The 55,541-nt window shown below is 62.6% G+C and carries 53 protein-coding genes and 1 pseudogene (2 of these 54 running past the window's edge); 25 read left to right on the top strand and 29 right to left on the bottom strand.

From position 1 onward, the window contains the following. The 5 genes from ACQZ5H_RS12405 to pcaD all read right to left on the bottom strand — a co-directional run. A protein-coding gene (locus ACQZ5H_RS12405; RefSeq protein ID WP_449097875.1) for an acyltransferase family protein crosses the window boundary here: on the bottom strand, positions 1-323 show its 5' portion. Its footprint begins 847 nt before the window's first position; the window shows 323 of its 1,170 coding nt (coding positions 1-323); the start codon lies at positions 321-323; its stop codon lies off the left edge, out of view. A 185-nt stretch (positions 324-508) separates the two neighbouring features. Next, entirely contained in the window at positions 509-1,123 is a 615-nt protein-coding gene (gene pcaG, locus ACQZ5H_RS12400; RefSeq protein ID WP_449097874.1) for a protocatechuate 3,4-dioxygenase subunit alpha, read from the bottom strand. Next, a complete protein-coding gene (gene pcaH / locus ACQZ5H_RS12395; protein ID WP_449097873.1) occupies positions 1,123-1,872 on the bottom strand; it encodes a protocatechuate 3,4-dioxygenase subunit beta in 750 nt (249 codons plus the stop codon). The genes pcaG and pcaH overlap by 1 nt, the downstream gene beginning before the upstream one ends. Before the next feature lie 9 nt (positions 1,873-1,881). After that, positions 1,882-2,286: a 4-carboxymuconolactone decarboxylase gene (gene pcaC / locus ACQZ5H_RS12390; RefSeq protein WP_449097872.1), complete on the bottom strand. Its 405-nt coding sequence runs from the start codon at positions 2,284-2,286 to the stop codon at positions 1,882-1,884. Beyond that, positions 2,283-3,092 (bottom strand): 3-oxoadipate enol-lactonase, encoded by an 810-nt coding sequence (gene pcaD, locus ACQZ5H_RS12385; RefSeq protein WP_449097871.1) that lies wholly within the window; start codon positions 3,090-3,092, stop codon positions 2,283-2,285. Before pcaD ends, pcaC begins: the two co-directional genes overlap by 4 nt. Positions 3,093-3,185: 93 nt before the next feature. On the opposite strand from pcaD, the gene pcaQ reads away from it, so the two are divergent. Next, positions 3,186-4,112 carry a pca operon transcription factor PcaQ gene (gene pcaQ / locus ACQZ5H_RS12380; protein ID WP_449097870.1) on the top strand — a complete coding sequence of 309 codons (927 nt, stop codon included), beginning with the start codon at positions 3,186-3,188 and terminating at the stop codon, positions 4,110-4,112. Between the two features lie 2 nt (positions 4,113-4,114). Here the strand turns inward: pcaQ and ACQZ5H_RS12375 are convergent, their stop codons facing one another. Further along, positions 4,115-4,762 carry an NrsF family protein gene (locus tag ACQZ5H_RS12375; RefSeq protein WP_449097869.1) on the bottom strand — a complete coding sequence of 216 codons (648 nt, stop codon included), beginning with the start codon at positions 4,760-4,762 and terminating at the stop codon, positions 4,115-4,117. Beyond that, positions 4,759-5,340 (bottom strand): sigma-70 family RNA polymerase sigma factor, encoded by a 582-nt coding sequence (locus ACQZ5H_RS12370; RefSeq protein ID WP_449097868.1) that lies wholly within the window; start codon positions 5,338-5,340, stop codon positions 4,759-4,761. The genes ACQZ5H_RS12375 and ACQZ5H_RS12370 overlap by 4 nt, the downstream gene beginning before the upstream one ends. Before the next feature lie 156 nt (positions 5,341-5,496). On the opposite strand from ACQZ5H_RS12370, the gene ACQZ5H_RS12365 reads away from it, so the two are divergent. The 3 genes from ACQZ5H_RS12365 to ACQZ5H_RS12355 all read left to right on the top strand — a co-directional run bounded on the left by ACQZ5H_RS12365 (position 5,497) and on the right by ACQZ5H_RS12355 (position 8,689). Beyond that, positions 5,497-6,279, top strand: a complete 783-nt coding sequence (locus ACQZ5H_RS12365) for an alpha/beta fold hydrolase (RefSeq protein WP_449097867.1) — start codon at positions 5,497-5,499, stop codon at positions 6,277-6,279. A 240-nt stretch (positions 6,280-6,519) separates the two neighbouring features. Beyond that, positions 6,520-8,442, top strand: coding sequence for a hypothetical protein (locus ACQZ5H_RS12360; RefSeq protein ID WP_449097866.1), 1,923 nt, complete (start codon positions 6,520-6,522; stop codon positions 8,440-8,442). Between the two features lie 28 nt (positions 8,443-8,470). Next, positions 8,471-8,689: a hypothetical protein gene (locus ACQZ5H_RS12355; RefSeq protein WP_112712271.1), complete on the top strand. Its 219-nt coding sequence runs from the start codon at positions 8,471-8,473 to the stop codon at positions 8,687-8,689. 119 nt (positions 8,690-8,808) lie between these two features. On the opposite strand, the gene ACQZ5H_RS12350 is transcribed toward ACQZ5H_RS12355, so the two are convergent. Further along, complete coding sequence (locus ACQZ5H_RS12350; RefSeq protein ID WP_449097865.1) at positions 8,809-9,255, bottom strand: GNAT family N-acetyltransferase; 447 nt, start codon at positions 9,253-9,255, stop codon at positions 8,809-8,811. Positions 9,256-9,486: 231 nt separating this feature from the next. Between ACQZ5H_RS12350 and ACQZ5H_RS12345 the strand changes: the two genes are divergently transcribed. Next, positions 9,487-10,362 carry an NAD(P)-dependent oxidoreductase gene (locus ACQZ5H_RS12345; protein WP_449097864.1) on the top strand — a complete coding sequence of 292 codons (876 nt, stop codon included), beginning with the start codon at positions 9,487-9,489 and terminating at the stop codon, positions 10,360-10,362. Here ACQZ5H_RS12345 and ACQZ5H_RS12340 read toward each other — a convergent pair. Together ACQZ5H_RS12340 and pobA are read right to left on the bottom strand one after the other, a co-directional pair. After that, complete coding sequence (locus ACQZ5H_RS12340; RefSeq protein WP_112712649.1) at positions 10,359-11,882, bottom strand: adenylate/guanylate cyclase domain-containing protein; 1,524 nt, start codon at positions 11,880-11,882, stop codon at positions 10,359-10,361. The genes ACQZ5H_RS12345 and ACQZ5H_RS12340 overlap by 4 nt on opposite strands. Positions 11,883-12,130: 248 nt before the next feature. Then, the gene (pobA, locus tag ACQZ5H_RS12335; protein ID WP_449097863.1) at positions 12,131-13,303 is read right to left on the bottom strand and encodes a 4-hydroxybenzoate 3-monooxygenase; all 1,173 of its coding nucleotides are present in this window, start codon (positions 13,301-13,303) and stop codon (positions 12,131-12,133) included. A 110-nt stretch (positions 13,304-13,413) separates the two neighbouring features. Here pobA and ACQZ5H_RS12330 point away from each other — a divergent pair, with 110 nt between their 5' ends. Next, positions 13,414-14,295: a helix-turn-helix domain-containing protein gene (locus ACQZ5H_RS12330; RefSeq protein WP_449097862.1), complete on the top strand. Its 882-nt coding sequence runs from the start codon at positions 13,414-13,416 to the stop codon at positions 14,293-14,295. On the opposite strand, the gene ACQZ5H_RS12325 is transcribed toward ACQZ5H_RS12330, so the two are convergent. Then, positions 14,296-15,051 (bottom strand): IclR family transcriptional regulator, encoded by a 756-nt coding sequence (locus ACQZ5H_RS12325; protein ID WP_449097861.1) that lies wholly within the window; start codon positions 15,049-15,051, stop codon positions 14,296-14,298. It abuts the gene before it with no gap. 153 nt (positions 15,052-15,204) lie between these two features. Here ACQZ5H_RS12325 and ACQZ5H_RS12320 point away from each other — a divergent pair, with 153 nt between their 5' ends. From ACQZ5H_RS12320 to ligD, 10 genes are all read left to right on the top strand, one after another. Next, positions 15,205-15,912 (top strand): 3-oxoacid CoA-transferase subunit A, encoded by a 708-nt coding sequence (locus ACQZ5H_RS12320; protein ID WP_449097860.1) that lies wholly within the window; start codon positions 15,205-15,207, stop codon positions 15,910-15,912. Then, complete coding sequence (locus ACQZ5H_RS12315; RefSeq protein WP_449097859.1) at positions 15,909-16,598, top strand: CoA transferase subunit B; 690 nt, start codon at positions 15,909-15,911, stop codon at positions 16,596-16,598. The genes ACQZ5H_RS12320 and ACQZ5H_RS12315 overlap by 4 nt, the downstream gene beginning before the upstream one ends. An 11-nt stretch (positions 16,599-16,609) precedes the next feature. Further along, positions 16,610-17,815: a 3-oxoadipyl-CoA thiolase gene (gene pcaF / locus ACQZ5H_RS12310; protein ID WP_449097858.1), complete on the top strand. Its 1,206-nt coding sequence runs from the start codon at positions 16,610-16,612 to the stop codon at positions 17,813-17,815. 103 nt (positions 17,816-17,918) lie between these two features. Continuing rightward, complete coding sequence (locus tag ACQZ5H_RS12305) at positions 17,919-18,713, top strand: SDR family NAD(P)-dependent oxidoreductase (RefSeq protein ID WP_449097857.1); 795 nt, start codon at positions 17,919-17,921, stop codon at positions 18,711-18,713. Positions 18,714-18,984: 271 nt separating this feature from the next. Then, entirely contained in the window at positions 18,985-21,138 is a 2,154-nt protein-coding gene (gene glgX, locus ACQZ5H_RS12300; protein ID WP_449097920.1) for a glycogen debranching protein GlgX, read from the top strand. Positions 21,139-21,156: 18 nt separating this feature from the next. After that, on the top strand, positions 21,157-22,179 hold the full coding sequence (locus ACQZ5H_RS12295; protein ID WP_449097856.1) for a DNA topoisomerase IB: 1,023 nt from the start codon (positions 21,157-21,159) through the stop codon (positions 22,177-22,179). 264 nt (positions 22,180-22,443) lie between these two features. Continuing rightward, entirely contained in the window at positions 22,444-22,713 is a 270-nt protein-coding gene (locus tag ACQZ5H_RS12290) for a hypothetical protein (RefSeq protein ID WP_112712251.1), read from the top strand. Between the two features lie 15 nt (positions 22,714-22,728). Next, positions 22,729-22,959, top strand: coding sequence for a DUF2188 domain-containing protein (locus ACQZ5H_RS12285; protein WP_112712249.1), 231 nt, complete (start codon positions 22,729-22,731; stop codon positions 22,957-22,959). A 28-nt stretch (positions 22,960-22,987) separates the two neighbouring features. Beyond that, entirely contained in the window at positions 22,988-23,824 is an 837-nt protein-coding gene (gene ku / locus ACQZ5H_RS12280) for a non-homologous end joining protein Ku (RefSeq protein WP_449097855.1), read from the top strand. Positions 23,825-23,826: 2 nt separating this feature from the next. Next, a complete protein-coding gene (ligD, locus tag ACQZ5H_RS12275) occupies positions 23,827-26,337 on the top strand; it encodes a DNA ligase D (RefSeq protein WP_449097854.1) in 2,511 nt (836 codons plus the stop codon). Between the two features lie 19 nt (positions 26,338-26,356). Here ligD and ACQZ5H_RS12270 read toward each other — a convergent pair whose 3' ends face one another. The 5 genes and pseudogenes from ACQZ5H_RS12270 to ACQZ5H_RS12250 form a co-directional block, all read right to left on the bottom strand. Beyond that, positions 26,357-27,583 (bottom strand): MFS transporter, encoded by a 1,227-nt coding sequence (locus tag ACQZ5H_RS12270; RefSeq protein ID WP_449097853.1) that lies wholly within the window; start codon positions 27,581-27,583, stop codon positions 26,357-26,359. Positions 27,584-27,839: 256 nt separating this feature from the next. Further along, positions 27,840-29,030, bottom strand: coding sequence for a formaldehyde dehydrogenase, glutathione-independent (gene fdhA / locus ACQZ5H_RS12265; RefSeq protein ID WP_449097852.1), 1,191 nt, complete (start codon positions 29,028-29,030; stop codon positions 27,840-27,842). A gap of 129 nt (positions 29,031-29,159) precedes the next feature. Further along, complete coding sequence (ku, locus tag ACQZ5H_RS12260; RefSeq protein ID WP_449097851.1) at positions 29,160-29,966, bottom strand: non-homologous end joining protein Ku; 807 nt, start codon at positions 29,964-29,966, stop codon at positions 29,160-29,162. A gap of 11 nt (positions 29,967-29,977) precedes the next feature. Further along, positions 29,978-30,707 (bottom strand): annotated as a pseudogene (locus ACQZ5H_RS12255) (glutathione S-transferase). 82 nt (positions 30,708-30,789) lie between these two features. Beyond that, on the bottom strand, positions 30,790-31,104 hold the full coding sequence (locus ACQZ5H_RS12250) for a plasmid stabilization protein (RefSeq protein ID WP_203431049.1): 315 nt from the start codon (positions 31,102-31,104) through the stop codon (positions 30,790-30,792). A gap of 168 nt (positions 31,105-31,272) precedes the next feature. On the opposite strand from ACQZ5H_RS12250, the gene ACQZ5H_RS12245 reads away from it, so the two are divergent. Further along, entirely contained in the window at positions 31,273-31,629 is a 357-nt protein-coding gene (locus ACQZ5H_RS12245) for a hypothetical protein (protein WP_112712231.1), read from the top strand. A 4-nt stretch (positions 31,630-31,633) separates the two neighbouring features. Here the strand turns inward: ACQZ5H_RS12245 and ACQZ5H_RS12240 are convergent, their stop codons facing one another. The 3 genes from ACQZ5H_RS12240 to ACQZ5H_RS12230 all read right to left on the bottom strand — a co-directional run bounded on the left by ACQZ5H_RS12240 (position 31,634) and on the right by ACQZ5H_RS12230 (position 35,276). Then, on the bottom strand, positions 31,634-34,357 hold the full coding sequence (locus tag ACQZ5H_RS12240; protein ID WP_449097850.1) for a response regulator: 2,724 nt from the start codon (positions 34,355-34,357) through the stop codon (positions 31,634-31,636). A gap of 154 nt (positions 34,358-34,511) precedes the next feature. Continuing rightward, positions 34,512-34,682 carry a hypothetical protein gene (locus ACQZ5H_RS12235; RefSeq protein WP_449097849.1) on the bottom strand — a complete coding sequence of 57 codons (171 nt, stop codon included), beginning with the start codon at positions 34,680-34,682 and terminating at the stop codon, positions 34,512-34,514. A 333-nt stretch (positions 34,683-35,015) separates the two neighbouring features. Further along, a complete protein-coding gene (locus tag ACQZ5H_RS12230) occupies positions 35,016-35,276 on the bottom strand; it encodes a DUF2934 domain-containing protein (RefSeq protein ID WP_449097848.1) in 261 nt (86 codons plus the stop codon). Between the two features lie 281 nt (positions 35,277-35,557). Between ACQZ5H_RS12230 and treZ the strand changes: the two genes are divergently transcribed. From treZ to ACQZ5H_RS12215, 3 genes are all read left to right on the top strand, one after another. After that, positions 35,558-37,333: a malto-oligosyltrehalose trehalohydrolase gene (gene treZ / locus ACQZ5H_RS12225; RefSeq protein WP_449097847.1), complete on the top strand. Its 1,776-nt coding sequence runs from the start codon at positions 35,558-35,560 to the stop codon at positions 37,331-37,333. A gap of 77 nt (positions 37,334-37,410) precedes the next feature. Beyond that, positions 37,411-38,874 carry a phospholipase D-like domain-containing protein gene (locus tag ACQZ5H_RS12220; RefSeq protein WP_449097846.1) on the top strand — a complete coding sequence of 488 codons (1,464 nt, stop codon included), beginning with the start codon at positions 37,411-37,413 and terminating at the stop codon, positions 38,872-38,874. A gap of 90 nt (positions 38,875-38,964) precedes the next feature. Next, entirely contained in the window at positions 38,965-39,792 is an 828-nt protein-coding gene (locus ACQZ5H_RS12215) for an endonuclease/exonuclease/phosphatase family protein (protein ID WP_130283621.1), read from the top strand. A 6-nt stretch (positions 39,793-39,798) separates the two neighbouring features. Here ACQZ5H_RS12215 and ACQZ5H_RS12210 read toward each other — a convergent pair whose 3' ends face one another. After that, positions 39,799-39,936 (bottom strand): hypothetical protein, encoded by a 138-nt coding sequence (locus ACQZ5H_RS12210; RefSeq protein WP_449097845.1) that lies wholly within the window; start codon positions 39,934-39,936, stop codon positions 39,799-39,801. Here ACQZ5H_RS12210 and ACQZ5H_RS12205 point away from each other — a divergent pair. Further along, positions 39,936-40,334, top strand: coding sequence for a hypothetical protein (locus ACQZ5H_RS12205; RefSeq protein WP_449097844.1), 399 nt, complete (start codon positions 39,936-39,938; stop codon positions 40,332-40,334). The genes ACQZ5H_RS12210 and ACQZ5H_RS12205 overlap by 1 nt on opposite strands. 161 nt (positions 40,335-40,495) lie before the next feature. Here ACQZ5H_RS12205 and ACQZ5H_RS12200 read toward each other — a convergent pair whose 3' ends face one another. Then, positions 40,496-41,326, bottom strand: coding sequence for an SDR family NAD(P)-dependent oxidoreductase (locus tag ACQZ5H_RS12200; protein ID WP_449097843.1), 831 nt, complete (start codon positions 41,324-41,326; stop codon positions 40,496-40,498). Positions 41,327-41,425: 99 nt separating this feature from the next. Here ACQZ5H_RS12200 and ACQZ5H_RS12195 point away from each other — a divergent pair, with 99 nt between their 5' ends. Continuing rightward, positions 41,426-42,037: a TetR/AcrR family transcriptional regulator gene (locus ACQZ5H_RS12195; RefSeq protein ID WP_449097842.1), complete on the top strand. Its 612-nt coding sequence runs from the start codon at positions 41,426-41,428 to the stop codon at positions 42,035-42,037. Between the two features lie 70 nt (positions 42,038-42,107). On the opposite strand, the gene ACQZ5H_RS12190 is transcribed toward ACQZ5H_RS12195, so the two are convergent. Beyond that, on the bottom strand, positions 42,108-43,433 hold the full coding sequence (locus tag ACQZ5H_RS12190; RefSeq protein ID WP_112712213.1) for a dicarboxylate/amino acid:cation symporter: 1,326 nt from the start codon (positions 43,431-43,433) through the stop codon (positions 42,108-42,110). A 221-nt stretch (positions 43,434-43,654) separates the two neighbouring features. Here ACQZ5H_RS12190 and ACQZ5H_RS12185 point away from each other — a divergent pair, with 221 nt between their 5' ends. Both ACQZ5H_RS12185 and ACQZ5H_RS12180 read left to right on the top strand, forming a co-directional pair. Beyond that, positions 43,655-45,508, top strand: a complete 1,854-nt coding sequence (locus ACQZ5H_RS12185; protein ID WP_449097841.1) for a sensor histidine kinase — start codon at positions 43,655-43,657, stop codon at positions 45,506-45,508. Further along, positions 45,505-46,857 carry a sigma-54-dependent transcriptional regulator gene (locus ACQZ5H_RS12180; protein ID WP_449097840.1) on the top strand — a complete coding sequence of 451 codons (1,353 nt, stop codon included), beginning with the start codon at positions 45,505-45,507 and terminating at the stop codon, positions 46,855-46,857. Before ACQZ5H_RS12185 ends, ACQZ5H_RS12180 begins: the two co-directional genes overlap by 4 nt. A gap of 4 nt (positions 46,858-46,861) precedes the next feature. On the opposite strand, the gene ACQZ5H_RS12175 is transcribed toward ACQZ5H_RS12180, so the two are convergent. After that, positions 46,862-47,182: a hypothetical protein gene (locus ACQZ5H_RS12175; protein ID WP_112712207.1), complete on the bottom strand. Its 321-nt coding sequence runs from the start codon at positions 47,180-47,182 to the stop codon at positions 46,862-46,864. Positions 47,183-47,636: 454 nt separating this feature from the next. On the opposite strand from ACQZ5H_RS12175, the gene ACQZ5H_RS12170 reads away from it, so the two are divergent. Then, positions 47,637-48,611, top strand: a complete 975-nt coding sequence (locus ACQZ5H_RS12170; RefSeq protein ID WP_413712518.1) for a glycoside hydrolase family 25 protein — start codon at positions 47,637-47,639, stop codon at positions 48,609-48,611. 5 nt (positions 48,612-48,616) lie between these two features. On the opposite strand, the gene ACQZ5H_RS12165 is transcribed toward ACQZ5H_RS12170, so the two are convergent. The 6 genes from ACQZ5H_RS12165 to ACQZ5H_RS12140 all read right to left on the bottom strand — a co-directional run. Continuing rightward, entirely contained in the window at positions 48,617-49,675 is a 1,059-nt protein-coding gene (locus ACQZ5H_RS12165; RefSeq protein ID WP_449097839.1) for an ABC transporter ATP-binding protein, read from the bottom strand. Positions 49,676-49,685: 10 nt separating this feature from the next. Further along, on the bottom strand, positions 49,686-51,776 hold the full coding sequence (locus ACQZ5H_RS12160; protein WP_449097838.1) for an ADP-ribosylglycohydrolase family protein: 2,091 nt from the start codon (positions 51,774-51,776) through the stop codon (positions 49,686-49,688). A gap of 13 nt (positions 51,777-51,789) precedes the next feature. Then, positions 51,790-52,623, bottom strand: coding sequence for a carbohydrate ABC transporter permease (locus tag ACQZ5H_RS12155; RefSeq protein WP_449097837.1), 834 nt, complete (start codon positions 52,621-52,623; stop codon positions 51,790-51,792). Beyond that, the gene (locus ACQZ5H_RS12150; protein ID WP_076845981.1) at positions 52,620-53,465 is read right to left on the bottom strand and encodes a carbohydrate ABC transporter permease; all 846 of its coding nucleotides are present in this window, start codon (positions 53,463-53,465) and stop codon (positions 52,620-52,622) included. The genes ACQZ5H_RS12155 and ACQZ5H_RS12150 overlap by 4 nt, the downstream gene beginning before the upstream one ends. 92 nt (positions 53,466-53,557) lie before the next feature. After that, the gene (locus ACQZ5H_RS12145) at positions 53,558-54,862 is read right to left on the bottom strand and encodes an ABC transporter substrate-binding protein (RefSeq protein ID WP_449097836.1); all 1,305 of its coding nucleotides are present in this window, start codon (positions 54,860-54,862) and stop codon (positions 53,558-53,560) included. Then, positions 54,859-55,541 carry the 3' portion of a LacI family DNA-binding transcriptional regulator gene (locus ACQZ5H_RS12140; protein ID WP_449097835.1) on the bottom strand. It continues 376 nt past the right edge of the window, so the window shows 683 of its 1,059 coding nt (coding positions 377-1,059); the start codon falls outside the window, past its right edge; its stop codon occupies positions 54,859-54,861. Before ACQZ5H_RS12140 ends, ACQZ5H_RS12145 begins: the two co-directional genes overlap by 4 nt.

Genomic DNA, 55,541 nt, shown 5'->3' with positions numbered 1-55,541 from the left:
ACCAGCGGACCGATGATCAGCGCGCAGACGACGATATCGACGGCAAGGGCCGGCACGATGCGCAGACCACGATTGAGCAGGAAGTTCTTGAGACTGAGGCGCTGGGCACTGCCCGCGATCAGGAAACCGCTCAGCGCAAAGAACATCGGAACGAGCGCATATTCCGCAAACCAGAGCGGACTGGAGCGGAAGAATTCGTCGTTTCCGGTCAGAAGGAAGCTGTGTGAAAAAACGATCGTAAAGGCGAGAGCGATTCTCAAAAAGTCGAAGCCTGGACCGAGGCCCTTATGCGTCGCCAGGACGTGTCCGAAAGTCTTCTGCATGTTTCCACCATCAACGTTCAGCCCGTCCTTTTCATATCGCGACGCAACATGAATGCCAACCCGCTTTACGCAGGTGCAGCATGCGAAATATATTAGAGGTTGTGTTTAGAGCTGCGCGTGCTTAACGAAAAACGTCTGCCGGCGGATTTCCGGTATCGGTCCAAAATCCGCAGCAGTAATGCCTGTCAAATATCCAGGAAGACTGTCTCGTTTTCTCCCTGCAGCCGGATATCGAACGTATAGGTTGAGCCGTCGCGTGCGGCAATAAGTGTCGCCACGCGGTCGCGATGCTCGATGCGCAGCAGCAGCGGATCGGCATTGTTGGCCTCTGATTCTTCCGGGAAATACATGCGCGTGTGCAGGCCGAGATTGATGCCGCGCGCTACGATCCAGAAGGTGATGTGCGGCGCTTGCTTGCGCCCGTCCTTGAACGGCACCTTGCCGGGCTTGACGGTCTCGAAGCTGTAGACGCCGTCTTCGGCGCGCGTCGGGCAGCGGCCCCAGCCGGTGAAATTCGGATCGGCAGTGCCGCGCATTTCCGAGGGGCTGTTATAGAGCCCGGCGCCATCGGCCTGCCAGATTTCGATGACGGCGTCGCGCACCAGCGCGCCGGCACCGTCGAAGATACGGCCGGTCACGGTGATCCGCTCGCCTGTCGTCTTGTCGTTGATCATCGCGGTGCCGAGGTCGCCTTCGTAGACGCCCGTGATGTCGCAGAAATTCGGCGTCAGGCCGATATGGACGTAAGGTCCTGCCGTCTGCGACGGGGTTTCCTTGAGGTAACGGATTTCCTGGGCCATCAGTTGCCCTCCAGCTTGTTCTCGAACATCGTCGCGCGGCGGCCGCGCAGCACGATGTCGAACTTGTAGGCACGGCTGTCCATGGGGATGGTATTGCCCCAGTCCATCGGCGCGATCAGCTGCTCGATCGCTGCCTTGTCGGGGATGGTGCCGACGATCGGACACTTCCAGATCATCGGATCGCCTTCGAAATACATCTGGGTGATCAGCCGCTGGGAAAAGCCCTGGCCGAAGACCGAGAAGTGGATATGGGCCGGGCGCCAGTCGTTGACGCCGTTCGGCCAGGGATAGGCGCCGGGCCGGACGGTGCGGAAGTAATAGCGGCCTTCCTCGTCGGTGATGGCGCGGCCGCAGCCGCCGAAATTCGGATCGATCGCCGCCAGATAGCTTTCCTTCTTGTGGCGGTAGCGCCCACCGGCATTGGCCTGCCAGAATTCGACGAGAACGCCGGCCTGTGGGCGTCCGCGTTCGTCGAGTACCTGCCCGTGGACGATGATGCGCTCGCCGATCGCGCTCTCGCCTGATTTCGCGTAGTTGTGGATCAGGTCGTTGTCGAGTTCGCCGATCATGCCGTGGCCGAAGACCGGGCCGGTGATCTCGGAAATAGTGCCGTCGAGCGACAGCAGCGCGCGCTGCGGCGAGCGCAGGATCGACGTCTTGTATCCAGGCGCGAATGCTGGCGGATGCCAGGCGTGGTCGCGGGCGAAAAAGGCGCCGGTTTCGGGCTTGCGGTTCGGTATGTCGGACATGGCTTCCTCTTATGCCGCCTTCCCGGCGTCCATCTGTTCGAAGACCTGCTTGGCGATCTTGATCGCATGATTGGCGGCAGGCACGCCGGCATAGATCGCCACATGCAGCAGCGCCTCGCAGACATCGTCGCGACTGGCGCCGGTATTGACGGTGGCGCGCACATGCATGGCGACTTCATCGTCCTGCCCGAGAGCGGCCAGCAGCGCGATCGTCACGATCGAGCGCTCGCGCTTCGTCAGCCCCGGCCGCGACCACACATGCCCCCAGGCCGCTTCGGTGATCAGGTCCTGGAAAGGCTTGTCGAAATCCGTCGATCCGGCCTCGGCGCGATCGACATGGCTGTCGCCGAGAACGGCGCGTCGCGTCGCCATGCCCTGCTTGTAGCGCTCGGACGGGCGCGAACTGTCACTCATGGGCTCTTTTCTCCATGCAATGCGAAATCGATGAATGCGCGAATGACCGCTGTCAGCGCCTCGGGCTGCTCGACGCAGGGGATATGCCCGGCATCGCGGATGATCTCGTAGCGGGCGTTGGGGATCAGCTGCGCCAGCGACTTGACGAGATCGGGCGGCGTCGAGCCGTCCTGATCGCCGACGATGCAGATCGTTGGTACGGCGATGGTCTTTGCCACCTCGGTAAAATCGGCGTCACGCACGGCCGCGCAGGTCGCGACGTAGCCGGCGACCGGCTGGCGCGCCAGCATGTTGCAATAGCCGTTATAGGCAGTGTTCTCCGGACGGCGGAAAGCCGGTGTGAACCAGCGCTCCATGATGGCGTCACACATGCTACCGATGCCATCCTTCTCGATGGCGGAGATGCGGCTGTTCCAAGTCTCGGCCGTGCCGATCTTGTGGGCCGTGTCGCAGAGGATCAGTGCGCTGACGAGATCGGGGCGCTGCTGATAGAGCGACTGGGCAATCAGCCCGCCGACCGACAGTCCGCAGATGATCGCCTTCTTGATCTCGAGCGTCTCCAGGAGGCCGATCAGATCGGAGGCATGATCCTCGATCGAATAGGGCGTCTGGCCGACATCGGAGAGGCCGTGGCCGCGCTTGTCATAGAGCAGGATGGCGAAATCGCCTGCCAGCCGGACGATGACGTCGCGCCAGATGCGGAAATCGGTGCCGAGCGAATTGGCGAAGACAAGCACCGGCTTATCGGCGGGGCCGCCGATAACCTGATAGTGAATGGCGATGTCGTTGACGCGGGCAAACTGCACTGGAAACTCCTCCGGACAGGAAATTGAATGTTTAATCTGGTTAGGTAAAATGATATTTCGTGGCTTTCCGATAACTCCGGAGTTATGTGATCGATGATCGACAGCCGCATAAAGTTCCGCCATCTGCAGACCTTTGTCGAGGTCGCGCGCCAGAAAAGCGTGATGAAGGCGGCCGAACTGCTGCATGTCAGCCAGCCCGCCGTGACCAAGACGATCCGCGAACTCGAGGAGGTTCTGGGCGTCGAAGTCTTCGAGCGCGATGGCCGCGGCATCAAGATCACCCGCTACGGCGAAGTCTTTCTGAAACACGCCGGAGCGGCGCTGACGGCGCTGCGCCAGGGACTGGATTCGGTGACGCAGGAGCGTGTCGGCGATGCGCCGCCGATCCGTGTCGGTGCGCTGCCGACGGTTTCGACGAGGATCATGCCGCGGGCGATGGAGCTGTTTCTCAAGGAGAATACCTGGAGCCGCCTGAAGATCGTCACGGGCGAGAATGCCGTGCTGCTGGAGCAGTTGAGGGTCGGGGATCTCGATCTCGTGGTCGGGCGCCTTGCCGGCGCTGAAAAGATGGCCGGGTTCTCCTTCGAGCATCTCTATTCGGAGCAGGTGGTATTTGCCGTGCGCGCCGGTCATCCGTTGCTGAAGACGAGGCAGTCGCATTTCAATGCGCTCGGCGATTACACGATCCTGATGCCGACGCGCGCCTCGATCATTCGCCCCTTCGTCGAGAGCTTCCTGATCGCCAATGGCGTGCCCAGCCTGCCGAACCAGATCGAGACGGTGTCCGACAGTTTCGGCCGCGCCTTCGTCCGCTCAAGCGATGCCGTCTGGATCATCTCGACCGGCGTCGTTGCCAAGGATGTCGAGGATGGCGTTTTGGCGGTGCTGCCGATCGATACCAGCGAGACCAAGGGACCAGTCGGGCTGACGATGCGGACCGACGCGATACCGTCGCTGCCGCTGTCGATCCTGATGCAGACGATCCGCGAGGCGGCCGACGAGGTATCGGCCGAGGCCTGATCCTACCAGGCAAGCGCCTTGCGGCCGATCAGGGCGCCGAGCGTCGCGACGATGACGATCGCCAGCCCGTACCAGATGGCGACGAACAGCGCGCCGTCATTCTTGCAGACGAAGGCATAGGCGGCCCCGCCGATCGTCCCGGCAAGGAAGCCTGCCGCAAGCCCGGCCCGCAGCGGTTGCACCGGCACGCCGCGCTTCAGAACGCCCAGGCCGGCCGCGAGCGCCGGCAATGACAGGAGAACGATCGCGCCGACGCAGCTCGGCACCGCGCCGCCATGACGGCCGAGAAGCGGGAAACCGGAACTGTCGAGCGCCAGGCCCATGGCGAGCACCAGGAAGCCCGGAATGAGCATCATCCAGGCAGAGTTGCTGGTGCCCGGCTCGCCGGCGCTGCGAACCAGCGCCAGGCCGCCTGCGGCAAGCAGCAGCATCGTTGCGAATTTGAACAGGAACGGCGCACCGGCGAGCACGGTAGGCAGATTGGGGCGGATGCCGAAGACGCCGAGCGCCAGCGCGATCGACAGCATCAGCGAGAAGCCGGCCGCGAGCAGCAGCAGGCGATGGAAACGCAGGCCCTGCGGCGGCTCCTTCTCGGTCGCTTCGCGCGCCAGGCTGCGGATGAGCGCGGATGTGTCTTGGGCGGATTTCATGATTTGCCTTTTCTTGCATAGCCGGACGCCGGATCGGCAAAAGCCGTCAGGCGCTGCAGGGCGCGATGCAGGGTGACGCGGACCGCACCCTCGCTGGTCTTCAACCGTTCCGCCGTCTCGCGAACGGACTGCCCCTCGATCGCCAGGGACGAGACGACGTCGCGCTGCCCGGAGGAGAGGCTGGCAAGCGCTCTGGCCATATCTGGCATATGGCGGTCGCTCTGATCGGGCGCGGCGATGACGTCTGAGAGCTCGTCCAGCGTCACATCGCAGCGGTGGCGGGCCTCGCGGCTGCGCTTGCGCACCGCATCGCCGATCTTGTAGCGGACGATCGCGTGCAGCCAGGGCAGGAACGGCCGGCTGTCGTCCCAGCGGTCGCGCATCATGTGCAGGCCGAGCAACGCTTCCTGGACGATATCCTCCGTCTGGTCGGTGCCCATGCCGAGCCGCGACAGCTTGCGTCCGACGAGCACGCGCAGCGTCCGCCCGATATCTTCGAGCAGCGCTTCGTATGCTCCGGTATTGCCGCCGCGGGCGGCGCGCATGGCGTCCGCCCAGGTGTCTTCGCGAGGGGTCATGATCGTCTTTTCGCTGTTGCCAGCGTTTCGTTACACGGGCTGATGAAAAAATTGAGGCCGTCACAAAGGCGTGATCATGTTGCGCCGCGCGGATGCCGGTCGAATAGGGTTTTGAAGCGACGTGCTTCATCACGAAAACGATACGGACGTCAGATCATGAACATCTTCCAGAAGGCCGCCTTTGCCGCGGCAACATTCATCGCCGCAGTCTCCTTTGCCGGTGCCTCCTCTGCTGCCAATCAGGCGCCGGTCAAGGCGCGCAACATCGTCCTCGTCCACGGAGCCTATGCCGACGGCTCCAGCTGGTCGAAGGTCATCCCGCTGCTGCAAAAGGCCGGGCTGCATGTCACCTCGGTCCAGAACCCACTCACCTCCTTTGCCGATGACGTCGCCGCGACCAAGCGGGCTCTCGCCTTGCAGGACGGCCCGACCGTGCTCGTCGGCCATTCCTATGCCGGCATGGTGGTCAGCGAGACCGGCGTCGACCCGAAGGTTTCGGCACTGGTCTATCTGGCCGCCCGCGCGCCGGATGCCGGCGAGGACTATCCGGCACTCGCGGCCAAGTTCCCGGCTCCCCCGGCAAGCAAGGGGCTGGTTCATAACGGCGGTTTCGCCCAGCTCAGCGAAGATGCCTTCGTGCATGACTTCGCCGGTGACCTGAGCCACAAGGACGCGCTGGCGCTCTATGCCGTACAGGGCCCGATTTCCGATACGCTCTTTACCGCGAAGACGACGCAGGCTGCCTGGAAGACCAAGCCGAGCTGGTATGCCGTTTCCAAGAACGACCGCACCACCAATCCGGACCTTGAGCGCTTCCTTGCCAAGCGCATGAACGCCACCACGGTGGAGCTGAATTCGAGCCATGTGTCGCTGATTTCGCACCCGCGCGAGGTTGCCAACCTGATCCTCGCAGCCGCCGGTTACCCGGTTAAGAAGTAGCCCGTTTGAGCCGGGCATGCGCCTCATGCGGGTAGTGTCCGGCCATTTCACCAACTCGCGGCTGAGTAATCGTCATGTGTGCGCTGCACAACAGTTGAATTCGCGCGCATATTAAGCCAAACTCATATCTCCTGACCGCTTGGCAAGCGCTTGCTTTGCTGAGCGTTATTCGTATTTTGGTTGCATAATTGTCTCGCATGAGAGATGCGACTCGGGGCGGCGCGCAACTCATAGGTTAAAATGGCTTTTATCGTCGAAACGTTCGGACGCTTGCGGCTTGCCGACGCGGAAGGCAACGATATCGCTTTCCCGGAAAAAGGCCTGCTCCTGATCGCCTACCTGCTGACGCTCGATAAGAACGCCGCACACCGCACCATGGCCGCCGATTTCCTGTGGGGCAACGAGGACAAGGCCGTCTCGCTTTCCAACCTGCGCAAGACGATCTCGCGCATCAAGGCGCGCCAGGACCAGCTCGGCGCCCAGTTCCTGATCTTCACCGATACCGCCGTCTCGCTCGACCCGGCTTCGCTGACCGCCGACTTCACCGATCTGCCGCTTCCCGGCGATGCGATGCCACGGCTTGCGAAACTGACCAAGGCGATGAGCCATCCCTTTCTCGGTCAGGTGAATTGCCAGAGCGGCGTGTTCGAGACCTGGCAGAAGGATCAGATCTACCGCCATTCCGGCCTGCTCCAGGATGCGCTGAAAGCGGTTTCGCTGCCGGTCGAGTCCACAGAGGATTGGGAAATCCTGCGCAAGGCCGGTCTCCTCGTCTTCCGCGACGAGCCGAAGGATTCCGACATTCTTCGCCTGCTGCTCGAAATCTTCGATGCGCAGGAGGAGGTTGATTATATCCGGGATTATATCGAGCGGCGCAAAAGCTCGATCTCGCGCGGCCTCGAAGCCGTGGCGCCGAACGGTACGAACGGCCAGCACAAGGTCGAAGCGCGCCCGGTGGCGGCCAATGACGGCATCGATGCGCTGCCGCTCAACAAGATCGGCCGGCCGGCCATTCCGCGTCTCGTGCTGCTGCCGCCTCGCAATCTTTCCAGCAATCCGCAATCGATCCTGATCGCCGCCTCGCTGATCGAGGACATCACCATCGGCTTCTGCGCCTTCAACAGCCTGCAGGTGATCGCCCCGCATTCGGCCGTGCAGATCGGCCATCAGAACGAGGACCAGTCGGCCTTCTTCGAGCGTCACTCGGTCAATTACGTGCTGGATACGCAGATCACCGGTTTCGACGAGGTCAAGCTGTTCGCCCAGCTGATCTTCTTCGACGATAACCAGATCGTCTGGGCCGAGCGGTTCAGCCTCAGCCAAGCCGACCTGCTGCGCGACCGCCGGGTGATCTCGCGCCGGGTGGCGCTGTCGGTCTCCAGCGAGATCGAGCGCCACGAGGCGACGCGCTCCTACCTGGAGCTCAATCCGGCCGCCTATCACCAATATCTGGTCGGCAAGCAATATCTCGGCCGGCTGACGCTGCCGAACCTGCGCCGCGCCCGCAAGGAGATGCGGGCTGCGCTGAAGGCGACGCCGGATTTTGCTCCGGCGCTGAGCTCGACGGCGCGCACCTATTCGAAGGAATGGCTGCTGACCGCCCGCGGCGACATGGAACTGCTGAAATCGGCCGAGGAATTCGCCACGAAATCGATCGAGGCCCGCAACGATCTGGCCGACGGCTACCGCGAATTCGGTGTTGCCAAGCTGCTGCAGGGCGCTTTCGACGAAAGCGCCGAGGCGATGGAAGTGGCCGAGACGCTCTCGCCGCACTATGCCGACGTCATCGCCGACCATGCCGATACGCTGGTTCATTGCTCTCGCCCGGGCATGGCGCTGCAGAAGATCGAGCGGGCGATCGAGCTCAATCCGCTGAGCCCGGATCCCTATCTCTGGACTGCGGCCGGCGCCAACTATGCGCTGGGCGAATTCTCGGCTTCACTGGACTATATCAGCCAGATGAGCGATCCGAGCCTAGCAGACAGGCTTGCGGCCGCCAGCTGGGCGATGCTCGGCAACAAGGACAAGGCGCGTGTCCTCGTTCGCCGTGTCCGCGAGGCCAATCCGAACTTCGATGTCGATAAATGGTTGTCCGCCGTTCCGAGCAAGGAACAGTGGCATAAAGACCTTTATCGCGAAGGACTGAAGAAGGCAGGCTTTTAACATCAACTCTGGAAGAGGGAATTGCAGCATGACTAAGGTTGTTGTGATCAGTGTTGAAGGTGAAAAAGGGCTTTGGGTGGCGGATCTCGGCCGCGGGACGGTGACGCCGCTCAGCGTGCCGAAGGCGGGCGCGCTGGCGGAGGCGGCGGCACTTGCGGCGCGGGGCAGCGTCATCACCAAGGGCGTCAATCTGGCCGTCGCCGTGAAATCCGCCGATTCCGTTGCTGCCGGCCATTACGACGGCTGATATCGACTGATTGAATTTTGGGATCTTGAAGCGCGGGCGGCGGTCGAGTTGCCCGCTGCTTTCGTGTGTCCAGATGGTAGCCATCAAGGCCAGATCCGGTCTGCTGCGCGAAGGCGTGTCTACTTCAGCGGCTTCGAGTAGATGCGGTGATTGGGAGACTGCTTGTAGCTCGCGGACCGGTAATAGTCCGCGGCGACGCCCTCGTTCTGTGACAAGAGCCAGGTGCCGGAGAAGCCGCTGGCCAAGGCTTCCTGTTCGAGAAGCTTCAACAGTGTGGTGCCGATCCCCTTGCCCTGGTGAGCGGGCATGACGGCGATTTCGGGAATGTAGAGCATGCAGCCGGTGGCCGCCGTGTGCGGATAGCCGATGGCGAAGCCGTGCAGATCGTCGCCATCCAGCGCGCCGACGCCCATCCAGCCCGGCGTCGTCGACAGCTCGACCATGCGGGCAGTCGCCCGCTCGATCGACCAATGTTCGTGCCAGGGTTCGGCGCTATAGGCTTCGACGATGATGGCGGCGCCGAGAAGCGCCTGATCTTTATTGATCCGCTTGAAAACGACTGTCATGGCCACTGTCTAACGAAGCACCGCAAGGGCTATGTAATGATGATGAGTATTATGCGCACCGGTCCTAAACAACTGGTTGCTGTATTTTTTACCGCTGAATTGTGGTCTAAAGTTGTGATTTCAATGACGCTACACGTCTTTATTTTCGCCAGCCTTCATCGACCCGGCACTAACGTTCAAGACAGCCCGGTCCGCGCCCGCGCATAGTCTTCCCGAATGGGAGGACAAGCCATGCGGATAGGGGTCATCGGGCTCGGGATCATGGGAACGCCGATGGCACTCAATCTGGTGCGCTCGGGCCAGCCGCTCACCGTCTGGAACCGCTCGGCGGACAAGGCCGAGTCGCTACGTGCGGCGGGGGCTGAGGTTGCCGCGAGCGCCGGCGAGGTCTTCGCCAGTTCTGATGCCATCATCCTGATGCTGGCGACGCAGGCGGCGATCGACGACGTGCTCGGCCGCGGCTCCGCTCTCTTTGCCGAACGTGTGCGTGGCCGCACGCTGATCCATATGGGCACGACCGCGCCTGAATTTTCCAGGGCTCTGGAAAGCGATATCCGCGCCGCGGGCGGATTCTATGTCGAGGCGCCGGTTTCCGGATCGCGCGTGCCGGCCGAGGCTGGCGAACTCGTTGCGATGGTTGCCGGGGAGAGTGATGCCGTCGAGCGCATCCGGCCGCTGTTCTCGCCGATGTGCCGCGATGCGATCGCCTGCGGTCCGGTGCCGAATGCGCTGCTGATGAAGCTCGCCGTCAACATCTTCCTGATCTCAACGGTGACGGGACTGGCGGAAGCCGCCAATTTCGCCGCCAGCCAGGGGCTCGACATGCAGCTCTTCAAGCGGATCGCCGATGGCGGCCAGATGGCGAGCGGCATATCGAGGATCAAGACCGGCAAGCTCGCCGATCGGGATTTCGCGCCGCAGGCGGCGATCGCCGACGTCTTGAAGAACAACCGGCTGGTCGTCGATGCCGCCCGCGCGAGCGGCACGCCGGTGCCACTGCTCGATATCTGCGGCGATCTCTATGCGGAAGCCGTGGAGATGGGCCTCGGCGCCCTCGATATGGCCGCCGTCATCAAGGCGATCGCTGCCCGTGCACCGAAGTCCTAGGCTGGTTTCTCGGCAGGCGTTTCCACCGCGGCCAATGCCTCCATCAGCGCCGCCTTCACTTTGTTCCTTTCGGCCGGTTCCAGCTGCGACATGTTGAGATGCAGATCGAGGCCGGCGAAGTGCTCGCTCATCACCCGCGTATGTCCGTCGCCCCCGACAAGCAGGCCCTGCACCTCGTAGGGCACGATATCGCGCTGAATACCCTTCATGGTGATCGGCGTCAGCGGCACCGCCTCGACGATGTCCTCGACCAGCGCATAGGTCTCATAGCTCATGACGATCTTGCCGCCTTCGGCGATCGACTGCAACCGCGCCGCAAGATTGGCCTCGGCGCCGATGATCGTATAGTCCATACGGTCGGTGCTGCCGAAATTGCCGACATTGCAGTAGCCGCTATTGATGCCCATGCGCACGATGAAGGGCTCGGCCGTGCCATCGCGGCGCCATTTCGCCTTCAACTCGCCGAGGCGCTGCTGCATGTCGACGGCCATGCGCAGGCAGGCCTTGGCATCCTCTACCGCGCCCTTGGTCTCGGGATCGCCGAAGAAAACGAGGATCGCGTCGCCGATGAACTTGTCGACCGTGCCGCCATGTTTCAGCGCGATCTTCGACATTTCCGTCAGATACTCGTTCAGCATCTCCGTCAGCGCTTCCGGCTGCAGCCGCTCGGTCGTGGCGGTAAAGTCCTTGATATCGGAGAAGAAGATCGTCAGCCGCTTGCGCTCGGTCTGGATGACGACGTCGCGCTGGCCGCTGAATATGCTCTTGTAGATCTGCGGCGAGAGATAGCGCGAGATCTTCAGCGAGATGCTGGCCAGGAACTCATTGGTGGATTCGAGGTCGTGGTTGAAAGCATGGAGCAGCGAAGCCTGGCGGCGCTGCATGACGATGAAGGAGGCGCCGAGCACCGCAACGCAGATGAAATAGGCCAGCAGATACTTGAAGGCGAAGATATTGGCCGCAAAGGGCTGGCGGATGATCACCTCCTGAATGCCACGGACATCGCCGACCTTCCAATCGGTCTTCGGGCTTTCTGGGTGCGTGTTGTGGCAGGCCACACAAGGCGGCCCCATCAGAACCGGCGTCACCAGCCGGAAGACGTTGGTGAAGCCTGAGCGCTTGTTTTCCGTCAGCGTCTGTTTCGGATTGCTCCTGAGAGCGGTCAGCGCATCGCTCTCGAACTTGTCGAGATCGTGCGACGCCCGGTTCTTGAAGGGAAGGTCGGAGACAAAGCGATAGGTGATATTCGCCTGCTGTTCCTTGATGACATCGCCGAGCTCCAGCGAAAGCGTCGCCGGGATCGGCACGGCGCCCGGAATATTCGCATAGTTGTGCGATACGGCGGTTCGCTCTTCCTGTCCGGCTGTGTGGGCCGCCAGAATCCGGCCGACGACATTGGTGGCATAGTAGGACCGGATGCTGGTGATCAGCGAGCTCATGTCCTGCGCCTGGCGATGGACGGCATCGCGCGACAGGGTGCTGACATCGAGCCAGGCGGCAAGCGGCAGGCCGGCCAGCATGATCAGCGTCACCAGACCGACCAGATAGGCGTTCTTGCGCGCCGTCGAAATTTCCTGTTCCCGCGTCTCCACGATCTGCCCCGCTCGCTGACCGGTGTTCAAAACCCAACGGTCACAGGATCGGACATCGTATTTCAGTTGTCGAGCATATTCATCGGCGCGTTGCCTGTTGTGGTGAAGCGGCGGCGGGAACGCATGAGACGCCGCCGCTTCCAGGCTGCCTTCCGTGGATCGCGAAAGGCATCAGGCTAGTAGGGGAGACCCACATAGTTTTCCGCAAGCGCTGTGGCGGCAGCGGTCGAATGGGTGAGATAGTCGAGCTCGGCCTCCTGGATCTTCTGGCCGAAATCGCCGGTATCCGGGAAGCGGTGCAGCATCGTCGTCATCCACCAGGAGAAGCGGACGGCCTTCCAGACCCGCGATAGAGCCCGGCCGGAATAGGCATCGATCCCGGCGTTAGAGCGTTCGCCATAATATTCCGCGAGGGCGGAGAAGAGGTAATGCACATCGCTCGCCGCAAGGTTCAGCCCCTTCGCGCCCGTCGGCGGCACGATATGGGCGGCATCGCCGACCAGGAACAGGCGTCCGAACCGCATCGGCTCGGCGACGAAAGAGCGCAGCGGCGCGATCGACTTCTCGAAGGACGGCGCGGTCTGCAGCGCCTCGGCGTGGTGGGCGGGCAGGCGGCGGCGCAGCTCGTCCCAGAAGCGCTCGTCGCTCCAGTCCTCGATCTTCTCGTCGAGCGGACACTGGATGTAATAGCGGCTGCGGCTTTCCGAGCGCATCGAACAGAGCGCGAAACCGCGCGGATGATTGGCATAGATCAGCTCGTGGCTGACGGGCGCGACGTCGGCGAGAATGCCGAGCCAGCCGAAGGGATAGACCTTCTCGAAAGTGCGGATCGCCGATGCGGGCACTGCCTTGCGGCTGGCGCCATGGAAGCCGTCGCAGCCGGCGATAAAATCGCAGTCGATGCGATGGGTGACCCCATCCTTCTGGTAGGTCAGGTAGGGCGTATTACCGTCGAAATCATGCGGGGTGACATTGGCCGCGTCATAGATCGTCGCTGCACCACTTGCTTCGCGATGCTTCATCAGGTCGCGTGTCAGCTCGGTCTGGCCATAGACCATGACCCGCTTGCCGCCGGTGAGGCCGTGTAGATCGATACGGTGATCGCGGCCGTCGAAGGCGAGGGAGAAGCCGTCATGCGGCAGTCCCTCGGCATGCATGCGCGCGCCCGATTTTGCCTGATCCATCAGTCCGACCGTGCCTTCTTCCAGCACACCGGCGCGCACGCGGCCGAGAATGTAATCCTTGCCGGCGCGATCGAGGATGACGTTGTCGATCCCGGCTTCCGTCAGCAACTGGCCGAGCAACAGGCCCGACGGGCCTGAGCCGATGATGGCGACTTTGGTGCGCATGTTTCCTCCTGGCGTCCTCTTGTTGCAATTCTGCGAAGAGGGGAGGTCCGGGACAATGGACATTTCAGGCCAGAAATTGCACTAATCGAACATTGAAGGAGGCTGCAGCGATGACGAAGTTCGTCCCGACCTATGAGCTCTATGGTGAAAATTCCGGGCGAAAGCCGGATTTCTGGCTGCATTGCGAAACAATTCCGTCGCGTAGCAGCCTGCATCACTGGGAGATCAAGCTGCATCGCCACGAGAGTTTTTTCCAGATCTTGTACATCAGCGCCGGATCGGGGGATGCGATCTTCGGCGCCGAGCATCATCAGATCGCGCCTGACACCGTCATCACCGTGCCGCCCGGTCTCACCCACGGCTTCCGCTTCTCAAGGGATATCGACGGCTTCGTCATCACCGTGCTCGCCTCGCACCTGAAGGCGCTGCCGGGCGGCCGCAGCCCGCTCGGCGAATGGCTCGCCCATCCGCATCTGACCGTGCTCGACAGGAATAATCCCGATGCCGCCTATGCCGGGCAGACGCTGTCGCGCCTCGGCGCCGAATTCGCCACCCGCAACAGCGGCCGCACGGATCTGCTCGAAGCCTATGTGACGATCGCCCTGCAGCTGACGATGCGGCTTTCCGGAAGCGCTGCGGGCGAGGGCGCGGACGAGAATGGCCGGCGCATGGAGCGGCTGAACGGCCTGATCCAGCAGCATCTGCGCAGCCACAAACCGGCCGCCTTCTACGCCGCCGAACTCGGCATCTCCCCGACCCATCTCAACCGTATCGTCAAGGCGGCGACCGGCCTCGGCACCCACGAGATGATCGCCCAGCGGCTCGCCGACGAAGCCAAGCGCGAACTAGTCTTCACCTTCGGCAGCGCTCAGGAAATCAGCTATCGCCTCGGCTTCGCCGATCCCGCCTATTTCTCCCGCTTTTTCGTGAAGCAGACGGGCCAGACACCGCGCGCCTGGCGGCTGGCGGAGCGGGCGAAGCTCGGGATGTGATCAGCGCAGCACGAGGCGAAGCGCGGCCTGCGTTTCCTTCATCAGCGGCAGATAGCGCGTCACCATCTCGTCAGCCGAAGCATGCGCCGCCGGGGCGCCGATATTCAGCGCGCAGATCAACTGGCCGCGGTCGTTCTCGACGGGGACGGCGATGGAGCAGAGGCCGAGTTCGAGTTCCTGATCGATGACCGCATAACCCTGGGCGCGGACGCGCTGGAATTCGGCGATCAGTTTCTCGGGGTCGGTGAGCGTGCGCGGCGTATTCGCCTTGAGATCGCTGCGGGCAAGAATGGCGCGCGCCTCGGCTTCGGGGAGTGCAGCCAGCAGAACCCGGCCCATCGAAGCGCAATAGGCGGGCAGGCGGCTTCCCGGCGTCAGGTTGATCGACATCACCCGCTTCTGCGAGGCCCGGGCGATATAGAGGATCTCCGTGCCGTCGAGCACGGAGGCGGAGGCGCTCTGCCCTGCCTTTTCCGACAGCAGATCGAGATGCGGCTGCAGGATGGCGGGCAGCGGTGTGGCCGAGAGATAGGCGTGCCCCAGCCGCAGCACCTTTGGCGTCAACGTGAAGAACTTGCCGTCGTAATCGGCATAGCCAAGCTCCGAAAGCGTCAGCAGCGAGCGCCGCACCGTTGCACGGTCGAGCCCGGTCAGCTTGGCAGCATCGGTAATCGAGAGACGCTGATGCATCTCGCCAAAGGCCTCGATGACTTTCAGCCCCCTCGCAAATCCGCTGACGAAATCTGTTTCTCGCATCTCGTGTCTCGTTCAATTGTCATGAAGACATTGTGCGATATGAGAACAAATGTCAAATAACGCACAATTTGCTTGCCTGCCCCGCCGCTGCGGACTTATCCATTCCGCCTGAGGCGGGAGATCCCCGCGATGCCAGGCGAGGAGATATCCGGCATGGACAAGACGATCCGGAGCGCGGCCGACGCCGTATCCGATATTGGTGATGGCGCCGTCGTGATGATTGGCGGCTTTGGCGGGTCCGGCGCGCCGATCGAGCTCATTCATGCGCTGATCGACAAGGGGCCGAAGAACCTTACCGTCATCAACAACAATGCCGGCAACGGCCGGATCGGTATTGCGGCGATGATCGATGCCGGGATGGTCAGGAAGATGATCTGCTCCTTCCCGCGCTCTTCCGATCCGCGGGCCTTCACCGACAAGTATCTGGCGGGCGAGATCGAGCTCGAGCTGGTGCCGCAGGGCACGCTCGCCGAGCGCATCCGCGCCGGCGGGGCCGGGATCCCTGCCTTCTATACGCCGACGACCTATGGAACCGAGCTCGCCGAAGGCAAGCCGATCGCCGAATTCGATGGCAGGCATTACGTGCAGGAGCGGTGGCTGAAGGCCGATTTCGCGATCGTCAAGGCGCAGCTCGGCGATACGCATGGCAACCTCACCTACAACAAGGCGGGGCGAAACTTTAACCCGCTGATGTGCATGGCGGCGGCAAAGACGGTCGCCCAGGTCTCGAAGCTGGTGCCCGCCGGCGGCATCGATCCGGAACAGGTGGTGACGCCCGGCATCTTCGTCGATGGCGTCGTCGAGATCGCCAATCCGCAACAGGAAGAAGAGCTCATTCGAGCCGGGGTGGCCTACGTATGACACTCGATACGCGCGAAGACATCAAGCTTTCCAACGCCCAGATCGCCTGGCGCGCCGCCCAGGACATTACCGACGGCGCCTATGTGAACCTTGGCATCGGCTTCCCCGAAATGGTCGCTCGCTACCAGCCCGAGGGGCGCGAGGCGATCTTTCATACGGAAAACGGCATCCTCAATTTCGGCGAGGCGCCGCCCACCGGTGAAGAGGATTGGGATCTGATCAATGCCGGCAAGCGGGCTGTGACGCTGAAGCCGGGTGCCGCCTTCTTCCACCATGCCGACAGCTTCGCCATGGTGCGCGGCGGTCATCTGGATATCGCCATTCTAGGTGCCTATCAGGTTTCGGAAAACGGCGACCTCGCCAACTGGCGGGTCGGCTCCAAGGGCGTCCCGGCAGTCGGCGGAGCGATGGATCTCGTCCATGGCGCCAAGCAGGTCTGCGTCATCACCGAGCATGTGACCAAGAACGGCGAGCCGAAGCTGGTCGAGAAATGCACCTTTCCGCTGACCGGTGTCGGCTGCATCACCCGCGTCTATACGAGCCATGCCGTGATCGACATCGTCAAGGGCCGCTTCGTGCTGCGCGAGAAGCTTGCCGCCATGTCGGTCGAGGAACTGCAGGCAATGACCGGCGCAAAACTGCAAATCGAAGGCCCGGTTGCCGATCTCGCCGTGCCCGAGCTGTAAGGAGTTCACCGATGGCTGAAGCTTTCATCTGCGATTACATCCGCACGCCGATCGGCCGCTTCGGCGGCTCGCTCTCATCTGTTCGTGCCGACGATCTCGGCGCCGTGCCGCTGAAGGCACTGATGGAGCGCAACGCTTCCGTCGATTGGGATGCGGTCGACGACGTCGTCTTCGGCTGCGCCAACCAGGCAGGCGAGGACAATCGCAATGTCGCGCGCATGTCGCTGCTGCTGGCCGGTCTGCCGCTTGGCGTCTCCGGTACCACGATCAACCGTCTCTGCGGTTCCGGCATGGACGCCGTCATCACCGCGGCGCGGGCGATCCGCGCGGGCGAGGCGGAGCTGATGATCGCCGGCGGCGTCGAGAGCATGTCTCGCGCGCCTTTCGTCATGCCGAAGGCCGATACGGCCTTTTCGCGCAATGCCGAAATCTACGATACGACGATCGGCTGGCGCTTCGTCAATCCGGTGATGAAGAAGCAATATGGCGTCGATTCCATGCCGGAGACCGGCGAGAATGTCGCCGAAGATTACAAGGTGAGCCGTGAGGATCAGGACGCCTTTGCCGTTCGCTCGCAGGCAAAGGCGGCTGCCTCCCAGGCAAGCGGCCGGCTCGGCAAGGAGATCGCCGCCGTCACCATCCCGCAGCGCAAGGGCGATTCCATCGTCGTCGACAGGGACGAGCATCCGCGCGCGACCTCGATGGAGGCGCTTGCCAAGCTCGGAACGCCCTTCAAGAAGGAGGGCGGGACTGTCACCGCCGGCAACGCATCGGGCGTGAACGACGGCGCTGCGGCGCTGATCATCGCCTCGGAAGCGGCGGCGAAGAAACACGGTCTCAGGCCGATCGCCCGCATTCTCGGCGGTGCGGCTGGCGGTGTTCCGCCGCGTATCATGGGTATCGGTCCGGTCCCGGCATCGCGCAGGCTGATGGCGCGCCTCGGCATGAAGCAGGAGCAGTTCGACGTCATCGAGCTCAACGAGGCCTTCGCCTCGCAGGGGCTGGCGGTATTGCGCGAGCTCGGGATTGCCGATGACGACGGCCGTGTGAACCGCAATGGCGGCGCCATCGCGCTCGGCCATCCGCTCGGCATGTCGGGCGCCCGTATCACCGGCACGGCGGCACTCGAACTTGCCGAAACCGGCGGCCGCTATTCGCTCTCGACCATGTGCATCGGCGTAGGCCAGGGGATCGCCGTGGCGCTCGAGCGCGTCTGACCCGATACAAATTCCCGTGTCCGGCATTGCAGTTGGCGGACACGGCCTGCTAAGACTCCCGCATATCATTACCATGCAATTGTTTTAGGGAGGCTTTGCAGCCATGGCTGATCTTGCTCAATCACTCGCGTCCATCAAGCTGCCGGATCTGGCCGGCAAGGCCGTGCTCATCACCGGCGCATCGACAGGCATCGGCGCCGCCCTTGCCCGCGCTTTCGCCGCACAGGGCATGAAAGTCGGCATCCACTACAATGCCAGCCGCGAGCCGGCCGAAAAGCTCGCCGAAGAAATCCGCGCGACAGGTGCTACGGTCCATCTGGTACATGGCGACGTTTCCAGGGAAGGCGAGACGGAGCGCGTTGTCGAGGAGACGGCCAAGACCTTCGGCCATCTCGACGGCCTGATCAACAATGCCGGCGGCATGCTCGGCCGCAAGCCGACGTCGGAATATACCGGCGAGCACTACGACAAGGTGATGAACCTCAACGCCCGCTCGGTGCTGGCAGCAGTGCGCGCCGCCCATCCCTGGCTGAAGAAGCAGGGCGGCTTCATCATCAACACCACCTCGATCGCCGCCCGCAACGGCGGCGGCAACGGCGCGATCCTTTACGCGGCATCCAAGGGCTTCGTTTCGACGATCACCCGCGGCCACGCCAAGGAATTCGTGCCCGATCGTATCCGTGTCAACGCAGTCGCACCCGGCGTCATCGCCACGCCCTTCCACGAGCGCTATACCAATGACGAGCAGATGGAGCTACAGCGCAAGTCGATCCCGATGGGCTTCGTCGGCACGTCAGAGGATTGCGTCGGCGCCTATCTCTTCCTGGCCTCGCCGACGCTGTCGGGCTACATCACCGGCCAGATCATTGAGGTCAATGGCGGCCAGCTGATGCCGTAATCGGCGCTTCGTCTCACCGATATTTTGCACTGCACAAGGGAACCTTCGGGTTCCCTTCACGTTTCGAGGATTGGGGGAAGGCGATCGCCGTTCCTGTACCTTCGAGACGGACGATCATGTTCAAGCCAAGCCACTCTCATCGCTGTGCCGGGCATTGTTGCCGGACGCAGTGTTTTGTTGTGCCTGCTGGTTGAACTGCCTGCACGCCTCGCCTGCTGTCATGGCAGCGAAACCATTTAATGAAGCGATATAAAGGATGGGCGACACAACAATGAGCTACTCGTTCTCGGAACTCGATTTCCTCAAGCCTGAACTTGGCGCGGAATATACAGGCTCCGGGACGCATTTTGCCGTCTATTCCGCCCATGCCGAGCAGATGGAGCTCTGCCTCTTCTCCGCCGACGGCAAGAGGGAGGAGGCGCGCCTGCCGCTGCCGAAGCGGGAGGGCGATATCTGGTCGGGCTATATTGCCGGCGTCGGGCCGGGCACTGTTTACGGCTACCGCGCCCACGGCCCCTATGATCCCCGGAACGGCCATCGCTTCAATCCCAACAAGCTGCTGCTCGATCCCTACGCCAAGCAGGTGGTCGGCGATCTCAAGTGGGACGACGCGCTCTACGGCTACACGATCGGCAAGGACGATCTTTCCTTCGACGAGCGCGACAGCGCCCCCTTCATGGTCAAGGGCGTTGTGCAGGATCCGGATTTCGATTGGGACGGCGATCAGGCGATCCGCCGCCCGTGGACGGAGACGATCGTCTATGAAGCGCATGTGCGCGGCATGACGATGACCCATCCCAAGGTGCCCGACCGGCTGCGCGGCACGTTCTTGGGCATGGCGAGCGATCCGATCATCGAGCACCTGACGAAGCTGGGGGTCTCCGCCATCGAGCTGCTGCCGATCCAGTTCTTCCCGAACGACCGCTATCTCGAAGAGAAGAACCTGACGAATTACTGGGGCTATCAGACGCTCGGCTTCTTTGCCCCGCAGTCGCGATATCTCTCGAGCGACAAGATCACCGAGATCAAGACCATGGTCCGCAAGTTCCATGCGGCCGGGATCGAAGTGATCATGGACGTCGTCTACAATCATACCGCCGAAGGCAGCGAGCGCGGCCCGACGCTCTCCTTCCGCGGCCTCGACAATGCGAGCTACTACATTCTCTCGCCCGACGACGCGCGCCATACCTTCGACACGACAGGCACCGGAAACACGCTGAATATCGCCAATCCGATGGTCATGCGCATGGTGCTCGACAGCCTGCGTTATTGGGTGGGCGTCATGCATATCGACGGCTTCCGCTTCGATCTGGCGAGCACGCTCGGCCGGCAGGATCTGGAGTTCGACCGTCAGGGCATCTTCTTCAGCGCCATCCGCCAGGATCCGATCCTCGCCGGCGTCAAGCTGATCGCCGAGCCTTGGGATGTCGGCGAGGGCGGCTATCAGGTCGGCGGCTTCCCGCATCCCTTCCGCGAATGGAACGACAAGTTCCGCGACGATGTCCGCCGGTTCTGGAAGGGCGATGGCGGCCTCGTCTCCAGCCTGTCGCAGCGCATCACCGGCTCTGCCGTCCAGTTCAACCATTCCGACCGCGGCGCCACCTCCTCCGTCAATCTGCTCGCCGCCCATGACGGCTTTACGCTGATGGACACGGTCTCCTTCAACGACAAGCACAACGAGGCGAATGGCGAGGACAATAACGACGGCCATTCCGACAATCATTCGGACAATATGGGTGCCGAAGGTGCGACGGATGATAAGGGCATCAACGACAACCGTGCGCGGCGCCGCCGCAACATGATGGCGACGCTAATGCTGTCGCAGGGCGTGCCGATGATCGTCGCCGGTGACGAGATCGGCAACAGCCAGCATGGCAACAACAATGCCTATTGCCAGGACAACGAGATCGGCTGGATCGACTGGAGCGGCCTCGACGATCCGTTCCTGACCTTCTGCCAGAAGATGATCGCACTCCGGAAGGCGCATCCCGAGCTGCATCAGGAGCGATTCCTCACCGGCGAGACCAGTGAGGACGGCCGTATCGAGATCGCCTGGTACAAGCACGACGGCACCTTCATGGATGACGGCGCCTGGAACGATGGCGAGCTTCGCGTTCTCGGCGTCTATATTTCCCGCAGCGTCCACACGCCGGACAGCGAGAAGATGGACGGGCTCTTCATGCTGTTCAACGCCGGCGGCGATTGCGAGATCAGCCTGCCTGAGGTGAACGGCATCGATCACTGGCAACGGCTGGTCGAAACCGGCGCGGACGATGCCTTCGAGATCATCGATGTCGATAGCCCGATCACGCTCTACCGCGAAAGCGTCGCCGTCTTCGCGCCAAAGGGCGCGACGGAGCCGCCGAAAGAGGCAGACACGGCCGAGCGCCGCCGCTGGTTCAACTTCGGCCGCAAGCCGAAATGACGGGCCACTGATAGCGCGATGAATGCGGACGCGATTGCCGATCTCGGCCTGATCTATGTGAGCGATACCGAACCCGGCATTCGCCGCAGCCGCAAGGGCAAGGGCTTCTGCTATCGGCTGCCTGACGGCAAACTGGTTGCCGACCCGGAGCTCAAGGACCGGATCGCCGCGCTCGGCCTGCCGCCCGCCTATGACGATGTGTGGATCTGCCTGCAGGAAAACGGTCACCTGCAGGCGACCGGCTACGATGCCCGCGGGCGGAAACAGTACCGCTACCACAAGGATTGGAACGCCTTTCGCAGCGTCGAGAAGTTCCATCAGCTGATCGAGTTCGGCCAGGCATTGCCAAAAATCCGCCGGCAGGCGCTGAGGGATCTCGACACCGGCGTCGACGATATCAGGGGCATCCTGGCGGCGCTGACGACACTACTCGACGAGGCGCATCTGCGCGTCGGCAATCAGGCCTATGTCAAGGAAAATGGCACCTACGGTGCCACCACGCTGCTCAAGCGCCATATCAAGCTCAACGACGGGAAGATCGAGCTGAAGTTCCGCGCCAAGGGCGGCAAGCGGGTGCAGCGCAGCCTCAAGCATCCGCGCCTGCAGAAGATACTGGAAGAGATCGCCGATCTTCCCGGCCGCCAGCTCTTCGTCTGGAAAGATGAGACGGGATCGCTGAAACCCGTCGAGTCCGGGCGGCTGAACAGCTATCTCGCCGAGATCTCCGGCATCGCTATCTCTGCCAAGACGTTTCGGACATGGGCCGGATCGCTTGCCGGTTTCGGCGTGGCGAGAAGCGCAATCCTCGAAGGGCGCCGCCCGACCGTGAAGGAGATGGCGGAGGCCTCGGCCGAGGTGCTGCACAACACGCCGGCGATCTCGCGCTCCAGCTATATCCATCCGCGCATCATCGCTCTGGCCGACCGCGAGCGCGATGTTCCGCAGGAGATGCCCGAGGCGGCGGCACCGCTGCGCGGTCTGCGCGCCGAGGAAAACCGGCTGCTGGATTTCCTCATGCGCGAAGCGGGAATGACCGCCTGAGGCATGGCTGGCGAAAAAAGCCCGCGCCGGGTGGACGCGGGCTTCTCAGGTGACAGGAGGTCCACCAAGGGCGGCCCGGTTCTGTCGCCGGCCTTCCTCGATTGCTCCGCTTTGCGAGCCGCACTTAGCTGGCGCTCTGCAAAGCGCAGGTTGCAGGGGAAGAACAGTTGAAGCCGCCGATCGTTCCGCAATTTCTGGACGGAACAATTTCTCTTACATCACGTTTCAAAGCTTGATCGGGAGCAATTCTGAAAGGGCTTTCCTATGCCGAATGTTCGTAAGGTCTCGGAAAAGAACCAGAAGTTCGATCCGCGTGACCGGCTGATCATCGCGCTCTATGCGCAATTGAAGGCCGAACGCGAGACGCGGGAAACGCTCGAATGGGTCATCCGCAACGGCGGGCTGTCCGACGCGGTGCTTGAGGCGATCGCCTCCGACCCCGTCCGGCCGGTGACCAGCGACGAGATCGCTTCCGTCGAGAAGATCATAGCTTTGGACGAGCGCCGTAAAGGCGCTCCACGCGACTACGACTGAAGAGAGGAGAAAAAGATGGTCGACATTACCTATCAGATCGTGCCGCATGATGAAGGCTGGGCCTACAAGCTCGGCGATACGATATCCGAAACCTATGCGACGGCGGAGGAAGCCGCCGATCGCGCCAGGAGCGCCGCATCGCGGCAGAAGATCGGCGATGGTGATGCTTTGCTCGCTTATCCGGCTCCTGATGGCGGTTGGCAGTTCCAGCCCCTTGAAACTGACAGAAGCGGTAGCAGACTCTGATAGGATAACTGTAGCGTAGGAGAGTGACATGGCGGCGCGGGCAAGCTGGAAAGGCCATCTGAAGATTGGCGACCTTGTCTGCGGCGTCGGTCTCTACACCGCCATCTCATCCTCCGACCGCCTGTCCTTCAACATCATCAACCGCAAGACCGGCCACCGCGTCGAGCGGCAGTTCGTCGATAGCGAAACCGGAAAGCCCGTCGATCGCGAGGATCAGGTGAAGGGCTATCGGATGGACAATGGCGACTATATCGTCATCGAAGGCGACGAGATCGCCAGCGTCATGCCCGACAGCGACAAGGTGATGGGTGTCCAGAGCTTCATTCCCCTAAACGAGATCGACAAGCTCTATTTCGACCGTCCCTATTACCTCGCCCCCATTGAAGATCACGATGCCGAAGCCCTCGGCCTGATCATGCGCAGCATGCGCGACAACAAGGTCGCGGCGCTTGCCCAGGCGGTGCTGTTTCGCCGTAACCGGACATTGCTGATCCGCGCGCAGGATGATCACGTCATCGCCACAATGCTGAATTTCGACTACGAGGTTCGCTCTGCCGAGACCGTCTTCAAGGACATCCCGGACATCAAGTTCGACAAGGAAATGCTGGAGCTCGCCGGCCATATTATCGGCACCAAGAAGGGCAGCTTCAATCCGGCCGAATACGAGGACCGCTATGAGGCGGCGCTGACCGAGCTCGTCAAGGCCAAGATCGAGGGCCGCGAGCCGCCGAAGCGTAAGCCGAAGCCGGAGGGCAAGGTCGTCGATCTCATGGAGGCGCTGCGCCAGAGCGCCAAGATCGGCGGCAAATCGGGATCCGGTAAGCCTGCCGCCAGCGCATCCAGCCGCCGCAAGAAGGCGAGCTGACAATGGCGCTCGAAACCTATCAGCAAAAGCGCGACTTCAAGGTCACCCCGGAACCGCGCGGCGCGAAAGGCAAGAGCAAGGGCAACAGCTTCGTCATCCAGAAACATGATGCGACGCGCCTGCACTACGATTTCCGCCTGGAGATGGATGGGGTGTTGAAGAGCTGGGCGGTGACGCGCGGCCCGAGCCTCAATCCTGACGACAAGCGGCTCGCCGTCCATGTAGAGGATCATCCGCTCTCCTACGGTGATTTCGAGGGTGTCATCCCGAAGGGTCAGTATGGCGGTGGCACCGTCATCGTCTGGGACCGGGGCACCTGGGCGCCGCTCGGCGACGCCAAGAAGGCCTACCGAAAGGGCCATATCGAATTCGAGCTTGATGGCGACAAGCTGAAGGGCCGATGGCATCTGGTGCGGATGCACGGCAAGCCCGGCGAAAAGCGCGAGAACTGGCTGCTGATCAAGGGCGAGGACGAGGAGGCCCGCCACGGCCGCCGCGAGGACATCCTGAAGAAACGCCCGGAATCCGCCAAGAGCGGACGGACGATCGAGCAGGTCGCCAAGAACCCCGACGATACCTGGAATTCCAAGCCGAATGGCCGCAAGACGGCTACGAAACCCGCTGCCAAGGCCAAGGCGCAGCCGCAGGTGCATCAGTGGCCGAAGGGCGCGCGCAAGGTGGCGATGCCGGATTTTGTCGAGCCGGTGCTTGCCAAGCTGAAACCGCGCCCGCCTGCCGGAGAGGGCTGGATCCACGAGATCAAGTTCGACGGTTACCGCCTGCAGATCCGCATCCGCGACGGCAAGGTGACGATGCTGACGCGGACCGGGCTCGACTGGACAGAGAAGTTTGGCGAGGAGATCGCCACCGCCTTCGGCGCGCTGCCTGTCGATAGCGCATTGATCGATGGCGAGCTCGTCGTCGAGCGGGAGAACGGCGCCTCCGACTTTTCGGCGCTTCAGCACGATCTGAGCGAAGGCCGCAGCGACCGCTTCTCCTACTATGCCTTCGACCTGATCTATCTCGACGGCCACGATCTGCAGAATGTCGCGCTCATCGACCGCAAGGCACTGCTGGAAAAGCTGCTGCCCGCCGGCAGCGCAAAACTGCGATACAGCGAGCATTTCAACGAGAATGGCGGTCTCGTTCTCGATCATGCCTCCCGGCTTGGTCTTGAGGGCGTGATCTCCAAGGACCGCGACAGCCATTACGTCTCGGGCCGCACCGGCGATTGGGTGAAGTCAAAATGCGTCAAGCGACAGGAATTCGTCATCGGCGGGTTCGTCCCCTCGACATCGATGAAAGGCGCGATCGGCTCGCTTGCCATGGGCTACTACGACAAGGGCAAGCTGAAACATGTCGGCCGGGTCGGCACAGGCTATACCGTCAAGCTGTCGCACGATCTCTACCTGCAGCTTTCAAAGCTCGAACAACCCGACAGCGCCTTCGAAGGCAAGCTGACGGCGGACGAGCGCCGCGGGCTGGTTTTCGTCAAGCCGGAGCTGGTGGCCGAGGTTGAATTCAGCGCCTGGTCGGCGGATGGTAATCTGCGCCACGCCGCCTTCCGCGGCTTGCGCGAGGACAAGGCGGCGAAGGAAGTGGGGCGCGAAATGGGTGCAACTGCTGCAAAAGAGCTGCCGGTATCGGATGTGACGCTGACGCATCCCGATCGCATCTACTGGCCGGACGAAGGCATCACCAAGGCCGGGCTGGCGGATTACTACGCCAATGTCTGGGAGCTGATAAAGCCTTTCGTCGTCAACCGGCCGCTATCGCTGCTGCGTCTGCCGGATGGAATATCGGGCAAGCAGCGCTTCTTCCAGAAACATGCCTGGAAGGGCATGAACGCCCATATCGAAGAAATCGCCGATCCCAAGGATCGCGGCGGCGAGAAGCTGTTGCGGATCAGGGATTTCGATGGTCTCATCGCGCTCGTTCAGTCAGCCGTTCTGGAAATCCATCCCTGGGGCGCGACGACCGCCAAATGGGAAAAGCCCGACATGGTGATCATGGATCTCGATCCGGCCGATGATGTGCCCTGGACGTCAGTCATTTACGCCGCGCATGAGATCAAGGCGATCATGGAAGGCGAGGGGCTTGCGGCCTTCGTCAAGACCTCGGGCGGCAAGGGTCTGCATGTCGTGGCGCCGCTGGCCCCGAAAGCCGGCTGGACCGAGGTGAAAGTCTTCGCCAAATGGATCGCCGATACGATGGAAGGCTCCGATCCCTCGCGCTACATTGCCAAGGCGACGAAAGCGGAGCGCAATGGCAAGATCTTCATCGACTACCTGCGCAACGGCCGCGGCAACACCGCCGTCGCCCCCTATTCGGCCCGCGCCCGCAAAGGCGCACCGGTTTCGATGCCCATCGACTGGAGCGAGCTCACAAGCGAAATCGGCCCCGCCTATTTCACCGTCGATAATACGCCTGCCAGGATCAACGCGCTGTCGCGCGATCCCTGGGCCGATTTCTTCGAGGCGGCAAAGCCGCTCGAAAAGAAGAAGCGGTCCTGAGGGACCGCTCTTCCACGGATCATACCGCGACTGCCTTCCGCCGATCGAGCAATCCCGCGAGACCTGCCGCAACGAGTGCCGATGTCGCCGGGATCAGGATCACGCACAGCAATTCCCGCCCGGTCGAGGCCTCATCGAGGAGAAGTCCGGCAATCGAAGCGATCACCGCACCGCCGCCGACGCTGACGGCGGCTGCAAGCCCGGCGGCGGTTCCTGCCAGATCGGGCTGGACGGCCAATATGCCGGAATTGGCGGCGGGCATGGTCAGTCCGTTGCCGATGCCGATGAAGATGCAGGCCGCGAAAAAGGCCGGAGGGGCGGTGATCCCGGCGATCGCGAGCGCCAGGCCGCCGAGCAAACCGGTGCATGTCAGCGTCCGTCCCGCGATCAGCACGCTGGCGATTGGCATGTGGCTCGCACAACGCCCGGCGAGATAGCTGCCGAGAATGAAGCCGGCGGGCACCATGCCCATGTAGAAACCGAGTTTGGCGCTTGACCCTCCGAGTGCCTCGTTCATGACGAGAGGAGCACCGGCAAGGAAGACGTAAAGCGTCCCCATCGAGCAGGCCATGCAGGCGGCATAGACGAGGAAACGCGGCGAGCCGAGCAGCAGCCTGTACGATGCGAAATAGCCGTGCGCGTGAGATCGCTGCTTGCCAGCCTCGTCACGGATTTCACGCGCGGCAAGCGCCAGCATGATTGCGCCGAGCGCGGCAAACATCACGAAATTCGCCCGCCAGCCGAAGAGCTCGCTGACCGCTCCGCCGATCGTCGGGCCGACCATCGGCGCGACTGCCCAGCCCATGGCGAGATAGCCGAACTTGCTGGTAGCCTTCTGCCCGCCCCAGCTTTCCTTGACGATGACGAGTGCGATCGAGAAGCAGGCGGCAATCGCCGCCTGCAAGGTGCGGAACAGCAGGAAGACATAGATATTGCCCGCTAGCGCGCAACCCGCCGAAGCGAGAATGAAGATCGACAGCGAGACAAAGACCACCGGCCTGCGCCCGAAGCGGTCGGACAGGGCGCCGCCGATGATTTCGGCAAAGGCGGTCAGTGCGGCATAGGCCGCGACGCTGAGAGCCACCAGCGCCGGATCGGTGCGCAGGTCGGCAGCGATTTCGGGCAGCGACGGCAGGATCAGGTTGACGGGCAGGACGGAGAGGGCTGTCAGCAGGATAAGCGTGATCAGCCGTGGCGGTTTGGGTTGGCGTGCGCGTGCGAGTTCGGATGCGGAATTTCCGGTCATCGGTCGTCTCTCGGGTGATGGGAAGAGGGATGTCCGGCAGGCCGTTGCCCGGAATCCGGGCAATAAAAAAGGCCCCGCCGGGAGCCTGCTTACCGCGCATGGGTGCTTTCGCCGGATGGCTACGCCATCCTGCCCATGCGCCCTATCACCACTACGAGAACCGTCGCGATCATCATGCTCTAGAGCTACCGGCAAACTTTGGGCCGGTCAATCGCGTGCGGAAATGAAAAGGGCGGCTTGCGCCGCCCTTCCGAAATCAGGCTGCCTTGGAGACGACGCCGTGCGGGTCGAGGACGAATTTCGTCGCCGCGCCCTGGTCGAAGCTCTCATAGCCCTGAGCGGCGTCTTCGAGCGAGATGACCTTGGCGTTGACGATATCGGCGATCGGCAGGCGGTCATGCAGGATCGCCTGCATGAGCTGGCGATTGTACTTCAGGACAGGCGTCTGGCCGGTATGGAAGGACTGTGCCTTGGCCCAGCCGAGACCGAAGCGCAGCGACAGGCTGCCCTGCTTGGCGGCGGCGTCCACCGCACCCGGGTCTTCAGTCACGTAGAGGCCGGGAATGCCGATCGAGCCTGCTGCGCGGGTGATCTCCATCATCTGGTTCAGGACGATCGCCGGCTGTTCGCCGCCCGAGTGACCGCGGGCTTCGAAACCGACGGCGTCGATCGCGCTGTCGACTTCATTGGTGCCGACGACCTGGGCGATCATGTCGCCGAGACGGTCGCTCTTCGACAGATCGATCGGCTCGAAGCCGACCTTGGCGGCATGGGCGAGACGATCCTTGTTGAAGTCGCCGATCATGACGACGGCAGCGCCGAGGATACGGGCCGAAGCTGCAGCGGCAAGGCCGACCGGGCCGGCACCGGCGACATACACCGTCGAGCCGACGCCGACACCGGCGCGGACCGCGCCATGGAAGCCGGTCGGCAGGATGTCGGACAGCATGGTCAGATCGCGGATCTTCGCCATCGCCTTGTCGCGATCCGGGATCTTCAGGAGGTTGAAGTCGGCATAGGGGATGGTGACGTAGCGCGCCTGGCCGCCGATCCAGCCGCCCATGTCGACATAGCCGTAGGCGCCGCCGGCACGCGCCGGATTGACCGTCAAGCAGACGCCGGTGTCCTGCGACTTGCAGCAGCGGCAGCGGCCGCAGGCGACGTTGAACGGAACGGAGACGATATCGCCGATCTCGAGCATCTCGACGTCGACGCCCTTTTCGATGACTTCGCCGGTGATCTCGTGGCCGAGAACCAGGCCGGGCATCGCGGTCGTGCGGCCGCGGACCATATGCTGGTCGGAGCCGCAAATGTTGGTGGAAATGACCTTCAGGATGACGCCGTGTTCGATGCGGCGGCCATCCGGCGCCTCCAGCTTCGGATCGTCGATGTCACGCACATCGACCTTGCCGGGTCCTAGATAGACGACGCCTCTGTTCTTGCTCATTTTCGTCTCCTCCGTTGAAAATGCCAACATCCCACGGGGCTCCTCCCGCCGCAGGCTGTGATCACAGATTAGATGATATGCCCGTAAGCGTTGTTCCGAATGCGACGGTTTGGGTCCGGAAAAGGCCGGTCAGTGGCGCTTCGGCTGGCCGCTTTCTTTCGCCAGGCTCTTCTTCAGCGCATCCATGATGTTGACGACATTGCCGGTCGATTTGACCGGCGGCGCCTTCTTGACCGGTGTCATCTTCTTCATGGTCTTCAGCTTGGCGCGGATGATGCTCTGCAGCCGCTTCTGTACCGGGTCCTGCATCATCGCCGGGCTCCAGTCCTGCGTCTGGTCCTTCACCAGCTTCTTCATCATTGCCAGCACCTTGGCATCCGGCTTGGCGTCGATATCGACGGTGCCGGCAGGCTCGCGCAGCTCGTCGCCGTAATGCAGCGTCCAGAGCACGATGCCCTTGCCCTGCGGCTCCAGAAGCACAGCGCGTTCGCGGCGGTAAAGCACCAGCCGGGCGATGCCGACCACGTCGTTTGCGGCCATCGCCTCGCGGATGACGCAGAAGGCCTCGGTGCCGACCTTGTCTTCAGGTGCCAGGAAATGCGGCTTGTCGTACCAGATCCAGTCGATCGAGCCGCGCGGCACGAAGGTGTCGATATCGATCGTCCGCGTGCTCTCGAGACCGACCTCATCGAGCTCGGCATCCTCGAGCAGCACATAATCGTCCTCGCCGCGCGGATAGCCCTTCACCTGCTCCTTCGCCGCAACCGGCCGATGGGTGACGCTATCGACATAGCGGCTCTCGACGCGGTTCTTGGTGTTGCGGTTCAGGACGTTGAAGCGGACCTTGTTGCTGTCGGTGGTCGCCGGGGTCAGCGATACCTGTGCCGTCACCAGCGAGAGCTTCAGGTAGCCTTTCCAGAATGTCTGCCGGGGCATGGCTCGTCTCCTCACGCAGCCTGATCGAGTTCGGGATAATGGCGGAAGATGCCGTTGACGTTGAAGGCGAGGCGGCGATCCGATTTCAGGTAGGCCGCAATATTCGGTCGCTGTTCGACCATGTCATGCAGCCTGCAACAACGGATATTGCTTCTCGGAGCCCTTCATCGCCTTTGGAAAGGCGTAGCGCAGCCCTTCGAGCACCTGAAACAGCGACAGGTCCACATAGCTCAGCTTGTCGCCCGAGATATGCGCCGTTCCCTTCGGATTGTTGGCGATGACGCGCTCGAAATAGCCGAGGAACTTCGGGATGCGTTCCTTGATGAATTCGGCCGAACGGGCCTTCGCCTCTTCCTTCTGGTCCTCATAATAGAGCGAGGTGGCGATCGGGTGGTGCGTGTCGTGCACCTCGGCGACGAAATCGGTGATCGTCAGCTGCAGGCCGTTGAGCACATAGCGTGCCGTATCGTGTTTCGGAGCCAGATCGAGCTTCGCTCCGAGATAGAAGAGGATATTGGCGACATGCGAGACGATCAGATCGCCATCCTTCAGAAAGGGCGGCGCGAAGGGGATGTCGGCGCTTGCGCTACTTTCCATGATCTTCATCATCGCACCGGTGCCGCGATCGCTGCCGGATTCGCGTGTCACGTCGATATAGCTGACACCAGCCTCCTCAAGCGCCAGACGCACGAACTCCCCGCGCCCCTGTATTCCGTCCCAATAGTAGAGCTCGTATGCCATGCAATTCCCCGACTAACGTCATCCTGTTCCACCCCTTGAAATGTGGCGGCTTGCCTATCCGTCAACGGGCGCGGCTCGTGCGTCAATGATGAGCGTGTTGCTCATTGCGCTTGCGGGTCGCTGCTGCCTTCTTGGCGGAAGCCGAACGCTCTGCCGCCGGGCGTGATGCCGACGCCTTGCCGCCGATCCGGCCGCCCTTTTCGGAGGAGACGTGGGTATCCTTCTTGCCGCGTCCGGAGCCGGATTTGTTACCGCCGCCCTCTTCCTTGTTGACGGTGGCCCAGGCTCGGCGTTCGGCTTCCTTGTGGGAGACGCCGCGGTCTTCGTAGCCTTCTTCGATGTGTTCTGCCTTGCGCTTCTGCCTGTCGGTATAGGCCGATTTATCGCCTCTGGGCATGGCTGCCTCCTCTTCGTGCAAAGAGGTTCAAACCGTTCGGAACCTGAAAGGTTCCGCTCTTTTTACGCTGCAGAACGATTCTTACGTAAACGGAACAAAAGCCGCGTTAACCCTGTTTCCGGGGGCAAGTCCTGCAAACCTGATGACCAAACAGGAAGGAGCAGAGAGATGGATAACCACATCAGCGAAGCCGATGGAAACGGCAAGATCGATCTGAATGGCCAGCTGTCGCCTGTTGCCTACAGCCTCAAGGTAAGGAAGGGCACAGGCCGGTCCTTTGAGATCAGCGTACGGCTGCTCGCGCCACGCGACTGGCTGCTGCAGCGCGGTTTCGGCAGCGATGCCGTCCTGATCAGCGCCAGCGGTGCGCGCATTCCCGTCTATCATCCGGGCGGAGAGTTGGGCAGCGGCGATGCGCTATCCGTGGAGCTCGTCGCCCGCGACGACAGCTGCACCAGCACGGACGATATCGTCCGCAAATATCCGGAGTTCAACAGCGGCAGCCATAAGCTCGATGGTTTCTGAAGTCTCAGGCAATCGGGCGCTGTAACGCGGCGGTCTTGACGGCCTTGTCGAGAGCGGTGCTGCTGAACGGCTTGGTCAAAAGCACCGAGCCGGTAAAGCGGGCCGCTTCCGGCAGGCTGCTGTTGCCGGTCGCAAAGACGATGCCGACCGAGGGGAAGGCCGCCCGCGCTTTGGCTGCGAAGGCCGGGCCGGACATGCCGGGCAAGCCGACATCGGCGACGATGATATCGATCGCCGCAGCTGCTAGGATTTCCACGCCGCGCTCGCCGCTTTCCGCCTCGATCACCTCATAGCCGAGGTCCTGCAGGATCTCGGCGGTATCCATGCGGATGAAGGCGTCGTCCTCGACGAGAAGCAGCTTCAGCTTTTCCTGAATGATTTCGCGCGGCGGCGTACCGGGAGCGGCGGAGGCCGCTGCATGCCCCTGCCGGCGCTGCGCCTGATTGGCAAGCACATGGCGGATTTTCCGGGCGAGCGCTTCGCGCGTATAGGGCTTGGAGAGCAGTTCGAGGCCTGGATCCAGCCGTCCGCCGTGGACGATCGAGTTTTCGGTATATCCTGACGTATAGAGCACGCCGATATGCGGCAGCCGCTCGCGCGCCATGCGGGCAAGCTCCGGGCTCTTCAGCGTGCCGGGCATGACGACATCGGTGAACAGCAGATCGATGTGGACGCCGCTTTCTATGACGGTGAGCGCGCTCTGCGCATCGCGCGACTTCAGAACGTAATAGCCGAGATCGGTCAGCATCTCGACGACGGTGGCGCGCACGCCCTCATCGTCCTCGGCGACCAGAATGGTTTCGGTGCCGCCGACGGCCGGAACCGTCTCGATGCTGGCGATCCGGTCCTCGCTCTGGAAGGAGCGCGGCAGATAGAGCTTGATCGTCGTGCCCTCTCCGACCTCGCTGTAGATCTTCACGTGGCCGCCCGATTGCTTGACGAAGCCATAGACCATCGAGAGCCCGAGGCCGGTACCCTTGCCCTCCGGCTTGGTGGAGAAGAACGGCTCGAAAGCCTGCTCGATCACGTCGGCGGTCATGCCCGAACCGGTGTCGGTCACTGCGAGCACGACATATTGCCCGGGCACGACCTCGGGATGCGTCCGGCTGTAGGAATCGTCGAGAAAGGCATTGCCGACTTCGATCGTCAGCTTGCCGGAACCGTCCATAGCATCTCGGGCGTTGATCGCGAGGTTCAGCAGCGCATTCTCAATCTGGATCGGATCGGCAAAGGTGTTCCAGAGACCGCCGGAGACGACGGTCTCGACCTCGATTTCTTCGCCGAGCGCGCGGCGCAGCATGTCGTCCATGCCGGCGACGAAGCGGCCGACATTGATGACTTTCGGCTCCAGCGGCTGGCGGCGGCCGAAGGCGAGAAGCTGGCTCGCCAGCCGTGATCCGCGATCGACAGCGGTCAGCGCATTGGAGATACGCTCCTTGGCGCGGGTATTGCTGGAGACATCCTTGCCGAGCAGCTGCAGATTGCCTGAGATGACTTGCAGCAGATTGTTGAAGTCGTGCGCCACGCCGCCGGTGAGCTTGCCGATCGATTCCATCTTCTGCGCCTGCTGTAGCGCGGCCTCGGCCTGCTGGCGCTCGGCGATCTCGGCGGCGACGCGCACCTCGAGCGTCTCGTTGAGGCGGCGCAGCTGCTCCTCGACATTGCGGCGCTGGTTGATCTCCATCTCCTGAGCGCGAACGAGCCGCGCATTGTCGATGGCAACAGCGGCCTGACCGGCGAGGCTAACGAGACTTGCCTCGGCCGCATCGTTGAACCGTCCGGGCTGGGCGTGACCGAAAAACAGGCCGCCGATCACGCTTCCGTCACGGGATTTGACCGGCACGGCGAGATAGCTGCGCACTGGCAGATGCCCCTTCGGCATTCCCTGATGCGGCGCGTTCTTGCCGTAGCGCGGATCTTGCAGGATATCGTCGGAGCGCACCACGCCCTCGCCGCTGAAAGTTGGCGCGAAGACCTTGGTGTTGCGCGGCATCGGGAAGCGCTCGAAATTCTTCCGGTCGACGCCCGACAGCGCGTAGAGCATGTAGCTGCCGCCTTCGCCGTCATCGACATTGTAGAAGAAAGCGCCGAATTCCGCGCCGGTCAGCGCCACGCCGGCATCGACGGCAGTCTGCGTCAGACGCTCGACATTGAGCTCGGCGGTGATCGCCGCACCGGCGGCGTTGACGATCGACAGCGCGTCGGACTTGATCCGCAACTCGTCGAGCGCGCGCCGCTCGCGCCGCTTGGCCATAACCTGCGCCGAGACTTCCATGGTGGCACAGAGGATACCGGCTATCGAGCCGGTTTCATCACGCAGTGGCGTGTAGGAGAAGGTGAACCAGGTATCGGCGACCTTGCCGGCGCGCCGCATCGGAACCAGTAGTTCCTCGAAAAGCTGTGCCTGGCCGCTTAGCGTCGCCTTCACGATCGGTTCGAACTGCTGCCAGATATCGCTCCACACCTCACGGAACGGACGGCCGAGCGCCTGCGGATGGCGCTCCTCGAAAACAGGCACATAGGCATCGTTATAGATGAAGGCGAGGTCTGGACCCCAGGCGACAAACTTCGCATGGCGGGAGTTCAGCATCGCATCGGCGTAATAGCGCAGCGAGGCAGGCCACTGATCGACAGGCCCTATGCCCGAGGCGTGGAATGCTGGATCCCGGAGCATCTTGCCGATTTCGCCGCCACCTTTCGGCCAATCGCCTTCAGTCTGCCCCGTCATTCATTTCACTTCCGTGCCAAGCCGCGAAGACGCGGCGCGATGCTGCCCAATTGCAGCTAAAATAGAGGGTCGCACGTATAGGGAAAGGGCTTGCGGAAAATAAGCTTAACACGCGTGTATTCGCTGAGGCGAATAACTGCCGGGTGGAAGAATTTTACTTGCGATTGAAGCGCTGCGCCGCAGCGATCGCCTTGGCGATATCGAAGAAGCGGCCCGATGTGGTGCGGCGTTCAGGAAAGACGAAACCGACCATGTTGTCGATCGCAAGCACCAGCCCGAGAGCCAGGATCAGATAGGCGAGAGCGGCGATCGTCACGACCAGCATTTCCCCTCACACCGGAACGACGAACATGTAGCAGCTGGCTACAATCAGGGACACGAGGATGACGTCGAAATAGCCTTTGTTCATAGCGGTTCTCCCATTCTCGCCATAAACATTCGAGGCGATCTTTGGTTCCGCTATTCGTGGCCATTTCACGGCAATTTTTTGAAGTTGCCCCGCTGTTGACGCCATTTTCCTGGAATTATCCCCCCGGGGCGCGAACCGCCCGTGAATCACACCATAAAACGCAAGTAATTCAGATATATGACATGAAACAGCTGACGCGGTTTTCATCGCGTCTGCGCGTCGCCGACTGGCATGCTGCTTCGTCTGCCTTCAGGCAGACTTGCGGGTTGCCGTCTTCTTCGGAGCGGCTGCAGCTTTGACGGCGCCATTGGTCTTGGTGCCGGTCGTAGCGGTCCGCTTTGCCTTGGTCTTTACTTCGGTGCCGTCCTTGGAGGCCGCAGAGGTTTCGAGCGTCTCGCGCTCCTTCCTTGCCTGCTCCCAATGAATTGAATCGCGCCCCGTCGGATGGCCCTCTTCTTCCCAGAGAGCATATGCACGCTTCTTGATCCACTCTTCGCGAGTTTCTGCCATCGCTGATCTCCCGTCACAACATGCCGCAGTCAAACGCTAGACTAGGTGGGATGGTTCCAGAGGAATCATGCAGTTTCAAGAAGAATTTTGACACACTGCAAAACATTGTTTGCGCTGCAACATAAATGGGCAGTGAAGCCTCTTTAATATTCAGTGGTTTGTACTTTTCTGCCCAATAAAGCGGCGTTCGCGCATCCCGCGCAGAAACGCCAACGCCGCAGGGAACAAGCGGCCGCTCCTGGCAGTTCAAGACCCGTCGCATCGGATCAAGCGGGGTAGGCATGCAGAAGACGGGAAAGCGCAGGATGGCCTGGGGGCCGCAAGCAATCGACGGCGGCATGCGCTTTCGTCTGTGGGCGCCGGGAGAGGCCGAGGTTTCGCTGCGCCTCAATGGACGCGATATGCCGATGGTGCGTTTCGAGGATGGCTGGTTCGAGGCGGCGATCGCCGACGTGAGAGCGGGTGACGCCTATGCCTTCGTCACCGGGGATGGCCGCGCAGTACCCGACCCAGCCGCCCGCCGCCAAAAGGGCGGCGTCCACGGATTGTCGCTTGTCGCTTCCTCCGACTACCGCTGGCGCTCCGACAGCTGGACGGGCCGCGATTGGGAAGAGGCCGTCATCAGCGAAATCCATATCGGCACCTTCACGCAAGCAGGCACTTTCGCCGGTGCTGCCGAACAGCTCGCCGATCTCGCGGCCGCAGGGATTACCGCAATCGAAATCATGCCGGTGGCGCAATTCGCGGGTCAACGCGGCTGGGGCTATGACGGCGTGCTGCATTATGCGCCGCATCCCGCCTATGGCACGCCGGATGAGTTCCGCGCCTTCATCGATGCCGCGCATGCTGAGGGCATCATGGTGCTGCTCGATGTCGTCTACAATCACTTCGGGCCGGAGGGAAATTATCTCCACGGCTACGCGCCGGAGTTCTTCCGCACCGACCGGGCGACGCCCTGGGGCGATGCCATCGATTTTAGCCAACCGGCGGTGCGCCGCTATTTCATCGACAATGCGCTCTACTGGATCGGCGATTTCCGGCTGGATGGCCTGAGGCTCGATGCCGTCGAGCAGATCCATGACATGTCGGCCCGCCATGTGTTGGACGAGCTGGCACAGGAGGTACGGGCCGCTTTTCCCGACCGCAAGGTGCATCTGGTCATCGAGGACCAGCGAAACCTGGTGAGCCTTCTCGAACGCGACGCCCGCGGCGGCATAAAGGCATTCACCGCGGAGTGGAACGATGACTTCCATCACGTTGCCCATATCATCGGGACCGGCGAGGCCGATGGCCACTACACCGCCTTTGCCGGAGATCTCTGGCAGAAGACCCGGCTCGCCCTGCAGCACGGCTTTGTCTATCCGGACCGTGCCAACCCGCCTGTGCTGCCGGATGGCGAGCGAGTCTACCTGCCGCCGGAAGCCTTCATCAACTTCCTGCAGAACCACGACCAGATCGGCAACCGCGCCTTCGGCGAGCGTCTCGTAAGCCTCGCCCCGCAAGAGACAGTCGAGGCGCTGACCGCCATCATGATGCTGTCGCCGCAGATACCCTTCCTGTTCATGGGCGAGGACTATGGCGAGAGCCAGCCCTTCTATTTCTTCTGCGACTATACGGGCGAACTCGGCGAGATCGTCCGCAAGGGTCGCATGGCCGAGGCGGAAGGTTTTGGCGGGTTGAAGGGCGGCCGCTCGAAGGATGAGCTGCCGGACCCGAATGCCCAATCGACCTTCGACGGCTCGAAGCTGCAATGGCAGCGCGCCCGAAGCCCGGAAGGCCGGCGCCGGAGAGATCTCGTGCGCGAGCTTGCCCGTCTCCGCCAGCGGCATATCGTTCCGCTGATCAAGGAGACCGGCCGGGTGTATGCGAAGGCGTTGGAGACCACGGACGGCGGCCTGGCGATCGATTGGCATATGGAGGGTGCGGTGCTGCAGCTGCGCGCCAACCTTTCGGGAGAGCCGTTGACGCTCCCCGCCGCCAGCGGCCGGCCGATCTACGGCGCGCCGCCGGATAGCGGGCTCTATGCGCAGAACACGGTTGTTTTCGCCATCGCCTGATCCCTGATGAAAAATTCGCGCAGAACGCGAAGGGCGGCGAATTGAACGCCGCCACTTTACGTCTATATTTCGAGCCGATGTTCTATCTCATATCGACTTACTGGCCGCATATTCTCTTCGTCATATCGATCGCCATGGGAGCAGCGGCGGCGATTCATGCTGCCATGACCAAGGAAGAGGTGCGCGCCGCGATCGGCTGGGTCGGCGTCATTATCCTGTCGCCAATCGTCGGCGCCGTGCTCTATGCGATCGCGGGTGTGAACCGCATTCGCCGCAAGTCGCTCAGCCTGCGGCGCGACGCGCTGCTGCCCGAGGATGAGCTCGATGAACTGGAGACCTTCGATGCCGACGCCGAGACCGTCATCGGCGGCTTCGGCTATCGTTTCGCCGCACTGCAGACTCTCGGCGATCGCGTCGCGCGCAATCCGCTGACGACGGGCAATACGATCGACATGCTGGAGAATGGCGACGATGCCTATCGCGCCATGAAGACGGCGATCGATGGCGCAGCGCGCAGCGTGCTTCTCGAAACCTACATCTTCGATCGCGACAAGATCGGCCTCAGGATCGCCGATGCGTTGATCGCGGCGGTCAAGCGCGGCGTCGAGGTTCGCGTGCTGATCGACGCGGTTGGCGCCCGCTATTCGGTGCCCAGCATTCTCGGCTATCTCTCGGAGGGCGGCGTCACCGTCTCGGTCTTCAACGGCAATGTCATCATGGGTCTCCGGCTGCCCTATGCCAATCTGCGCACCCACCGCAAGATCGTCATCGTCGACGGCCGGATGGCGCTGACCGGCGGCATGAATATCCGCGAAGGGTTCAGCGAAGAGATATCGGGTGAGGGCTATGCCCGCGACACGCATTTCTCCGTGACCGGCCCCGCCGTCGCCGATCTCTTCGACGTGGCCGCCGAAGACTGGCGCTTTGCGACGGGCGAACTCCTGAACGGGGAGCCCTGGCGGATCGAGACACCAGAGCGCGAACCCGGCGATCCCGTTTTCATGCGCGTCGTCGCCTCCGGCCCTGACCGCAGCGTCGAGACCAATCACAAGATGCTGATGGGCGCCTTCTCCGTGGCGCGCAAGTCGATCCGCATCATGTCGCCCTATTTTCTGCCGGATCGGGAGCTGATCAGCGCGTTGGTCACGGCGGCGCGTCGCGGCGTCGAGGTCGATATCGTCGTACCCGCCGTCAATAATCTGATGCTGGTCGACAGGGCGATGACGGCGCAGTTCGACCAGATCCTCAAGAATTACTGCCGCATCTGGCGGGCGACCGGCAGCTTCAGCCATTCGAAGCTGCTGACGGTCGATGGTGCCTGGGCCTATGTCGGCTCGTCGAATATCGATCCACGATCGTTGCGGCTGAATTTCGAGATCGATCTCGAAGTCTTCAACGAGGGATTTGCCGCCGAGATCGACGAACATCTCGAGGAACTCCTGCGCACGGCAACGCGCGTGACGCTTGAGGGGCTGCGGTCGAGACCTTTCTATGTGCGGCTGGTCGAAAAGGTGCTGTGGCTCGGTTCGCCCTATCTCTGATTTTCTTGATGCAAGCTATGGCCGCCCGCGGCGTGCTGCCTATAATCCCTTCCAGAGCCACTTTCGATCAACGGAGCCATGCCCACTCCGATGCATGCCAGAAAAGACAGCCTCCCCGCTAACATCCTCGCTTCGATCCGCAACAGGAAGAAGCGGCTGGACGCTGCGCTTGCCGAGGCGCGTCCGCGCGCCGAGGGCACGCTGATCGCCTCCTACAATGTCCACAAATGCGTCGGCGTCGACCGCCGCTTCGATCCTGAGCGTACGAGCCGCGTCATCCACGAGATCGATGCCGATGTCATCGCCCTGCAGGAGGCCGACACCCGTTTCGGGGAGCGGACCGGCATTCTCGATCTCTCCCGCCTGGAGCGCGAGACCGGGCTGATCCCGGTGCCGGTCTCCGGCATGGCGAAGGCGCATGGCTGGCACGGCAATGTTGTGCTGTTCAAGAAGGGGCTTGTCCGCGACGTCCACCAGATCGTTCTGCCGGGACTGGAGCCGCGCGGAGCCCTCGTTGCCGAAATCGAACTCGAACGCGGCGGCGCCTTGCGCATCATCGCCGCCCATTTCGGGCTGCTGCGCCATTCACGCGCCCGCCAGGCGCAGATGCTGGTGGAACTGATGAACGACCGCCACGAGATGCCGACCATCCTGCTCGGCGATCTCAACGAGTGGCGGCTGGGCGACCGCTCCTCGCTCAACACCTTCCAGTCGGCCTTCGGCCCGCAACCGCCCGCCGTTCCCAGTTTCCCGGCGCGTCTGCCTGTCCTGGCGCTCGACCGGATCATGGCGAACCGAAAGGGTGTGCTGACGACAGTCGAAGCGCATGACACACCGCTCTCCCGCGTCGCTTCGGACCACCTGCCGATCAAGGCGATCGTCAATCTGCAGCAGATCGAAAAACTGACGACGGCATAGGCTTTTTCAGCGCATTTGCTCGGCATAGATGAAGTGGTTGCCGGGCTTTGCGGCGATGACCGCATCGAGCGCGGCGGCAGCAATCGCTTCCGCCGGATTGAGATGGAATTTCTTCGGCAGAACCGGCGCCAGAAGCCGGACCAATGCCAGCGCCGCTCTTTCCGCTCGCCGCCGATCAGGCTTGGCCTGCAGATCGTCAGGGATTGAAACCCGATCTTCTGGATGTCCCGTTCGACCTCGCCTTTCGTCCGCGTGTAGAAGTTGACGGATGTCGCAGAAGCGCCCATGGCGGACACGAGCGCATAGGTTTTGATACCGGCGTCAAATGCGGCCTTGCCGAAAGCAATCGGCAGTTCGTGGTCGACGTAGCGAAACGCCTCCTTCGAGCCGGCTTTGGCTTGCGTGGTGCCGAGAGCGCACAGGACCGCGTCCGGCTGGTGGGAGATGGAGCTTTGAACAAGCTCCTCAAGACGCGGTGCAACGGGATTCAGCAGCCGGTCGCGGGTCGGGAGCGGCGTCCTTGCCGGCGCAATGACCTCTGAGATTGCGGCGTTGGCAAGCGCCAACTCCAATGCCTTGTTGCCGACAAGTCCCGTCGCGCCAAGCAATAGCAGCTTCATTTTCCACTCTCACAACTTGAGATAACGACCCGTAGAGAACGCCACGCCCCGGAAACCGTCAAGCGATCGCCGGGGTATGCGATCTAGACGCCAGGGCTGCCCTGAGCTTCATTGGTGACGGTTTCCCACTGGGCCCAGTTACTCAGTCGCGCCTCGTAGGCCGATCTGAACTTCGTGATCGTTCCCTTGCCGAGCGCCAGGCGTAGTGGCGGTTTATCGGCGTCGACCGCTTGAAAGAGCGCCGCGCTGGTGGCTTCCGGGTCGCCAAAATCCTCAGGTTTGAACGAGGCGCGAATGGCTTGGCGTATCGGATTATAGACCTCGATGGCCGGCGCAGAGCGGGCCGATGAGCCGAAACCTGTGGTGAAGTGGCCGGGTTCGAGGATCGTGACGTTGATGCCGAATGCCGCGACCTCTGCAGCCAGACCTTCCGACATGGCCTCGATCGCAAATTTGGTTGCCGTATAGGTCCCGCCCGTCGGGAAGCCGATCACGCCGCCGATGCTCGATACCGTTATGATGTGACCGCTGACCTGCGCGCGCAGGATCGGCAAGACGGCTTGCATCAGCCAGAGCGTGCCGAACAGGTTGGTGTCGAAATTGACACTGGCCTGTTCAGGCTCGATCTCCTCAATGGCGCCGAAATAGCCGTAGCCTGCATTGCTGACCGCGACGTCGAGGCGTCCGAAGTGGCTATGTGCCTTGCCGACCGCGTCGAAGACGGCGCTGCGATCTGTGACATCGAGCGGCAGGATGAGGACCGCGTCGCCATAGGTGGCCGCCAGATCGTTGAGCGATGTGGTGTCACGTGCGGTGGCGGCGACCTTGTCACCGCGCCGCAGTGCGGCCTCGGTCCAGACAAGTCCGAATCCCCGGGCCGCGCCGGTAATGAACCAAACTTTGGGCGATGTCATCCTGCTGTTCTCCGTTAAATTAATTGCACTGAGTGCAAAATAAATATCGCACGGAGTGCAAGTTTGGCAAGCGCCTTTTTTGCGGTAAGAGTGGTCGTCATGGAAACCGCTGACACCGCCCCCATCGGCTTGCGCGAGCGCAAACGCAGGTCGACACTCGACCGTATCGCCAAGACCGGCCTGAAACTGTTCATGGAAAACGGCTATGAGGCCACGACGCTGGATGCCATCGCGGCGGCGTCGGGAATATCGCGCCGGACGTTCTTCTCGTACTTGAAGTCGAAAGAGGACGTTCTTCTCGCCCACGAAAGCGGTGACATCCCCGACATGCTGCGGCCCACATTTCTGGCGCAGTCGCCGGAACAGCCGCCGCTTGAGGCTGCTCGCAAGACATTTCTCATTCTGGCTTCTAGATATGAGAGCAAGGAATCCATTCTCGCCGACAGGATCCTGCGATCGACGGAAACACTGCGGCTCCGCAAGGATGCGCTGCACATTCAGATGGAAGATGTGCTGGCAGACGCGATGTGCGAACTATGGCCGGACGCGGCGAGACGGCCGGGCTTGCGGCTTGCGGCGATCATCGCCATGGGAACCCTTCGCTTCGCCAAGGAGAACTGGCGGCAGGCAGACGCAGCGCATCCGCTTACGCACTACATCGATGAGGGCTTTGATCTCCTTCAGCGTCAGCCAGGCCTGACGACGGCATAGGCCGGAACGAAAAAGACCCGCCGCAAGCGGCGGGCCTTCCGGAGACCGCGGTCTCTTTCCTTGGGAGGAACTATTCGGCCGCCTGCAGGGCAGGAACCTGCTCTTCGGGTATCTGGCCGGAAAGGGCGCTGGCGAGCATCTTCGTGTCCAGTTCGTTTTCCCAGCGGGCGACGACGATCGTGGCAACGGCATTGCCGACGAAGTTGGTGAGCGCGCGGCATTCGGACATGAAGCGGTCGATGCCGAGGATCAGTGCCATGCCGGCAACCGGAACCGAGGGAACGACGGAGAGCGTCGCGGCCAGCGTAATGAAGCCCGCGCCGGTGATGCCTGCGGCACCCTTGGAGCTCAGCATCGCCACGAGCAGCAGCAGGATCTGGTCACCGAAGCTTAGCGGCGTATCCGTTGCCTGGGCGATGAAGAGGGCGGCCAGCGTCATGTAGATGTTGGTGCCGTCGAGATTGAACGAGTAGCCGGTCGGGATGACGAGACCGACGACCGAGCGCTTGCAGCCGGCGCGTTCCATCTTCTGCATCAGGCCGGGAAGGGCAGCTTCCGACGAGGAGGTGCCGAGAACCAGCAGCAGCTCTTCCTTGATGTAGCGGATCAGCGCGAAGATCGAGAAACCGTTATACTTGGCAACCGCGCCGAGCACGACGATGACGAAGAGCAGCGACGTTACGTAGAAGGTGCCGATCAGGAAGGCGAGATTGGCGATCGAGCCGATACCGTATTTACCGATGGTGAAGGCCATGGCGCCGAATGCGCCGATTGGGGCGGCCTTCATCAGGATGGCGACGAGGCGGAAGATCGGGGCGGTCAGGGCGTTGAGGAAATCAAGCACCGGCTTGCCGCGGTCGCCGACCATGCCGAGCGCGATACCGAAGAGCACCGAGAAGAACAGCACCTGCAGGATATCGCCCTGCGCGAAGGCACCGACGATGGTATCCGGAATGATGTTCATCAGGAAGCCGGTGATCGTCGCGTCATGCGCCTTGCTGGCGTAGCTGGAGACGGCATTGGCATCGAGCGAAGCGGCCGAGATATGCATGCCGGCGCCCGGCTGCAGAACGTTGGCGATCAGCATCCCGACGGCAAGCGCCAGCGTCGAGAACACGAGGAAGTAGATCATCGCCTTGCCGGCGACGCGGCCGACCTTCTTCAGATCCGACATGCCGGCAATGCCGGTGGCGACGGTCAGGAAGATGACGGGTGCGATGATCATCTTCACGAGCTTGATAAAGGCATCGCCGAGCGGCTTCAGCGCGGTGCCGGTATCCGGATAGAAGTGACCGAGCAGGATGCCGGCCACGATGGCGGCGATGACCTGTACGTAGAGATGCCGGTAGAACGGCAGTGGTGCACGCGGCTGCGTGTCCTGGTGTGCAATGTCCATGTTATCCTCCATGTCGCCCAACCAAGGGATCCTGGCTCTCCCGGGCGAATTGCGTTTCATCGCTATGGAAACAGCAATCGGCGTGCCAAACTCGATGCTGACAGGTAACGTCATGTTTTTGTTGCGTTGTCTGTCTGGTCATAAAACGCGCGGCTAGGCATTGTGCGTAATTCCGCACGATTTGATTTGAAGAAAGTGCGGATTTATGCTCAATATCTGCGATGTCTATTGTTCTTCCACGGACTGAAGAAGCGCGCCTGCGGCTCGGCATTCGCCGGACGTGGATTGCCTTCGCGCTGATCTCGGCCTTGATCGCGGCAGCCGCGCTGACTGCGGCCGCGATCTACGGCCGTTCGGCCGCGCTTGCCGCGCTGGAGCAGCAGGGGCGCACCGATGCCAACCTGAAAGTGGCGCTGCTGCAGGCCGTGCTGGAGCGGCCACGAGCGCTGCCCTTGCTCCTGTCGCGCGATCGCGACGTCGAGGATGCGCTGACGACGCCGGGGCCGGAGAAGAAGGATGCGCTGAGCCGCAAGCTCGAGGATCTGGTCAACGGCACCAACGCCGCGGTGATCTATGTCGTCGGCGCCGACGGCATCGCGGTGTCGGCGAGCAACTGGCACGAGGCGACCAGTTTCGTCGGCAACGACTACACGTTCCGCAACTATTTCACCCGCGGCATGCGCGAGGGCATGGCCGAGCATTTTGCACTCGGCTCGGTCAGCAAGCGTCCCGGCCTCTACATTTCGCACCGCATCGGGCCGGCCTCTGCGCCGCTCGGCGTCGTCGTCGTCAAGATGGAATTCGACCAACTGGAGAGCGACTGGAGCGATACGCAACGCCCCGCTTTCGTCGTCGATGACCATAATGTCGTGCTGATCACCAGCATTCCCTCCTGGCGGTTCATGACGACGGAGGCGCTGTCGCCCGATGGCCTCGCGGCGATCCGCGAAAGCCTGCAGTTTGGCGATGCGCCGCTCCTGCCGCTGCCGTTTCAGGAGGAGAAGGCATTCGGCGCCGATGCCGGGTTGATCCGCGCCATTCTCCCAGGCGGCCGCGCCGCCACCTATCTCAAGATCATGACGCCGGTGCCCTCGACCAACTGGACTTTCGAGTACCTGTTGCCGGTCGAAATTCCGGTGGCCGCGGCCATCCGCGAGGCTCTGCTAGTCGCGGCGCTGGTGCTTCTGACGGCGATCGCCATTGCGGCCATCTGGCTGCGCCGCCGCGAGGCGGCATTGATGACCATCGTGCGCCAGGAGGCGGCACGCGAGGAGTTGGAGCGGCGGGTTGCTGAGCGGACGCGCGATCTCAGCGAGACCCGCGACAATCTTCAGGCCGAAATCGTAAGGCATCGCGAGACCGATGCGCGTCTGCAGTCCGTGCAGCAGGATCTCGTCCAGGCCAACCGGCTTGCCATTCTCGGCCAGGTCGCCGCCGGGGTTGCTCACGAGATCAACCAGCCCGTCGCAACGATCCGCGCCTATGCCGACAATTCGAAGGTCTATCTGGAGCGCCAGCAGGTGGCGCCGGTGATTGAAAATCTCGAGCTGATCGCCGGCCTGACCGAGCGGATCGGCACCATCACCGAGGATCTGAAGGCGCTCGCGCGGCGGGGCAGGGCGGTGGCCGAGCCGGTCGCTGTCGGTGAGGTGATCGAGGGTGCCTTGATGCTGCTCCGCAGCCGCTTCACCGGCAGGCTGGATATGCTCGCCGTCGCCCCCGTCGCCGAAGGGCTGAGTGTGATGGGCAACCGGCTGCGGCTGGAACAGGTCTTCATCAACCTCTTCCAGAATGCGCTGGAAGCCGTGGAGGCACAGGATGGCGGGCGCGTGGATGTGGCCGTGACCGCCGCCGGCGAGGATATCGCCATAGCGGTTGCCGATAACGGACCGGGCATTGCTTCCGATATTCTCGAGGCGCTGTTCGAACCCTTCAACTCCTCCAAGGAAAAGGGCCTCGGCCTCGGCCTCGTCATCTCCAAGGATATCGTTTCGGATTATGGCGGCAGTATCGAGGTCGAGAGCGGCCCGGCCGGTACCCATTTCATCGTCCATCTCAAGAAGGCTTCGACATGAGCAGCGCAACTCCGGTCTTCCTGATCGACGACGACAAGGATCTGCTGCGCGCGACCGGCCAGACGCTGGAGCTCGCGGGCTTCGAGGTCAGCCGTTTTTCGTCGGCTGCCGAGGCGCTCGGCAGGATCGAGCGGAATTTCGCTGGCGTGGTCGTCTCCGATATCAGGATGCCCGGCCTTGACGGCTTGCAGCTGTTTCAGCGCATCCGCCAGATGGATCACGAACTGCCGGTCATCCTGATGACCGGCCACGGCGATATCCCGATGGCCGTCAAGGCGATCCAGGACGGCGTCTATGATTTCATCGCCAAGCCCTTCGCGACCGAGCGTCTCGTTCAATGCGTGCGCCGGGCGGCCGAGAAGCGGGCGCTCGTTATCGAAAATCGCAGCCTTCGGGAAGCTGCGCAGCAGGCGGAGCAGGGCATGCCGCTGATTGGCCAGACGCCCGTCATGGAACGGTTGCGCCACATGCTGCGGCAGATCGCCGATACCGATGTCGACGTGCTCGTCACCGGCGAGACCGGCAGCGGCAAGGAAGTGGTCGCGAGCCTGCTGCATGGCTGGAGCCGCCGCGCCAAGGGCAATTTCGTGGCGCTGAACTGCGGCGCGCTGCCGGAGCAGATCATCGAAAGCGAGCTCTTCGGCCATGAGCCGGGCGCCTTTACCGGCGCGCAGAAGAAGCGCGTCGGGCGCATCGAGCATTCGAGCGGCGGCACGCTGTTTCTCGACGAGATCGAGAGCATGCCGCTTTCGACACAGGTGCAGATGCTGCGCGTCTTGGAGATGCGGCAGGTGACGCCGCTCGGCACCAATGAGGTCCGCCCGGTCGACCTGCGTGTCGTCGCCGCCGCCAAGGTGGATCTCGGCGATCCCTCGCAGCGCCAGAGCTTTCGCGAGGATCTCTATTACCGGCTGAATGTCGTGACGCTGGCGATCCCGCCGCTTCGCGAACGGCGCGACGACATCCCGCTGCTCTTCACCTATTTCGCCGAACGCGCCGCCCGCCGCTTCGAGCGCGATATCCCATCGCTGACACCCGCCATTGCCCGGCATCTGAAGGAACATGACTGGCCGGGCAATGTCCGCGAGCTCTCCCATTTCGCTGAACGCGCGGTGCTCGGTATGCAGCCGCCGGAGCCGGTTACGGAGATCGAACCGGTTACCGGCGAGGGGACCCCGCTCCCGGAGCGGCTGGACCGCTACGAGGCCTGCATCATCCGGGAGACGCTGACCTCCTTCGGCGGCAATGTGCAGCAGACGATTGCGGCGCTCGGCATTCCCCGCAAGACCTTCTACGACAAGCTGCAGCGCCACGGCATCGTCCGCAGCGACTATGCAGATAAACGCTGAGGCATCACCGGGATTGCGTGATCCCGGCCACGGTGATCTCGGGGCTGCTATCCACCACGAGATAGAGGGTACGCAGCATGTCTGCCGCCATCAGCAGTGCCCGGGCGAGTTCCGAAAGCTGGTGCCGCTCCGGCGATGACGCGATCTTCAGGAGATCGAACACGGTGTCATAGCTGCTGTTGTTGGGCATGCCGACCCGCGTGCGCATGTCGCGGATCATCGTGACGGCCCTGAGGATCAGTCCCCGGGCATCGGTATGGCTCAATCTGTCGATCTGGTTTGCAGCCCGGATCAGTTCCGTAATGAAGGCGTTGGTACTGGACATATGTGCCTCCTCACGCTGCACTGCCCTGCCACGACAAAAAAGTCTTGAGCCCGCCACGCGATACGAAGGCGAGCCCGTCATCGGATTTTCGGATTGAGAGAGGCCCCCACAGCCCCTCGGCGCCGGGACATAACCACAAAGCATTCGGGCTGTCGCGTGACACTGCCGTGACGCAATTTTCGTGGCGGGCCGGGATGTGGGAGCGATCGGGTGGATGGACGGTGCGCAATTCGCGTGTTGCGCTCGGGCGCTGAGGAAGTGAGGCCCGCCGAATTCCGGTTCAACGGGCCCCGCCTTTGGTGGCGGTCATCTGTCCTGCCCACCATAGCCAGTTGGATATGCTCGCGCGGGGCTCGATCGGCAATCTGGCCGAAAGTGGTAGGCGTTCTACCCGCCAGCCTCGATGCGCCACGCCTTGCGCAGCTTCGCGCAAGAATCAGCTAATATAAACATGATGCGAGGCAGAGGGCGATCGATGCGGCTGTCGCATATATCGATGTTTGCATATCTGATCGCGGCCTGCTTCTGGCTGGCCGCTTCCGGAGCCTGCGCCCGCGATCCGGCCCCCTGGAACAGCCCCGACGCGGCACTTGTCGTCGACGCCTATGAGATGAACCCGATCGACTGGCAGGCTCTGCTCACCGACAAGCGGATCGCCGGCGTGATCTCCAAGGCATCGGACGGCCTGCCTGAAGTGTTCGATTGCAGCGGCGAGCATCGCGGCGATACGACCGCCCATTGCAAGACGATGTGGCGCAAATATGCGGTAAGCCGCGAGCTCTACCAGACGCGCAAATTCATCGCCAAGCAGAGCGGGCTGCTATGGGGTGCCTACCATCTGGCGCGGCCCGGCAATCCGATCGACCAGGCAAACCATTTCCTCGACTATGCCGAGCCAGGCCCCGACGATCTCATGGTGCTCGATCTCGAAGGGCTCGATGGCGAGCAGTATATGTCGCTCGCCGATGCGCAGATCTTCGCGGGGCACATCCGCGCCCGGACCGGCCGTTATCCGATCCTCTACACCAATCATGTGACCGCCCGCTATATCGCCGCCTACCGGCAGACCTACCGCATCCTGTCACGGCTGCCGATCTGGTATGCGCGTTACAAGCCCGGCGTCGATGGCGTCTTCCCGATGGGAAACTGGCAGCAATATTTCCTCTGGCAGTTCTCCTCGGCGGCGAACTGCTCGAAGCGGCGCTGTCCCTATCGCGTGCCGGGAACGCTGACCGATATCGACGTCAATCTCGCTCCGGTCCCGCGCGACCAGCTGAAGGCGATCTGGGCCCAGGGCGGCCTGTTGCCGCCGCAGGATCCGGATCCGCCGCTGATCCTCGCCAAGATCGAGCTTCCGGGCGTCTATATCAAACAATATGACGCCGATCTGCTGATCACCTCGGCGATCCCCGGCGACGGACGCCGCTGACGCCGTCAGCCGATCCGCTGGCCGCTATCGGCATCGAAGACATGGATAGCACCCTTCGATAGCGACAGCTTCTGGCTGCTGCCGACCTCGAACCAAGGCCGCTCGCGCAGAACCGCCGAGACCAGCTGGCTGCCGAGCTTCAGCTCGAGGAAGGTTTCGGAGCCGGTCGGCTCAATATTCTCGACGGTGGCCTCGAGCGACCCTTCCGGGCCGAGGGCGATTTCTTCGGGGCGCTTGCCGATGAGCAGCTTCTGGCCGTCTTTCACACCGGCCGGCGCAGTGAGACCGGAAGCCTGTCCGCCCTGCAGCACCAGCTGTCCGGCGGATACGGTTGCCGGGAACAGGTTCATCGCCGGCGAGCCGATGAACTGGGCGACGAAGGCATTGGCCGGCCGGTCATAAAGCTCCAGCGGCGTGCCGATCTGCTCGATGCGCCCGGCCTGCATGACGACGATACGGTCGGCCATGGTCATCGCCTCGACTTGGTCATGCGTCACATAGACCATCGTCGTTCCCAAACGCCGGTGCAGGCTCTTGATCTCACCGCGCATCTGGACGCGCAGCTTGGCATCGAGATTGGAGAGGGGCTCGTCGAACAGGAAGACCTGCGGATTGCGGACGATCGAGCGGCCCATGGCGACGCGCTGGCGCTGGCCGCCGGAAAGCGCCTTCGGCTTGCGCTGCAGCAGGCTTTCCAGGCCGAGGATCTCAGCGGCCTCGCGTACCTTCTTCTGCTTCTCAGCCTTGCTGGCGCCAGCAAGCGTCAGCGAGAAGGCCATGTTTTCCTCGACGGTCATATGCGGGTAGAGCGCATAGTTCTGGAAGACCATCGAGATGTCGCGGCTCTTCGGCGGCAGGGTGTTGACCACCTTTCCGCCGATCGAGATCGTGCCGCCCGAAATGTCCTCCAGCCCGGCGATCATCCGAAGCAGGGTGGACTTTCCGCAGCCCGATGGCCCAACGAGGACGACGAATTCGCCGTCGCCGATCGCCGCGTCGATGCCGTGGATGACCTCGGCGCTGCCGAAACGCTTGGCGACCTTGTCGATCGTGACGCTTGCCATGAAGTCCTCCTTATGCCGCGCCGATATGGATGCGCGTGGCCGACAGGGCGCCCTCGTGGATGATCAGGCCGGCGGAACCGCCGGCAAAGGTCTGGTCATTGGCCTCGACCACGGTATCGCCGACCTTCACCGAAAGCTTGCCGCCCTTGGCCGAGAACTTCATCGTGAAGCGCGTCTCGAACTCGACGCGAAGCGGCGCGGAGGCGAGCACGGTCTGCTTTTCGTCCTTGCGGCAGACGATCTGCAACTGCCCCTGGCGCGTCACCTGGGCCGCATAGTAGCGGCGCTGGCCTTCGGCGCGGATCACCAGGCCGCCGTGATCGCCGAGATGCAGCATCATGTCGGCTTCGATTGCGTAGTCCGTCCAGTCGCGCGTGCCCTGCAGGATCATGCCTTCGCCGCGGTTCTGGCTGATGCGGAAATCCTGCGGGAAGTTCTTCGAGAAGAAGTGCACGTTGCTGACCCAGGCGCGGCGCCAGAAATCGCCGCCGTCTTCGGGACGACGGAAGGTGACATCCGGGCAACCGTCCCAGGTGACGGTATCGACGAGCACGCGGCCGTTGGCGCGTCCCTGCGGGACACTCAGTACGATGCCGATTTCGGCGATCGGCTGGTGGCCGGTTGCCGGAACGGTCCATTCCAGCGTCGCCGAGCCGCCGGGGCCGAGCAGCTTGCCCGAGGGCATGTCGATATCGACGAGATTGTCGCTGCCGTCATAGTGGCGGATGCGGAGCTTGGCTTCGACCGTGCCGCTGTTTCCGGCTTCGGCCGAAAGCGTGGCGCGCAGCGTCTGACCGGCGTGAATGCGCGGGCTGGCGACCAGATCGTAGGTGCGCATCTTGGTGACTTCGTGCGGCGTGAAGACTGGCGTTGTTGCCGCAGCCTCGCGGCCTGGCGCCAGCGCCAGATAGTCGATCGCCAGAGCCGAACCGGTGCCGGTGACCTTGAGGCCGTCGAGCGCCGTCTGGCCGGCCTGCGGGCGGAAGCCCTGGACGGAGCCCGGCAGCGCGAAGTGGAATTTCGCACCGTTCTTCGGCGCCGGCTTTGCCGCCTCGCCCGCAAGCTTGCGCCCGAGATTGGCAAGCCACAGCGAAATATCGGCGGCATCGGAGATCGAGCGGCCGCCATCTGCGGTCGACATGTAGAGACGGTCGGCAACGGGGCCGCGCCAGTCCGGCCCGGCATCGAGGCCGTCGAGACCCAGCATGATCCCGTGCAGGCATCCGAGGTTGCCGGCGTTGCAATCGGTATCCCAGCCGGAGGTGTTGACGATCATCTGGCCGCGCTGGAAATCGTGCGGGGCATGCAGCAGCGCCATGATCATCAGTGCGTGGTTCGGCACGACATGGCAGTTGCCCGGATATTTGTCGTAGCCGTAATTGTCCTCGATCTTCTGGCGCGTCGCTTCCCAGTCCTCGTTGCCGGAGGTCCAGTTGCGGATATCGCCGACCAGCCTGGCGATCAGGCTGTCCTTGGGGATATGGGCAAGGCCGGTGTCGAGCAGGTGGTTCACATCCTTGCTGACGAAGGCTTCCGCCTCCATCGCCGCCCAGAGCACGGCGGCGTTGACGGCTTCGCCGTCATGGCTGACGGAACCGGCAGCGCGCGCCAGCTTTGCGGCCTGTGCCGGGTTGCCCGGCGAAACCAGAGCCCAGCCGTCGATGAAGATCTGTGCGCCGATCTGCTCGGCGACGGTCGCGCCATTGACCTCGATCGAGCCGGATGCCGGAGCCGGGATGCCGCGCTGCAGGTTGAGCCAGGCGGTGTGTTCAGTCGAATTGCCGGCGCCACCCCACCAGAGGATTGAGCGTTCCTCGATGATGTAGTTCAGCCAGGCCTTGCCGATGTCTTCGGCCGAGAGATCCGGCGAAATGCCGTAATCGTCGAGGGCGCGCGGGAAGGTGAAGGTGCCGGCGACGTCGTCGTCCGTCACGACGAGCGGATCGCCGAGGCGGTCGTGGACGTAGTAGGTGATCGGACCGAGCTTCTCGAGGATGTCCTTGTAGCGCCAGTTCTCGAAGGGGCGGCCGAGATAGACGCCGATCAGCTTGCCGAGAACGCCGGCATAGACGCGGTTGGTGTAATCTGCGGGGATTGGCATGCGAAACTCCTTGTCAGCCCTTCACCGAGCCGCCGGCCATTCCTTCGATGAAGTGGCGCTGCAGCAGGACGAAGAGGATTACGATGGGAAGAATGATGATGAGGGCGGCGGCCATGATCTCACCCCAGTCGGACGAGTATTGGCCGGAGAGCAGGAAGAAGGAGACGACGGCGGTGAGCCTGTCCTGTTCCTGCAGGAAGGTCGTTGCGATCAGGAACTCGTTCCACGAATAGAGGCCGATGATCAGCGCCACAGTCAGGATTCCGGGCGAGACAATCGGCAGGAAGACGCGGCGGAAGACCTGCCAATGGGTTGCGCCATCGATCAGCGCGGCTTCCTCGAGTTCCTTGGGGACTGCGAGGAAATAGGTGCGCAGCAACATGATCGCGAAGGGCGAATAGACGGCCGTATAGATGAAGGCGACGGCGATCGGGTTGTTGCTCAGCCCGAAACGGGCAAAGCCGAAATAGAGCGGAAAGAGGAAGAGCTGGATCGGCGCCGTGGTGCTGGCCAGCAGATAGAAGGTCAGGACCTTCCAGCGCTTGATCTTCTGGCGCGCCAGGACATAGGCCGTCAGCGAGCCCGTCGAGCAGACGAGAATGATCGTCAGCCCGGTCAGGACCGCGGAGTTGACCAGCGTCGTGCCGAAATTGGCGTCCGTCCAGGCGCGGGTGAAGTTGTCCCAGCGGATCACGGAAGGCATTGCCAGCGGGTTCTGGACGATCTCCGCGGATGGTTTCAACGCGTTGAGAACCGTCAGCGCAATCGGAAACAGCGTGATGATCAGCAACACCGAGAGCGTGATGTAGACGATCGCGAAGGTGAGGCGGCTTTCTGAAATGTTCATTGTTCGAACTCCGTCGCTTGGGCGCGGATATAGAAGATCGTGGCGGCGAGGCCGAAGAGGCTGATGACCACGGAGATCGCTGCCGCCTTGCCGACCGCGAGGTCGTAGAAGGCCGAGCGATAGGCGAAGGTGGAGAGCACCTCGGAGGAATAGGCCGGGCCGCCCTGCGTCAGGATGTAGACGAAGTCGAAGACCAGGAACGACCAGATGACGGTCATGATCATCATCAGCGTGATCGTCGGCATGATGCCCGGCAGCAGCACGTAACGGATCGTCTGGAAGAAGGTGGCACCCTCGATGCGCGATGCCTCGATCTGCTCGGCCGGAACCTGGCGCAGCGCGGCGAAGAAGATGACGCAGAGGAAGCCCCACCAATGCCAGAGGTCGACGACGGCGATGCCGTAGAGCGCGCTCGACGTTTCGGTCAGCGGGTTGGCAATATCGAGGCCGAGGCGTTGAAGCAGGCCGGTGACGCCGGTGACCGGCGAATAGATCATGCCTTGCCAGACGCGGCCGGTGATCGCCGTCGCGATGATGACGGGCAGGAAATAGATGACCTGGAAGAAGTTCGAGCCGCGGCGCACGACAAGCATCATAGTTGCCGCAAGCAGACCCATGGCGATCGGCACCGTCAGGAAGATCAGCGTCCAGACGATGTTGTTGGTCAGCGCCGTCCAGAAGACGCTGTCGTCCCAAAGGGCACGGAAATTGTCGAGCCCGACGAAAACTGGCGTACTGATCCCGTCCCACTCAAAGAAGGCGAGAGCCACCGTCAGCAGCGCCGGAATGGCGATGATGACGACATTGATGATCAATGTCGGCAAGACGTAAAGTCGGTGCATTATCTACCTTTCGAGGCAATCGGGCCGCCTGGCGCCAGATGGCGCGAGCGGGAGGTGAGGGCGCGCGAACCGCACCCTCACGGTCGTTGCGATCAGCGGGCCGGGACGGCGGGCGCCTTTCCGGCCTTCATTTCCTTCTGGAAGGATGCGTCCATCTTGGCGAGGAAGTCTGCGGTGGTCGTCTTCTTCAACCACACTTCCTCGATGCCGTTGATGACATAGCTGTCGGTCGCCGGCGGCAGGAAGGTCCAGGTCGTGTAGCCGTATTTTCCGTCGTTGACCTCGGAGGAGAGGGTCTTCATCGTCTCGGTGAAGAGCGGCGTCACTTCGCTTGCCATCTTGACGTTGGAGATATCCTTCAGCGGGATGTTCCACTCGCCCTGCCAGGCCGAATTCATCGTGCCGTAGACTTCGGGCGAGAAGACGTAGTTGATCGCTGCTGCGGCGCCATCCGGGTTCTTCGCCTTGGTGGCGATCGAGAAGGTCGAGCCGATGCCGAGCGGGAAGACCGGGTCGCCCGAAGCGCTCGGGAAGCCGACGAATCCCGCCTCGCTGCCTGCCTTCTTGCCGTAGGTATCGACGTTCTGGAACTGCCAGGTGCCTGTCGGCATCATGCCTGCCTTGCCGGATGCCATGGCATCGGCGGCCTGCTCGCCGCTGGCGATCGAGAAGTAGTTCTTGCCGAAATAGCCCTTCTGCCACCAGGAGTTCAGCCGGTCGATCGATTTGACGAAGGGTTCCGCCGTCCAGGGCATCTCGCCGCGGAGCGCCTTGTTGAGGTTCTCGGGGCCAGCGACGGAGTTGAGCGCCAGCGTCACGAACCACTCGTTTGCGCCGCGCCAGTCGGCGTTGCCGGCCGCAAACGGCGTGATGCCGTCCTTCAGCATGGCGTCTGCCACGGTTTCCAGCTCATCCAGCGTCTTCGGCGGCTGCCAGTTCTTCTGCGCAAACAGCGTCTTGTTGTAGAACAGGCCGACGGTTTCGTAGGTCTTGGGCAGCGCATAGATCTTGCCGTTATACTCGCCCATCTTCAGGAATACCGGCAGGATGCGGTCTTCCCACTTGTACTTGGCGGCATAGTCGTTGAGCGGCATCAGCTGGCCGGACTGGGCCATCGGCGCGACATAGCTCGGGCCGGCAGTATAGACGACGTCGGGGCCGTTGCCGGAGAGCATCGCGACGCGCAGCTGCTTGTCGAGCTCGTTGCCACGGTAATCGATGACGAGGCTGTAATCCGGGTTCGCCTTGGCGAAGGGCTCGACGATGTTCTGCTGGATCAGCTTCTGCTGGTCGGGCGTCGCCTGCTCGTACCACCAGGAGACCTTCTCCTGGGCGGCGGCCATCTGTGCGGTGCTGGCGATCAATGCGGTTGCGGCTAAGAGCTTCAGCCTGGTCATGATATTTCCTCCCTTACTGGATGCGTTTGGTCCGGCCGCGCCGAAAACGGGGCGACCGAAGCGCGGATGATGATTTCGTATGCCATTTCCTCCGCCTCGCCCGGTGCGGAGGCATCGCCTCCCAGGCGCTCGACGAGCTTTTCAGCGGCGCGGGCGCCGATCCGGTCCTGAAATTGCGCAACGGTCGTCAGCGGCGGGGTCACGAGCGCTGCCGCCAGGATGTCGTCGAAGCCGGCAACCGAGACATCACCGGGCACCGACAGTCCCTTCGCCGAGAGACCCTGCATGACGCCGATCGCCATCAGGTCGTTTGCGGCAATGACGGCGGTAACCGAGCGGCCGCTTTCGATCAGCTTGTCGGCCACTTCTCGCCCGGCCTCCAGGGTGAAATGCGCCGCTTCGAGCACGATCGGCTCAGCGCCTATCGTCGCCATCGCCTCGAGATAGCCCTGCAGACGCACCTGCTGCGGTCCGCCGGGTGCTGCGATCATGGCGATCGAGCGGTGGCCGAGTTCCAGAAGGTGAAGCGTCAGCGCCCGGGCGGCGGCGACATTGTCGATGAAGAGATTGTCGATCGGCAGCGGCCCGCCCGTCTTGCGGCTGACCTCGATGCGCACGACGGGAACGCCGCTCTTGCCGAGCGGCGCCAGATCGCGCGCGCTGGTCTTGAAGAAAACGC

Source organism: Rhizobium sp. 21-4511-3d (genome assembly GCF_053522545.1).
The sequence above is the reverse complement of the archived record's forward strand: the minus strand, read 5'-3'. Positions and strand labels throughout refer to the sequence as shown.

Bases quoted from the DNA above. Each gene is read 5' to 3' on its own strand.
- pcaG (WP_449097874.1), bottom strand. From the start codon at position 1,123: ATGGCCCAGGAAATCCGTTACCTCAAGGAAACCCCGTCGCAGACGGCA.
- pcaH (WP_449097873.1), bottom strand. From the start codon at position 1,872: ATGTCCGACATACCGAACCGCAAGCCCGAAACCGGCGCCTTTTTCGCC.
- pcaC (WP_449097872.1), bottom strand. From the start codon at position 2,286: ATGAGTGACAGTTCGCGCCCGTCCGAGCGCTACAAGCAGGGCATGGCG.
- pcaQ (WP_449097870.1), top strand. From the start codon at position 3,186: ATGATCGACAGCCGCATAAAGTTCCGCCATCTGCAGACCTTTGTCGAG.
- ACQZ5H_RS12375 (WP_449097869.1), bottom strand. From the start codon at position 4,762: ATGAAATCCGCCCAAGACACATCCGCGCTCATCCGCAGCCTGGCGCGC.
- ACQZ5H_RS12370 (WP_449097868.1), bottom strand. From the start codon at position 5,340: ATGACCCCTCGCGAAGACACCTGGGCGGACGCCATGCGCGCCGCCCGC.
- ACQZ5H_RS12365 (WP_449097867.1), top strand. From the start codon at position 5,497: ATGAACATCTTCCAGAAGGCCGCCTTTGCCGCGGCAACATTCATCGCC.
- ACQZ5H_RS12360 (WP_449097866.1), top strand. From the start codon at position 6,520: ATGGCTTTTATCGTCGAAACGTTCGGACGCTTGCGGCTTGCCGACGCG.
- ACQZ5H_RS12355 (WP_112712271.1), top strand. From the start codon at position 8,471: ATGACTAAGGTTGTTGTGATCAGTGTTGAAGGTGAAAAAGGGCTTTGG.
- ACQZ5H_RS12350 (WP_449097865.1), bottom strand. From the start codon at position 9,255: ATGACAGTCGTTTTCAAGCGGATCAATAAAGATCAGGCGCTTCTCGGC.
- ACQZ5H_RS12345 (WP_449097864.1), top strand. From the start codon at position 9,487: ATGCGGATAGGGGTCATCGGGCTCGGGATCATGGGAACGCCGATGGCA.
- ACQZ5H_RS12340 (WP_112712649.1), bottom strand. From the start codon at position 11,882: ATGCTGGCCGGCCTGCCGCTTGCCGCCTGGCTCGATGTCAGCACCCTG.
- pobA (WP_449097863.1), bottom strand. From the start codon at position 13,303: ATGCGCACCAAAGTCGCCATCATCGGCTCAGGCCCGTCGGGCCTGTTG.
- ACQZ5H_RS12330 (WP_449097862.1), top strand. From the start codon at position 13,414: ATGACGAAGTTCGTCCCGACCTATGAGCTCTATGGTGAAAATTCCGGG.
- ACQZ5H_RS12325 (WP_449097861.1), bottom strand. From the start codon at position 15,051: ATGCGAGAAACAGATTTCGTCAGCGGATTTGCGAGGGGGCTGAAAGTC.
- ACQZ5H_RS12320 (WP_449097860.1), top strand. From the start codon at position 15,205: ATGGACAAGACGATCCGGAGCGCGGCCGACGCCGTATCCGATATTGGT.
- ACQZ5H_RS12315 (WP_449097859.1), top strand. From the start codon at position 15,909: ATGACACTCGATACGCGCGAAGACATCAAGCTTTCCAACGCCCAGATC.
- pcaF (WP_449097858.1), top strand. From the start codon at position 16,610: ATGGCTGAAGCTTTCATCTGCGATTACATCCGCACGCCGATCGGCCGC.
- ACQZ5H_RS12305 (WP_449097857.1), top strand. From the start codon at position 17,919: ATGGCTGATCTTGCTCAATCACTCGCGTCCATCAAGCTGCCGGATCTG.
- glgX (WP_449097920.1), top strand. From the start codon at position 18,985: ATGAGCTACTCGTTCTCGGAACTCGATTTCCTCAAGCCTGAACTTGGC.
- ACQZ5H_RS12295 (WP_449097856.1), top strand. From the start codon at position 21,157: ATGAATGCGGACGCGATTGCCGATCTCGGCCTGATCTATGTGAGCGAT.
- ACQZ5H_RS12290 (WP_112712251.1), top strand. From the start codon at position 22,444: ATGCCGAATGTTCGTAAGGTCTCGGAAAAGAACCAGAAGTTCGATCCG.
- ACQZ5H_RS12285 (WP_112712249.1), top strand. From the start codon at position 22,729: ATGGTCGACATTACCTATCAGATCGTGCCGCATGATGAAGGCTGGGCC.
- ku (WP_449097855.1), top strand. From the start codon at position 22,988: ATGGCGGCGCGGGCAAGCTGGAAAGGCCATCTGAAGATTGGCGACCTT.
- ligD (WP_449097854.1), top strand. From the start codon at position 23,827: ATGGCGCTCGAAACCTATCAGCAAAAGCGCGACTTCAAGGTCACCCCG.
- ACQZ5H_RS12270 (WP_449097853.1), bottom strand. From the start codon at position 27,583: ATGACCGGAAATTCCGCATCCGAACTCGCACGCGCACGCCAACCCAAA.
- fdhA (WP_449097852.1), bottom strand. From the start codon at position 29,030: ATGAGCAAGAACAGAGGCGTCGTCTATCTAGGACCCGGCAAGGTCGAT.
- ku (WP_449097851.1), bottom strand. From the start codon at position 29,966: ATGCCCCGGCAGACATTCTGGAAAGGCTACCTGAAGCTCTCGCTGGTG.
- ACQZ5H_RS12250 (WP_203431049.1), bottom strand. From the start codon at position 31,104: ATGCCCAGAGGCGATAAATCGGCCTATACCGACAGGCAGAAGCGCAAG.
- ACQZ5H_RS12245 (WP_112712231.1), top strand. From the start codon at position 31,273: ATGGATAACCACATCAGCGAAGCCGATGGAAACGGCAAGATCGATCTG.
- ACQZ5H_RS12240 (WP_449097850.1), bottom strand. From the start codon at position 34,357: ATGACGGGGCAGACTGAAGGCGATTGGCCGAAAGGTGGCGGCGAAATC.
- ACQZ5H_RS12235 (WP_449097849.1), bottom strand. From the start codon at position 34,682: ATGCTGGTCGTGACGATCGCCGCTCTCGCCTATCTGATCCTGGCTCTC.
- ACQZ5H_RS12230 (WP_449097848.1), bottom strand. From the start codon at position 35,276: ATGGCAGAAACTCGCGAAGAGTGGATCAAGAAGCGTGCATATGCTCTC.
- treZ (WP_449097847.1), top strand. From the start codon at position 35,558: ATGCAGAAGACGGGAAAGCGCAGGATGGCCTGGGGGCCGCAAGCAATC.
- ACQZ5H_RS12220 (WP_449097846.1), top strand. From the start codon at position 37,411: ATGTTCTATCTCATATCGACTTACTGGCCGCATATTCTCTTCGTCATA.
- ACQZ5H_RS12215 (WP_130283621.1), top strand. From the start codon at position 38,965: ATGCATGCCAGAAAAGACAGCCTCCCCGCTAACATCCTCGCTTCGATC.
- ACQZ5H_RS12205 (WP_449097844.1), top strand. From the start codon at position 39,936: ATGCCAGCGCCGCTCTTTCCGCTCGCCGCCGATCAGGCTTGGCCTGCA.
- ACQZ5H_RS12200 (WP_449097843.1), bottom strand. From the start codon at position 41,326: ATGACATCGCCCAAAGTTTGGTTCATTACCGGCGCGGCCCGGGGATTC.
- ACQZ5H_RS12195 (WP_449097842.1), top strand. From the start codon at position 41,426: ATGGAAACCGCTGACACCGCCCCCATCGGCTTGCGCGAGCGCAAACGC.
- ACQZ5H_RS12190 (WP_112712213.1), bottom strand. From the start codon at position 43,433: ATGGACATTGCACACCAGGACACGCAGCCGCGTGCACCACTGCCGTTC.
- ACQZ5H_RS12185 (WP_449097841.1), top strand. From the start codon at position 43,655: ATGTCTATTGTTCTTCCACGGACTGAAGAAGCGCGCCTGCGGCTCGGC.
- ACQZ5H_RS12180 (WP_449097840.1), top strand. From the start codon at position 45,505: ATGAGCAGCGCAACTCCGGTCTTCCTGATCGACGACGACAAGGATCTG.
- ACQZ5H_RS12175 (WP_112712207.1), bottom strand. From the start codon at position 47,182: ATGTCCAGTACCAACGCCTTCATTACGGAACTGATCCGGGCTGCAAAC.
- ACQZ5H_RS12170 (WP_413712518.1), top strand. From the start codon at position 47,637: ATGCGAGGCAGAGGGCGATCGATGCGGCTGTCGCATATATCGATGTTT.
- ACQZ5H_RS12165 (WP_449097839.1), bottom strand. From the start codon at position 49,675: ATGGCAAGCGTCACGATCGACAAGGTCGCCAAGCGTTTCGGCAGCGCC.
- ACQZ5H_RS12160 (WP_449097838.1), bottom strand. From the start codon at position 51,776: ATGCCAATCCCCGCAGATTACACCAACCGCGTCTATGCCGGCGTTCTC.
- ACQZ5H_RS12155 (WP_449097837.1), bottom strand. From the start codon at position 52,623: ATGAACATTTCAGAAAGCCGCCTCACCTTCGCGATCGTCTACATCACG.
- ACQZ5H_RS12150 (WP_076845981.1), bottom strand. From the start codon at position 53,465: ATGCACCGACTTTACGTCTTGCCGACATTGATCATCAATGTCGTCATC.
- ACQZ5H_RS12145 (WP_449097836.1), bottom strand. From the start codon at position 54,862: ATGACCAGGCTGAAGCTCTTAGCCGCAACCGCATTGATCGCCAGCACC.